We start from the raw sequence: 57,671 nt of genomic DNA, 5'->3' as shown, positions 1-57,671 counted from the left end.
CATCTTGACGCACTCTGGGAAACTGCCGATATAATCGCGGGTAGTTCATATCCATTGAATCCATTGGAAGCCTTTGTTTTTGGCTTGTCAATTCTCTTCCATGACTCAGCGATGTGCTGGCAAGCATACGAGCTCGGCCGAGATGGGGTTCGAGATTCTATTGAGTGGAAAGACGCATATGCACATGAATGTGATGCGTGGCCCGACATGCCGGACGAGATGCGCGAGAAAGCTGCGGACTTTTCGGCTCTGCGAGCCCTGCACGCCCATCAAGCCAAGAATTTACCTGATCTGAAGTGGACGCATCCAGACACGAGTCAAGAGATATATCTTATCGACGATATCCAGTTGCGCACAGAAATCGGTTCCTTAGCGGGCAAGATTGCGGCAAGTCATCATTGGGATCTGGCTGAACTCACCGTCGCCCTTGGGGATCAATTCAATGCCCCGTTTTCTCTCCCGGCTGAATGGTCTGTAGATCCCGTTAAAGTTGCGTGTCTCTTGCGATGTGCCGACGCGGCCCACATCAATCAAGGACGCGCCCCCTTGTTCTTGTATGCACTTATCAAGAGGCAGGGCGTTTCATTAGACCACTGGAAGGCCCAGAATAGAATGATGGGCCCTTCGCTTGACGCCGGCGACCCTTCTAGGGCGACAGTGTTGTACACCTCGAGTCGCCCTTTCAAAGAAGCCGATGCTGCAGCCTGGTGGGTTGCATATGACGCCGTTTGGGTTGTGGCTCAGGAAATTGATTCTTCAAACGAGTTACTCCGTCTACGTAATCGTGCTTCTTCACCCGAGTTCGCAGTTAAGCGAGTCAAAGGTGCAGCATCGACCGTGGAGCTCACTAAATATCTGAGAGTCGAAGGGTGGACGCCATGTAACGCAAAACCACACGTCAGTAATGTCGAGTCGCTAGTCAAAGAGTTGGGTGGTGAGATGCTCTATGGCAAGGGTTCGCCAGCGCATGTACTTGGCATAACGCTTCGGGAGATGATACAGAATGCGAGAGATGCCATTGTGGCGCGGACTTTTGTTGACCCAGGTTTCGAGGGTGAAATTGTAGTTAGCTTATCGGAGATCAATCAAGAAAAATGGATCTCGGTCGAGGACAATGGCATTGGCATGTCGCGCGCCGTAATGACAGGGCCTTTGCTGGATTTCGGGAACAGCTTCTGGAAATCATCGCTGCTTCAAAGTGAATTTCCAGGTCTTCGATCATCAGCGTTCCGATCGATAGGTCGATTTGGAATTGGCTTCTATTCAGTCTTCATGCTCGGAGACTCGGTCGAAGTGGCCAGCCGGGGATGGGATAAGGGATTAGATGACGCAAACACTCTCGTATTTGCTTCGGGCGTCTCTTTACGCCCAATTCTTCGTCACGGACGGTCCCGGACCCTTTCGTCGAAAACGTCGACAAAAGTGAGTGTGCGAATCAACCCCAAACTGCTTTCAACGGATTCGCAGATTCAGGTCAAACCGGGCTACATGGGGTTGCAGGAATTTTCATGTCCATTACCGGATTTCATTGCTGCCCTCGTGATCGGATTGGATGTTCCTGTTGCCGTTGCCGTCAATGACGGCCAACCCTCGCGGGTTCATGCTGGCTCATCCGTAACTACCGAGGCAGCACGTCAAATTCTAAGTCGGAACTGCTTTTTAGCCATACGTGGCGATACCGCGCCGAAACAGTATATTGACCAAAATTATCATCGCATGCGTCCAATCAACGTGGGCGAGCGTTTGATTGGGTTTGCTGCGCTAGCAACCACGTCGAATTTCGGAATGATGTTACTCGGGAGGCAGACAGTCGGTGGAATGCCAACGTCGCTTGAAAATGGATATTCAGAGTCGTTTATTGGATTTATGGACTGCAAGCCTTTGTCGGCGAAGCGAGAAGCGAGCCAGTTCGAGGCGTCCACTGAGACATTGCGTTCTTGGGCCTTGGAGCAGTTAGATATCTTGCAAAATGAAGGCGCGAACGATAGTGAGCGCTCTGTAGTTGCGGCCCACCTCGGTAGTTTTGGCTGTGATCCTATAGATTTTGCGCGCATTCTGATTTCGGTTGAAGGTGTCCATGCTTTTGTAAGCTTTGACCAGCTTGCAGAGTTGGCTGAATCTAAACCGGTCGGTATATTGAAGTCTGAAATAATGCAGCACGCGGATGCTTACCATTCCGTTCAATATGTTAACGGGATTGCTCTCATTCGACCTGTTGTTAATTCTCAATTTTGCAATTTGGATTTCGAGGGTGACGAGCCAAAAGATAAAAATAGCATTATAGGTTGCCTGTTTAGGGCGATTGTTTCAAGAAACAAATCCCCTAAATGGGAAGTTCGTGAAACGGAATATAAGTCCATATTTCCTGGTTCGCTGCAACTGCTTTCAGTAACCGCAACATGAAGGTCGGAGTTGAGTGAGACTTTCGCCTTTTCAAGGATAAGCCTCCGCTATCTGTGAGTGCAAGGTAGCTGATGTTGCCGACTGTCTGTCGCCTGTAAGGAAATCATGGTCGCTCGATGTTTAAATTGAGCGACTATCGGCTTACTTATCAAAGAGATTGCCGCTCACCGAGCTGTCACTTGTGCTGATCCGATAAATTGGGAAGCGAATTGGGTTCACATGTCCAATTGGTGCGCGGCGACAAACCGCCGCATGGCATGGGGCCGCTTTCGGCGAATAAGCCGACGCCCGAGCGTCCGTACAATGACTAAGCGAAATGTCCGAGGTTGGCCGAACTGCGCCATACGATGCTGTCGTGCCGCTCCGGCGAGCCGGCGACGTCCGAGCGGCGCATCTCTCACCCGAAACGGTCACCGGGCGACGGCATATTGCGCTGTCGATTCTCACCCGCAAAAGACGTTGTAGTCTTCGTTAGCTCCTGTCACATGTGCCGGTGAAATAGTCAATCCCGCAGCTTTCGTTTGAATTTGATTCCAAATGGAAGCTCAACGTAGTCCCAATCAGGGAATAAGCTGATTGCAATTGTTCCGCCAATGGCAATACACAAAGCAACAATGGCAGAGGTTGCCCACGCAGCCCCTGGCGCAACCGCGGCTGTAGCAACGCCTCCAAATCCACCAGCCCCGATTATTAATGGCACGGCTGCAACAACGCCTGAAACGGCGATAGGCCCGATAGACTTGATGTATTTCACGGCTTTTAACTGTGTGGCCAAGCTGCCTTCGAGTACGATGATCTCAGTCGATCCGCTCTCCATAGCAGCTTTCAGTTCTTCACTGGTGCGCACTTCGACACTCATGATTTTCGTCCATTTTCAGTGAAAAACTACAACTGAGCATTACGAGACAACTCCCTACGACAATTCTCCAATAACCAGAAACAGAGTTGTGCTTAAATGCCGGCCTGCCGCATGAGCATTGCAGCCATGGCTGCATTCGAAGCGCCATAATTATTTGCGACACGAACTTGCGTGACAAAGTGAATGCTGAATATGGTAGATAAGGAATTGATCCACCCAACAGTCATTCCGCTGGTGCGACAGGCACAGAAAATGATGTCGCACTTTGCCGCGACGAATGTGGATAGGCTTTGCGGTAGTCGTGAGTTTGGGTCACCTTGACTCTCGATGCCTATCACCAAACCATTGACTCCACGCATGATGACTGCGATATCGCGTGGCCCAGTGTGGACCGTTTGGATAGTGGCTGCTGGATACTTAGTTTGAAGAGTTTGATACAGATGAACGAGGGTGCTCGACTTGCCACAGTTTCCCGGACCCTGCAACGCAAAAATATTGGGCATGTGTTGTTCCTTTTTTAGGCTCAGCGTAGCATATGTCGAAGGCGTTGTGATCGAGTCCTGGCTAAGCGGGGTTCGCACTGTTTCGCTACGATCACCGTTTCCACATCGTAAGATCCAGCGCACATGAGATTGCTGCGCAATCTTTGACCTAGTTGTCAACGACCTCGATGACCGGGCCGAATGTCTCATAGTGGCCGGTTACTGCCCCCAGCGCTGCAATTGTGCCCACACCGTCTCCCCTTGCCCTCACAATTAGGGGCAGACAGCGTTGATGCGCAATTTGGGCCGCCAGATTACTCGGATGATTTCGCTGGCTGTATGATTTGCGGGATGCAATCCCTTTGCCGGCCGGATTTTGTGCCGGAGTACCCCGTTGTGCACACCGAGGACGCCCGTGGACCGCTTGGAAATCACGCCCCCAACGAGAGAAAAGCTCGCAACCGCGCAGTGGGTTTTTGAACGGCAACTAGCGTGGATCGCAGCCGCAGACGTGAAAGTTGGCGTTGTGGTGAGCATCGATCTCGCTTTGCTCGGCGGCCTCGCGGCAGCATTCAGCGGCGCCGCCCACAAAACCCTAGCCGGGGAGGTTTTCGCCACACTTGCAGGCATCGGGCTCATTATCGCGGTGATCTGTGCTGCCCTTGCGACCTTTCCTCGTCTGAATGGTCCCAAACAATCCCTATTGTTTTTCGGCCGAATTGCGGATGTAAATGCCGACGAATACGCGAATGCCCTACTGACCGCGAGCGAAGCTGATCTGATCGGCGACTGGGCTCGCCAAATTCATACGAACGCGAGAATTGCTAATGAAAAGCATAACTGCGTCCGGCACGCGATGACTTGGTCTTTCGGATCGGTCATCGCTTGGCTAATCGCGCTTTGCTATTTTGTTAAGCCTTGAGGGGACAACAGTGGGCATCAAAGAAGACCTGCAATCGAAGGTGCAAGATCTCGTACAAATGTCCTGGAACGGAATTCCGAACGCGACAGCCATCCCAGACGAAACGACTCTAACTTTTGGAAATTCCGGCTCGCGGCTTAACGTGACCGTGTTATACGCGGATCTCGCTGGCTCAACACAGATGGTCGATTCGATTGCGGATATTTTGGCGGCCGAGTACTACAAGGCCTTCCTACATTGCGCGTCACAACTCATTCGCAGGCACAACGGAAACATTCAAGCTTACGATGGCGATCGAGTAATGGGTGTATACATCGGGGAACTCCAGGCGGACGATGCAGTATCAACCGCCCTTGAATTGAATTACGCAGTACATGAAATAATTAATCCAACTTTCCTCGCCCAATACGGCACAACCCATCGCCAGATGAAACATACCGTAGGAATCGATAGCGGGTCCGTCCTCGCCGTTAAAGTTGGCGTCAGGAACGCAGGGGAACTTACTTGGGTCGGCCCAGCAGCAAATTATGCAGCAAAGCTGAATAGTTTTTCTGGGCTTGATAATGATTTTTCGACTCGAATTACGGAAAACGCATTCTCACTTCTCAAGTCCAACGTTTCAAAACTCGGATCTGCGAATGAATTCATGTGGGAGGGTCCATACAACAACACAGGGAGGACGCACTACCGGACCAGGTACAGCAGACGGTTACCGAGCGAAGCGTCAACTCAGTCACGAATCCACCTCATATAGCAAGTCGAAAACCTTCACGTTGTGGTCCATGTTGCCCTTCTTGACGGGAGAACGGCAGTTATAAACGGTGGATTGACGTTGCGGACTCAACGATGCCCACATGTGAACCGTCTGCCGCCCGTTTGTGGCACATTTGCGGTCCATTTATTGCTCAAGGAGGCGCTCCTAACCCCGTGCAGCCCTGTCACCCCACCGCGATCGCAGTTGGCTGCATCGTCACAACCTCAGAATTCTCCTTCCCTAATGGACAACGGGAGACCTGTTCATGTCGATTAACACTTACGAACGCGCACATGGCGACTGGAAACGCGCATGCTGACCGATAGACGCGTCGCAAGAAGCATCACCGAAACCAGCCTGAGCAACAGATCGGATCTCGATCCCGCTCGCTTCAAGCAAGAAATTCAGCGCCTCATCGAGGCTGTACCGCCACCGCCCGCCGGCCTGGAGCGCAGGGCCTTGGAGCACTACGCGATCGATCACGTTCTGCTGCCGCTCGAAGCGATAGGCATGACCGGCTACGTCGCGGTGCAGGAGGGTGAATCCACGCTCATTGCCTCCATTGTCGCGGGCAATGTTGAAGCGGGATTTCACTGGCTGCACCTGGTGATGCGGCTCATCGAGAAGCGGTACATGTTCTATGAGCCGCTAAGGATGTCGCGGCACGCCATCGAGCGCTGCATGCAGCGCACTGCAAGCCGGAGCTTCGAGGATATGCACGAGCACCTAAGCCAAGCCTTTGGCAGTGCGATCCCCCTCATGACGGTTGGTGTGCGTGAGCAATGGCAGCAGTGCGCGGTGCCGGTACGCGACGGCCTCTTTGTGGGCTCAATTTCCGATGGCGGTGCGACCTGGCACATGGACACGTTCATTTCGCGCAAGAACTACGAACCGCCCTCGCGCTGGGACAATTTCAAGGGCATCTTCCCGGAATTTCCCGACTGGTCGCGTGACGAGCGGCGCAATATCAACGTGGTCGGCGAATGGATGAACGCTCAGCTCAGGAAGATCATCGAACATACGACAATCGTCTCGCGTGTACCCTTCCTGAAGCACCCCTACGTTCCCGGAGTTGATCGCGACTCGGGCGCCTGGGCTGGCGCACCGTCGGCAGTGCGGCGCAAGTGATCCGCGCACTGGAAAATTCCGCGTTTGCGCGCTGGGCCGTATGGGCCGGCATGGCACCCGCCTGTGCCGAACTTGCGGTCGGGGTGCAAGAAGAGCATTGGAGCGGCGCTTTCTTTGCAAGACGCAGCCTCTGGCTCGTTCAATGCTTGGCTGCTGCTGAGCCGTGCTAGAACTCGCTACCCTACGCGTAACATCAATCACATTACAGCAAGAGATCGGTATGACGGCAACGGTAACGAAGGAGCAGCTGGACCAAGCACTTGAAGCGTGGGAGGTTGCGGAAGAGAAGTCTCGTCTTGAGCAGCTCAATTGGGGCCAGCTCTCAGCGAGCCGCCAATCACTCATTACCTCACTGCGCAAGACTGGCCATACGCTGGACGAGGCCCAGGCGCAATTTAATCGGTACTCCGAGGCGCATCGCGCGGCGCTGGTCACCGCGTGGGCCGACATGGATGAGAAGTGCGCACATTACTGGTCACTGCATGCGCGGTTCACTGCGCAGCAGCCTTAATCACGACGCACACCGCCTCCAAGGGGATCGCCCCCCCTCTGTAGCCGTCTTCGCAATATCGAAATTGTCGACAATTCTCATAGGAACGTCGACCGTCCGATGTTGGCCGGTAGCTGTCCATCGCCATCAAGAACCACCGCCCGGGATGGCGACGAATCCCACGGAATGGCTCATTGTCCAAGGTCGCGCTGCGGCCAGTTGTCCCAGCACGTGAAAAAGAGGGTATCAGAGGGGGTATCAAACACCTCCTCCGTTACCAAACCATTTAACAATCAATAGTTTATTGTCACGACGGCCAATGCAGCTTCCACATGACGATATGTCTGATCACTTCCGTTGCTCCTGTTCGTTGGCGTGCGCGCCGCCGGCGCGCCGCAAGCGCAGCGGGCGTCGCGCCGTGTGTGTGGTCGGTCTCCGCTGTTACCCGCGGGTGCGGGCGAGCCGGGACGAAACAAGCCGAATATCGACCGTCGTCCAGTCGTTCCGACGACGATACGCGATTTTTCACTGCATCGATATTCGACGACGCGATCCGGGGAAACGGCGGCAGCCACCAAGCCTACCAAACTTGATGACGCCGATGTGCGATCACGCAACGGACAGGCCGTATTGATTGCTGTTCGGACGCAACGCCATCTAGTCCCCGGCCGACTGGCAGGAACGCGTATTGCTGGACCCTTGGCCAATTGAAGCGCTATCACGAACCATTCGATCGCTCGCTATCCGGATTCGTCATTGATATTTTAATATTCGCAGGTTTTACCGATCCGCCGGGTAATAATTACGATTAACGAAGAATTGGATATTCAAAACCCGGCAAGACATCATTGACTTCGGCTTTCATCGAAATTTAGAATCGCATACACCATATTTCATCTTGATTTTCAGCACCGCACGAACGTCGCCCCTCGTCTGCACGAAGCGCGTTCTGCACTGACTGCACCCGCATCACAACGGGCGGCGCGTCCTTTTACGTTCAATTTTCGGCATTGATCGGCATTCGATTAAAAGCCGTTCAATTCGCCGCCGTGCGTCACGTCACGATTAATCCAGGGCATTTTCAGAATGCCCGCGACACAACACAAAAGCGATCGAATCACCCGCTCCGTTCGAGCATTCCGATAAAAATACATTCATCAGGAGGGTCGTCATGAACATGCACCGCTTCACGAAATCGCTGTGTCTCGGATTCGTCTGCGCCGGCCTGCTTTCCGCCTGCAACGACGACGACGTCCAGTCGAGCAGCACGCCGTCGAACAGCGCCGCACTGTCGTTCCGCATGGACACCGGCGGGCAGATCAACGCGTTCTACCGGCAGGACAAGGTCGCCGCGCACCTGCTGGTGCGCTCGTCGACGAAACCGCGTCTGCTCGTGGTGTTCCCGGCCGGCAACAGCGGCACCGGGATGTGGTTCGACGACACCGCCCAGCCGGTGAACTGGAACCTCGACACGTCGCCGTCCCCGCTGTCGGCGCCCGATACGCACGGTCGTCCGCTCTACGGCATCGGCGCCGACGTCTCGGTCGACACCGACACGCTGACGATCCGCCAGGGCCTGCTCGGTAGCGTGCGCTTCCTGCGCGATTTCAACGGCGGCGCGACGATTCCGCCGGAGATCGTCACCGCCCCGACGATCCAGGGTAGCGCCGTGCAGTGGCAGCGCGACCGGATCGACGGCGCGCCTGGCCAGATGCTGCGCATCACGCTGCGCGACGGCGGCAGCATCGCGACCGCCGCGGGCGGCAAGCTCGTGCTGCGCGCGGCGGCCGGCGCACGTACGCTGAAACTGCACGTCGACGCGCTGTCGGGCGAGACGCCGTTGTCGCCGATCCTGCGCGCGGACCTGCTCGCGCCGTCCGTGAATCCCGACCCGGTCAGCCAGAACGTGCTCGAATTCCTGAGCTTCCACGACAAGCTGCTGGCCGGCTCGTGGCAATACGACACCTACTTCGGCCGCGACACGCTGATCTCGGTGCGCATGCTGATGCCGGTGCTCGAGCCTGCGGCGATCGAGGCCGGCCTGACGTCGGTGCTGAGTCGCCTGTCGAACGACGGCAAGGTCGCGCACGAGGAAGACATCGGTGAATTCGCGCTGGTCGACAACGCGAAGCACGGCCGCCCGAACGATGCAACGCCGACCTACGATTACAAGATGATCGACAGCGACTACCTGCTCGCGCCGATCGCGGCAGCCTGGCTGATCGACGACACGCGCGGCCAGGCGCGCGCGGCCGCCTATCTCGCGCAACGCGGCGCCGACGGCCAGACGAACGGCAGCCGGCTCGTCGTCAACCTGCTGCACGTCGCGGCGACCGCGCAGCCGTTTGCACAGCAGCCGTCGGTCGCGAACCTGATCCACCTGCGGCCCGGCGAGATCGTCGGCAACTGGCGCGACAGCACCGACGGGCTCGGCGGCGGCGTCTATCCGTACGACGTGAATGCGGTGCTCGTGCCGGCCGCGCTGCGTGCGGCGAATGCGTTCCTCGCGCGCGGCCTGCTCGATCCTTATCTGGACGCCGGCCAACGCGCAACGCTCGCGAACACGGCCACCGAAGCGGCCACCTGGGAGCAGCAGGCGCCGCCGCTGTTCCAGGTAAGCGTGCCGGCCGCGCAGGCGGCGGCCGACGTCTCGGCCTATGCGCCGTCTGCCGGTGTGCCGGCCGGTACCGCGCCGAGCGCGCCGCTGACGTTCTACGCGCTGTCGCTCGACGAGCAAGGCACGCCGATCCCGGTGATGAATTCCGACGGCGGCTTCGCGCTGCTGTTCGGCACACCGCCGGACGACCAGCTCCAGCGGATCGTCACCGACGTCACGCGGCCGTTCCCGACCGGGCTCGTCACCGATGTCGGGATGCTGATCGCGAACCCCGCGTATGCGAACCAGGCGCTCTGGCCCAAGTTCACCAGTTCCGCCTATCACGGCACGGTCATCTGGTCATGGCAGCAGGCGATGTGGGTCGCCGGGCTCGACCGCCAGCTCGCGCGCCAGGATCTGTCGGACACGACGCGCACGCTGCTGACGCAGGCACGGCAGAAGATCTGGCAGGTGATTTCGAACGGACGCGACATGCGCACGTCGGAGATGTGGACCTGGTCGTACGTGAACGGTCAGTACCAGACCGATGCATTCGGCACCCGCAGCGCGGATGCGACCGAGGCCAACGCGGCACAGCTTTGGAGTACGACGTATCTCGCGATTCGCGATCCGCAGCTGCGCGCGGGCAAGTACTGGTGGCAAGCGTCGCAGCGGATGCAGGACACGCAGCCGCAACATGCGGCGGCGATCGCGTCGCGATAGCCGGTGCGGTGAGAGGAAAGCCCCGCGCGCTCATGCTCGTGCGGGGCTTCATTGCGGTATATGCGAGACGGACACAGCGCGCGCGTCGCGCTATTGCGTGACGACTGCGCGCCACATGGTCACAACGCGCGGCCGCCGCGCGTCAATGCGCGACCACGCGATTGCGTCCGTCGCGCTTCGCCTGATACAGCCGTTCATCGACCGCCCGCAGCAACGCATCGACCGTGCTTCCATCGACGCCGTACTGCGCAACGCCGACGCTGACCGTCACCTGCACGCGCTTGAAATCCAGCCCGAACGGCGAACTCGCGATCGACGAACGCACGCGCTCGGCCGTCATGCGCGCGCCTTCGAGCGGCATCTCGGGCAACAGCGCCATGAACTCCTCGCCGCCGACCCGCGCGAGCGCACCGGCCGGACGAATGGCCTCGAGACACTGGCGCACGACGCCGCGCAGCACCTCGTCGCCGATCTGGTGTCCATACGCGTCGTTGATGTTCTTGAAGTTGTCGAGATCGAGCGCGAGCAGGCAAAACGGCGTGCCGTCGCGCTCCGCGCGCACGATCTCGCGCTCGACCTGCGCGATGAACTGACGGCGGTTGGACGCGCCCGTCATCGGATCGGTCGCGGCCATGTATTCGAGCTTCTGGTTCGTGCGCCGCAACTCCTGCAGCGCACTCTCGGTGCGCGCCATCGATTCCGACAGCCGGCTCATCAGGTCTTGCTGACTGTAGATCGCCGAGAACGAACGCGTCGTCTGCAGCGCCTGCACGACACCGTAGCTGAGCAGGAAGAACCCGCCCGCGAAGATCGCATGCGCAAGCCACCACATGTGGTTCCAGGGCTTGCCGAGGATGAACGCGAGCGACGACAGCGCGAATGCCATGATCGACATCCCGTAGATCACCATCAACGGCGATCGGATGCGCCGCGCCAGCAGCAGGCCGACGTTGAGCAGCGAAAACACCAGCGCGCCGCCTTCCATCGACAATCGCGTGCCCAGCGCGCCCGCGACCGGCGAATACGCGATGTAGGCGACCGCCACGTTGATGACGAGGAACGACACGATCCACGGCAGCCACGTTCGCACGCGCGTACGCTTCTCGACGCGATCGGGCGGCTGCGAATACGACAGCAGGCCCGTCAGCAGCAGGATCGACATCACGAGGCGCGACGCAGGCCCGTACAGCAGGAACAGCCAGATGTTGTGGTGCGCCATGCCGGTGAAGACACCGTGCAGCGCATAGATCATCGCGAAGCCCAGGAAGCCGAGCGTCAGCCAGCGCAGCAGCGGTTCGCCGGACGATCGGTAGCACACCCACGTCACATAGGTGACGAATGCGCCTTCGAGGGTCGCGGCGGCGATGGCGATTTCATGGAAGGCGTGGCTCTCGAACACGACGTGCGGGTCGCTGAAGAGCCACAGATAGGCGATCAGATAGGCGGGCAGCAATGCGAAGCCGACCAGCAGGCATCTCGCATAGAGCCTCGCGGCCGCGGTGACGACGCGCGGCGGTTCCCCGGCTGCATAGGTCGTGCTCAATTCGGTCCCCGTTCGGTCTGCTGCGTGGTTCGAACGTTTACGGCGCCAAATGTGCGCGCATGCATCCACTGCGCCGGCTACCGGAAACGCATCACGTACGCCGGTACGACGCACGCGTTGCCCCATCCCGCCGAAAGGCAAATGTCAGAGCAAGTATAGGTGCGGCAATTCGTTTGACAAGTAAGGGGAAACGGCAGCATCGAACCGGCGCCGTTTGCCTCCCGATCCTTTCGAATCGCAAGCGACGGCCGCCGCTTGGGTCAATGCGGGCGGTGGCCGTCGGCGGGCAAAAAAGTCAGACGATTTCGAACAACCCGGCGGCGCCCTGCCCGCCGCCGATGCACATCGTGACGACCACGTACTTCACGCCGCGCCGCTTGCCTTCGATCAGCGCATGACCCGTCAGGCGCGCCCCCGACACGCCGTACGGGTGACCGACCGCGATCGCCCCGCCGTTCACGTTCAGGCGCTCGTCAGGAATCCCGATCGTATCGCGGCAGTACAGCACCTGTACCGCGAACGCTTCGTTGAGCTCCCACAGGCCGATGTCGTCGACCTTCAGCCCGGCCTGCTTCAGCAGCTTCGGCACCGCGAACACCGGGCCGATGCCCATCTCGTCCGGCTCGCAGCCGGCCACCGCGAAACCGCGGAACACGCCGAGCGGCTGCAGCCCTTCGCGCTGGGCAACATCGGCGTTCATCACGACGCACGCCGACGCGCCGTCGGAGAACTGGCTCGCGTTGCCCGCGGTAATCACGCCGCCCGGCACGGCCGAACGGATCTTCGACACGCCATCGAGCGTCGTGTCGGGCCGGATGCCTTCGTCGGCCGATACCGTCACCTCCTGCGTGGACAGCCGGCCCGTCGCCTTGTCGGCAATGCCCGCACGAACGGTGATCGGCACGATCTCGTCGGCGAAGCGGCCCGCTTCCTGCGCGGCCGCGGCGCGCAGTTGCGACTGCACGCCGTACTCGTCCTGCCGCTCCTTCGCGATCCCGTAGCGCTTCGCGACGTTTTCCGCCGTCTGCAGCATGTTCCAGTAGATCTCGGGCTTGTGCTCGACGAGCCAGCTCTCCTGGATCATGTGCCGGTTCATCTCGTTCTGCACGCACGAGATCGATTCGACGCCGCCGGCGACGTACACGTCGCCCTCGCCCGCGATGATCCGTTGCGCGGCGAGCGCGATGGTCTGCAGTCCTGACGAACAGAAACGGTTCACCGTCATCCCCGGCACGCTCACCGGCAGCCCCGCGCGCAGCGCGATCTGCCGTGCGATGTTCGCGCCGGTCGCGCCTTCGGGGTTTGCGCAGCCCATGATCACGTCCTCGATGCGCGCGGGGTCGAGCTTCGCGCGTTCGAGCGCGGCCGCGACCACGTGGCCGCCGAGCGTCGCGCCGTGCGTCATGTTGAATGCGCCACGCCACGACTTCGCGAGCGGCGTGCGGGCGGTCGATACGATTACGGCTTCGGTCATGCGAGTCTCCTTCGGTCCTGCTTCATGTCCTGAATCGGATGGGAATGCGCTACGCCGTCGGGCGCGCGCCCGCGGACGTCACGTGTGCGACGCCCGCCGCCTGCATCTGCTGCCATGCGTGCGCGAGCGACCCGTTCAGGTCGATCGCACGGCACGCATCGTTGATCACGGCCGCTTCGAAGCCGGCCGCGCGCGCATCGAGCGCCGACCACGCAACGCAATAGTCGGTCGCGAGCCCGCAACACCACACGCGCTTCGCGCCAAGCTCGCGCAAATATCCGGCGAGCCCCGTGCGCGTCGTGCGGTCGGCTTCGACGAACGCGGAATAGCTGTCGACCTGCGCGTCGCCGCCCTTGCGGATCACGAGCCTCGCATGCGGGATGTCGAGGTCGCGATGCAGCGCCGCGCCTTCGGTGTCCTGCACGCAATGCACGGGCCACAGCACCTGCTCGCCGTACGGCAGCGCGAGCGTCGAGAACGGCTCGCGCCCCGGGTGATTCGCCGCGAACGAGACGTGCTCGCGCGGGTGCCAGTCCTGCGTCAGCACGACCTGGTCGAAGCGTCGCGCGAGCGCGTTGATCACCGGCACGACCGCGTCGCCGTCCGGCACCGCGAGTGCGCCGCCCGGCATGAAGTCGTTCTGCACGTCGATCACGAGCAACACGTCGTCGGTGCGTTTCATTGCGTTTCTCCTTGCAGGCCTCGCCGCGCCGTCGCGGGCGGCGTCAGCCGTTGAATCCGCGGCCGGCCCTGGCCAGTTCGACGATCGACGGCGCGAGCTGCCACGCGTCGCCGTTCGGCGCGGCCGCATAACGGCGGATCGCGCGCTCGACGTTGTAGAGGCCGACCATGTCCGCATACAGCATCGGGCCGCCGCGCCACAGCGGGAAGCCGTAGCCGGTCAGATACACCATGTCGATGTCGGACGCCTTCGACGCGATCTTCTCCTCGAGGATCTTCGCGCCTTCGTTGACCAGCGCGTACACGAGCCGCTCGACGATCTCGTCGTCGCCGATCTTGCGCCGCTCGATGCCGCGCTCCTTCGAATACGCGACGACCATCTCGTCCACGAGCGCCGACGGCTTCGCCTTGCGCTCACCCGGCACGTAGTCGTACCAGCCGCCGCCCGTCTTCTGGCCGAAGCGGCCCTGTTCGCACAGACGATCGGCGATCTTCGAGTAATGCAGATCGGGCTGCTCGACATAGCGGCGCTTGCGAATCGCCCAGCCGATGTCGTTGCCGGCGAGGTCGCTCATCCGGAACGGGCCCATCGCGAAGCCGAACTTCTCGATCGCGCGATCGACCTGCGCGGGCAGCGCGCCTTCCTCGAGCATGAAGAGTGCCTGGCGAATGTACTGCTCGATCATCCGGTTGCCGATGAAGCCGTCGCACACGCCCGACACGACCGCCGTCTTGCGGATCTTCTTGGCCACCGCCATCACGGTGGCGAGCACGTCCTTCGCGGTGTGCGCGCCGCGCACGACCTCGAGCAGCTTCATCACGTTGGCGGGGCTGAAGAAGTGCATGCCGACCACGTCCTGCGGCCGCTTCGTGAATGCGGCGATCTTGTCGATGTCGAGCGTGGACGTGTTCGATGCGAGGATCGCGCCGGGTTTCGCCACCGCATCGAGCTGGCCGAACACCTGCTCCTTCACGCCGAGCTCCTCGAACACGGCCTCGACGATCAGGTCCGCATCCTTCAGGTCGTCGTAGGACAGCGTCGGCGTGATCAGCGCCATGCGCGCGTCGAGCTTCTGCTGCGTGAGCTTGCCCTTCTTCACTTGCGCGTCGTAGTTCTTGCGGATCGTGGCGAGCCCGCGGTCGAGCGCGTCCTGCTTCGTCTCGAGCAGCGTGACGGGCAGGCCCGCGTTGATGAAGTTCATCGCGATCCCGCCGCCCATCGTGCCCGCGCCGATCACGCCGACGCGGCGGATCTCGCGCACCGGCGTATCGGCCGGCACGTCGGGAATCTTGCTCGCCGCGCGCTCGCCGAAGAACGCATGCCGCAGCGCGCGGCTTTCCGGCGTCATCATCAGCGCGACGAAACCGTCGCGCTCGGCGACGCTGCCCTTCTCGAAGCCGTTCAGCACGCCGGCCTCGATCGCATCGATGCACTTGTGCGGCGCCGGGAAATTCGGCGCGGCGGCCCGCGCGGAATTGCGCGCGAACTGGATGAAGCCCGCCGCGTTCTCGTGGACGATCTTGCGATCGCGCACGCGCGGATGCGGCCCCTGCCGCGCGCCGACCTTGCGCGCGAACGCAACGGCCGCGTCGAGCAGGTCGCCGTCGGCCATTTCATCGAACAGCCCGCTCGTCGCGAGCTGCTCCGACGGCACCGGCGCGCCCGACACGATCATGTTCAGCGCGGTTTCGAGGCCCACCGCACGCGGCAGGCGTTGCGTGCCGCCCGCGCCCGGCAGCAGGCCGAGCTTCACTTCGGGCAGCGCGACCTGGGCGCCGGGCGCCGCGATGCGATAGTGCGCGCCCAGCGCGAGTTCCAGGCCGCCGCCCATCACGACGCTGTGCAGCGCCGCGACGACCGGCTTCGCGCTCGCCTCCACCGAGCGGATCACGGTGTGCAGCGTCGGTTCCTGCAGGGCCTTCGGGGTATTGAATTCGGTGATGTCGGCGCCGCCGGAGAACGCGCGGCCCGCGCCGGTCAGCACGATCGCCGTGACCGACGGATCCTGCGCCGCGCGATCGAGCGCGTCCATGACGCCCTGGCGTGTCGACAGGCCAAGCCCGTTGACGGGCGGATTGTTGAGCGTGATGACGGCCACGCCGTCGCGAGTCGAGTAATCCACTGCCATCTGCCTGCCTCCATGCATCGCGCGCCGGGGTGGCTGCGCTTCATTGTGCGCGGTCGAACGGCCGCATGTCCGGATCGAACGGAGGCAGCATACAACGAAAAAGCACGGTCGTTCAATTTGATTTTTTCCCGATCCGGGGCCGGATCGGGCAGACCGCGCGGCTGGCCGTCGCCAGCCGCAACTTACGACTCGCCGACTGCTGTCGGCAGCACGTAGTCGCGGAACGTTTCGCGCAGCTTCAGCTTCTGAAGCTTGCCGGTCGCGGTGTGCGGCAGCGATTCGACGAACACGACGTCGTCGGGCACCCACCACTTCGCGACCTTGCCCTCGTAGAACGCAAGCAGCGCGTCGCGCGTCAGGTTCGCCCCCTCGCGCGGGACGACGACGAGCAGCGGGCGCTCGGTCCACTTCGGGTGTGCGCAGGCAATGCAGGCAGCTTCCGCGACGCCCGGGTGCGCGATCGCGACGTTCTCGATGTCGATCGAGCTGATCCACTCGCCGCCGGACTTGATCACGTCCTTGCTGCGATCGGTGATCTGCAGGAAGCCGTCGGGATCGATCGTCGCGACGTCGCCGGTCGGGAACCAGCCGTCGGCAAGCGGCGACGTATCGCTGCCGAAGTAGCGGTCGATCACCCATGGCCCGCGCACCTGCAGCTCGCCGAACGCGACGCCGTCCCACGGCAATTCGTTGCCGTCGGCGCCGACGATCCGCATGTCGACACCGCAGATCACGCGGCCCTGCTTCTCCAGCAACCGGCGCTGCACGTCGAGCGGCCGCTGCGATTGCGCCCAGTTCAGCTTCGCGAGCGTGCCGAGCGGCGAGAGTTCGGTCATCCCCCACGCGTGGATCACGCGCACGCCGTATTCGTCCTCGAACGTGCGCAGCATCGCGGGCGGACACGCGGAGCCGCCGATCACCGTGCGGTTCAGCGTCGAGAAGCGGACGCCGGCCTCGCGCATGTAGTTCAGCAGCCCGAGCCACACGGTCGGCACGCCCGCGGAGAACGTCACGCGTTCGGCCTCCATCAGCTCGTACAGCGATTTGCCGTCGAGATCCTTGCCTGGCAGCACGAGCTTGCCGCCCGTGAGCGGCACCGAATACGGCAGCCCCCACGCATTCACGTGAAACATCGGCACGACGGGCAGCACGGCGTCGAGCGCCGACAGGTTCATCGCGTCGGGCAGCGCGGCGCCGTATGCGTGCAGCACCGTCGAGCGATGCGAATACAGCACGCCCTTCGGATTGCCGGTCGTGCCCGACGTGTAGCACAGGCCGCACGCCTGCTGCTCGTCGAGACGCGGCCAGTCGTAGCGGCCGTCCTCGGCGTCGACGAGCGTTTCGTAGCACAGGAACGGTGTCGTGCCGGACGGCAAATGCGCGGCGTCCGTCATCGCGATCCAGCCCTTCACGTGCGGACACTGCGGTGCGATCACATCGACCAGCGGCGCGAAATTGATGTCGAAGCAGACGTAGCGGTCTTCCGCGTGATTGACGATGTAGGCGATCTGCTCGGGAAAGAGGCGCGGGTTGATCGTATGGCACACGGCGCCCATCCCGCCGATTCCGTAGTACGCCTCCAGATGCCGGTAGCCGTTCCAGGCCAGCGTGCCGACGCGGTCGCCCGATTCGACGCCGAGCCGCGCGAGCGCCTGCGCGAGCCGCTTCGCACGCTGCTCGCAGTCGCGGTACGTGTAGCGATGCAGGTCGCCTTCCACGCGCCTCGACACGATCTCCGTATCGCCCGCGTAACGCGCGGCATGCGCGATCAGCGACGACACCAGCAACGGCATGTCCATCATCTGGCCCAGCAACGGCTTACCCATCGTCTTGTTCTCCCGGAAGGACGCGAATCGGTGACCAGCCTCGAAGCGGTGCGCCAGCCTGCAGCCCGTCCACGGCCCGGACAGGCCTGGCGCCAGGCGCGCGAGCCGCCATGCGGGCGGCGCGGCGCCGCCTTACAATATCGGCTTACCCAGAGGCGCTCAACATGTCGTTTTCCCGAAGCGCAGCCGCTACGGCTGACACCCTCCCCGACCTCGCCGCGACGCTCGGCGCGCCGGCCGACGGCGCGTTCGTCACGCTCGGCGACGCGTTTCATACGCGTTTGCCGGCCGCGCCGCTGCCCGCGCCGTATGTCGTCGGCTTTTCCGACGAAGTCGCGCACCTGCTCGGCCTGCCGGCGTCGCTCGATCAGCAGTCCGGATTCGCCGAGCTGTTTGCCGGCAATCCGACGCGCGACTGGCCCGCGAGCGCAATGCCGTATGCATCGGTGTATTCCGGCCACCAGTTCGGCGTGTGGGCCGGCCAGCTCGGCGACGGCCGCGCGCTGACGATCGGCGAGCTCCCCGGCACCGACGGCCGGCGCTACGAACTGCAGATCAAGGGCGGCGGCCGCACGCCGTATTCGCGGATGGGCGACGGCCGCGCGGTGCTGCGTTCGTCGATTCGCGAGTTCCTGTGTTCGGAAGCCATGCATCACCTCGGCATTCCGACCACCCGCGCGCTCACGGTGGTCGGTTCCGACCAGCCGGTGGTGCGCGAGGAGATCGAAACGTCTGCCGTCGTCACGCGCGTTTCGGAGAGCTTCGTGCGCTTCGGCCACTTCGAGCATTTTTTCTCGAACGATCGCCCGGACCTGCTGCGCCAGCTCGCCGATCACGTGATCGACCGTTTCTATCCGGCATGCCGCGACGCCGACGATCCGTACCTCGCGCTGCTCGAGGCCGCGACGCTGCGCACCGCCGACCTCGTCGCGCAGTGGCAGGCGGTCGGCTTCTGCCACGGCGTGATGAACACCGACAACATGTCGATCCTCGGCATGACGATCGACTACGGCCCGTTCGGCTTCGTCGACGCGTTCGACGCGAATCACATCTGCAACCACTCCGACACGAGCGGCCGCTATGCGTACCGGATGCAGCCGCGCATCGCGCACTGGAACTGTTACTGCCTCGCGCAGGCGCTGCTGCCGCTGATCGGGCTGCAGCACGGGATCGCCGACGACGATGCGCGCGCCGAGCGCGCGGTCGACGACGCGCAGGCCGTGCTCGCGAAGTTTCCCGAGCGCTTCGGCCCCGCGCTCGAGCGAGCGATGCGCGCGAAGCTCGGCCTCGAGCTCGAGCGCGAAAACGACGCCGAGCTCGCGAACAAGCTGCTCGAAACGATGCACGCGAGCCATGCGGACTTCACGCTGACGTTCCGCCGTCTCGCGCAATTGTCGAAACACGATGCGAGCCGCGACGCGCCGGTGCGCGATCTCTTCATCGATCGCGACGCCTTCGACGCATGGGCGAACCTCTATCGCGCGCGGCTGTCCGAGGAAACACGCGACGATGCCGCCCGCGCGGCCGCGATGAATCGCGTGAACCCGAAATACGTGCTGCGCAACCATCTGGCAGAAGTCGCGATCCGGCGCGCGAAGGAAAAGGATTTTTCCGAAGTCGAGCGACTCGCACAGGTGCTGCGCAGGCCGTTCGACGAACAGCCGGAACACGAAGCGTATGCGGCATTGCCGCCCGACTGGGCCGGGTCGCTCGAAGTGAGCTGCTCGTCGTGACCCGCACGGCCCGACCGACCGATCAGGAGAACATCCACATGTCACACGATTCCGACGACAAGACCTACCCGTATCAGAAGGACGACGCCGAACTGCGCCGCCGGCTCACGCCGCTTCAATACGAAGTCACGCAGCATGCGGCGACCGAGCGCGCGTTCACCGGCGAGTACACGGACACCGAGGACGCCGGCATCTACAAATGCGTCGTCTGCAGCACGCCGCTGTTCGAATCCGGCGCCAAGTTCCACTCGGGCTGCGGCTGGCCCAGCTACTTCAAGCCGCTCAACGGCGAGGTGATCGACGAGAAGATCGACCGCTCGCACGGCATGGTGCGCGTCGAGGTGCGCTGCAACCATTGCGGCGCGCATCTCGGGCACGTGTTCGAGGACGGCCCGCGCGACAAGACCGGTTTGCGGTACTGCATCAATTCGGCTGCGTTAAACTTCGAGTCCCGACCCGAAAACGAATGAGCGGCGCCGGACGGATCGGTCGGACAGCCTTCGCGGCTGCCCCGATCCCGGACGGTGGCGCCTGGCGGGTCCCCACAACGGTGAAAGGCCGCGCGAAGCGGCCTTTCACGCAGCTGCGAGCGCCATGAAATTCCTGTTCGATCTGTTTCCGATCATCCTGTTTTTCGCCGCCTTCAAGGTCTGGGGCATCTTCACCGCCACCGCCGTCGCGATCGCCGCGACACTGGCCCAGGTCGCGTGGGTCGCCTTCCGGCACCGGAAGGTCGACACGATGCTGTGGGTCAGTCTCGGCGTGATCGTCGTCTTCGGTGGCGCAACCCTCGTCCTGCATGACGAGAAATTCATTCAATGGAAACCGACTGTGCTGTACTGGCTGTTTGCGATCGGGCTGCTCGCCGCACGCTATGCGTTCGGCAACAACCTGATCGAGAAGATGATGGGCAAGCAGCTCACGCTGCCGCACCCCGTATGGGACAAGCTGAACGTCGCCTGGGCGCTGTTCTTCGCGCTGCTCGGCGTCGCGAACCTGTACGTGGTGCACAACTACACCGAATCGCAGTGGGTGAACTTCAAGCTGTTCGGCACGACGGGCGCGATGGTCGTGTTCATCATCCTGCAAAGCCTGTGGCTCACGAAGTATCTGAAGGACGAATGACATGAGCGACGCTTTCCTCAACGCCTCGCCCGACGAGCGCATCGCGCTGATCGAGGCGCGCCTCACCGCGTCGCTCGCACCGCTGTCGCTCGACGTGCGCGACGACAGCGCCCAGCATGCGGGCCACGCCGGCGCCGCCGCCGGCGGCCATTACACGGTGACGATCGTGTCGGCCGCCTTCGCGGGCAAGCCGCGCGTCGCGCGGCACCGGCTGGTGTATGATGCGCTCGCTGATGCGATGCAGCGCGGCATTCATGCGCTCGCGATCGTGGCTTATACGCCCGAAGAATTCAACGAATCTTCAATCTAGTCTCAACAGGAATTCCCGATGATCCTGAAATCTCCCCGCCTGTGGGTCGTGGCGGCTGCATTCGCAGCGGCACCGGCATTCGCCCAGAACATCGCCGTCGTCAACGGCACGCCGATTCCGAAGTCGCGCGCCGACGCGATGGTCGCGCAGCTCGTCCAGCAGGGCCAGACCGACAGCCCGCAGCTGCAACAAGCCGTGCGCCAGGAACTCGTCAATCGCGAAATCCTGATGCAGGAAGCGATCCGTGAAGGCATCCCGAACCGCCCGGACGTGAAGGCGCAGGTCGCCGTCGCGCAGCAGACGGTCGTGCTGCGCTCGATGATCGAGAGCTTCCTGAAGAAGAACCAGCCGACCGACGCGGAAGTGAAGGCGCGCTATGACGAACTCGTGAAGGGTGCCGGCGGCAACCGCGAGTATCACCTGCACCACATCCTCGTCGACAACGAGCAGCAGGCGAAGGACCTGATCGCGAAGATCAAGGCAGGCGCGAAGTTCGAGGATCTGGCGAAGCAATACTCGAAGGATCCGGGTTCGGGCAAGAACGGCGGCGACCTCGACTGGTCCGATCCGAAGGCGTACGTGCCGGAATTCGCGGCGGCCGCGCAGAAGCTCCAGAAAGGCCAGATGACCGACACGCCGGTGAAGACGCAGTTCGGCTGGCACATCATCCGTGTCGACGATGTCCGCGACATCGCCCCGCCGCCGTTCGACCAGGTGAAGGCGCAGATCGCGCAGCAGCTCGTGCAGCAGAAGCTGCAGGCGTTCGAGGAAGGCCTGCGCCAGCAGGCGAAGATCCAGTAACGCCGGCGCTTGTCGCCCATGCAAAGGCCGCTCCAAGGAGCGGCCTTTTTTTGTCACGCGTGCGGGCGGCGGGTCGGCCGACGCGGCGGACGCGCAAGAAAAAAGCCGCTGCGACGCGGCTTTTCAGGACTGCACGATCGCGCACGGGCAGCGCGGCGAACCGCTATGCCGGATAAAACGCGTCGTGGTAACGGACCACGCCCGACGGCCGCGGCGCGGCTTCGTCGAGCAGCAGCGCAAGGAAATACTCGGGCGGCGCCTCCGGGAACACCAGGTCGCCGGACTGCACGAAGCCGAAACGCGCGTAATACGCAGGATCGCCGAGCACGACGCAGCCGCGCGCACCAAGCCGGCGCAACGCGTCGAGGCCCGTGCGCACGAGCCCCGCGCCGATGCTCTGGCGCCGGCATTCGGGCAGCACCGCGAGCGGCGCGAGCCCGTACCACTGCTGGCTGCCGGCCGGCTCGCCGCCGATCGACACCGGCGAAAACGCGACGTGACCGATTACGCGCTCGTCGCGCTCCGCAACGAGCGACACGCTGAGCGCACGCTGCGCGCGCAGCGTCTCGACGATCCGCCATTCGAGCCGACCGTGCTGCGGCTCGCTCTCGAACGCGGCCACGATCACGCGACCGATCGCATCGACATCGCTCGCGCGTTCGTCGCGCAGCGTGACGATCTCGACCGGTGCGTGCGGATCGAACATCAGCCGATCCAGCGGCGCGCGTTACGGAACACGCGCATCCACGGGCTCGCTTCGCCCCAGCCTTCCGGATGCCAGCTCATCGTCACCGTGCGGTGCACGCGCTCCATGTGCGGCATCAGCACCGTGAAGCGACCGTCGGCCGTCGTGACCGACGTGATGCCGGCGGGCGAGCCGTTCGGGTTGAACGGATAACGTTCGGTCGCTTCGCCGCGGTGGTCGACGTAGCGCATTGCAACCGCGACGCGATCGATGTCGCCCTGCTGCGAGAAGTCCGCGAAGCCTTCGCCGTGCGCGACGGCCACCGGAATCCGCGAGCCTTCCATTCCCGCGAAGAAGATCGACGGCGACTTCTCCACTTCGACGAACGAGAAACGCGCCTCGAACTGCTCGGACTTGTTGCGCGTGAACTTCGGCCACGCTTGCGCACCCGGAATCATCGACGCGAGGCTCGACAGCATCTGGCAACCGTTGCAGATGCCGAGCGCGAACGTGTCGGGACGCGCGAAGAAGGCCGAGAACATGTCGGCGAGATTCGCATTGAAGCGGATCGTCTTCGCCCAGCCTTCGCCCGCCCCCAGCACGTCGCCGTACGAGAAGCCTCCGCATGCCACCGCACCCGCGAAATCGGCGAGCGTCGCGCGGCCGGCCAGCAGGTCGCTCATGTGCACGTCGTGCGCGTCGAAGCCCGCGCGGTCGAACGCATAGGCCGTTTCGAGATGCGAGTTCACGCCCTGCTCGCGCAGGATCGCGACACGCGGGCGCGCGCCCGTTGCGATGAACGGCGCGGCGATGTCGTCGGCCGGATCGAAGGTGAGCACCGGCGAGATGCCCGGGTCGGCCGCGTCGAGCAACGCATCGTACTCGGCGTCCGCGCAAGCGGGGTTGTCGCGCAGGCGCGCGATGCGCCAGCTCACTTCGCTCCACGCGCGATGGAGTTCGGCGCGCGGTGCGTCGAACACCTTCTTCGCGTCGCGGTACACCTCGATCACGTCGCGATCGTTGACCGTGCCGATCACGTGCGCGCACGCCGACAGGCCGAACTCGCGCAGCGCGCCGAGCACCGCGTCGCGATCGGCCGCGCGCACCTGCACGACGGCGCCGAGCTCTTCCGAGAACAGCGCGCGCAGCGTGCGATCCTCGCGGCGGCCGCTCGTCTGCTTCGCCCAGTCCTTCGCGTCGCCGTAGTCCGACTCGTGATCCGGGTCGAGCGTCAGCATGTCGACGTTCAGCGACACGCCCGCGTGCCCCGCGAACGCCATTTCGCACACCGTCGCCCACAGGCCGCCGTCCGAGCGGTCGTGGTACGCGAGCAGCTTGCCTTGCGCGTTGAGCGACTGGATCGCGTTGAAGAAGCGCTTGAGGTCTTCCGGATCGTCGACGTCCGGCGTCGCGTCACCGACCTGCTGCGTGACCTGCGCGAAAATGCTGCCGCCCATCCGGTTCTTGCCGCGGCCGAGATCGATCGCGATCAGCACGCTGTCGCCCGCGTCGGCGATGCGGCGCAGCTGCGGCGTCAGGTGACGGCGCACGTCCTCGACCGGTGCAAACGCGGAGATGATCAGCGACACCGGCGACACGACTTCCTTCGCGACGCCCTGCTCGTCCCACTTGGTCTTCATCGACAGCGAGTCCTTGCCGACCGGGATGCCGATCCCGAGGGCCGGGCACAGCTCCATGCCGATCGCCTTGACCGTGTCGAACAGCGCGGCATCCTCGCCGGCCGTGCCGCACGCGGCCATCCAGTTCGCCGACAGCTTCAGCTTGTCGAGCGACGCGATCGGCGCGCTCGCGATGTTCGTGATCGCCTCGCCGACGGCCATGCGGCCCGATGCCGGCGCGTCGATCACCGCGAGCGGCGTGCGCTCGGCCATCGTCATCGCCTCGCCCTTGAAGCCCGCGTAGTCGAGTGCGGTCACCGCGCAGTCGGCCACCGGCACCTGCCACGGGCCGACCATCTGGTCGCGCACCGACGTGCCGCCGACCGAACGGTCGCCGATCGTGATCAGGAACGACTTGCTGCCGACCGTCGGGTGCTTCAGCACGTCGACGGCGACTTCCGACAGCGCGATGCCCGTCACGTCGACCGGCGCGCGCTCGGTCGTCACGCGCGTGACGTCGCGATGCATGCGCGGCGGCTTGCCGAGCAGCACTTCCATCGGCATGTCGACCGGGAATTCCTCGATGCCGGTGGCTTCGTCGTCGACGAGCTTCAGCTGGCGTTCGTCGGTCGCGACGCCGACCACCGCGAACGGGCAGCGCTCGCGGGCGCAGATCGCCTCGAAGCGCGGCAGGTCGGCCGGCGCGATCGCCAGCACGTAGCGCTCCTGCGCCTCGTTCGACCAGATTTCGCGCGGCGACAGGCCCGATTCCTCGAGCGCGATCTTGCGCAGTTCGAAGCGCGCGCCCTTGCCCGCACCGTCGACGATTTCGGGGAACGCATTCGACAGGCCGCCCGCGCCGACGTCGTGGATGCTCAGGATCGGGTTTTCCGCGCCGAGCTGCCAGCAGCCGTTGATCACTTCCTGCGCGCGCCGCTCGATTTCCGGGTTGCCGCGCTGCACCGAGTCGAAGTCGAGTTCGGCCGTGTTCGCGCCGGTCGCCATCGAGCTCGCCGCGCCGCCGCCCATGCCGATCCGCATGCCGGGGCCGCCGATCTGGATCAGCAGCGAGCCGGCCGGCACGTCGTGCTTGTGCGTGTGTTGATCCGCGATGTTGCCGAGACCGCCCGCGATCATGATCGGCTTGTGATAGCCGCGCACCACGCCGCCGACGTTCTGCTCGTACACGCGGAAGTAGCCGCCGAGGTTCGGGCGGCCGAATTCGTTGTTGAACGCGGCGCCGCCGAGCGGGCCGTCGATCATGATCTGCAGCGGCGACGCGATGCGGTCCGGGCGGCCGTACGGGCCGTGCGCATCGTTCGGGTTGCGCTCGGCGAGCGGCTGGGCCGCGTCGCGCGCGTTTTCCCACGCCTGACGTGCGTCCGGCAGATCGAGGTTCGACACGGTGAAGCCCGTCAGGCCGGCCTTCGGACGCGCACCGCGGCCCGTCGCGCCTTCGTCGCGGATCTCGCCGCCCGCGCCGGTCGCCGCGCCCGGGAACGGCGAGATCGCCGTCGGGTGGTTGTGCGTCTCGACCTTCATCAGCGTATGGGTGAGCTCGGTGTGACGGCCGTAGCGTTCGCCCGGCTCGCCGGCCGCGCCCGTGTTGCGCGGGAACCAGCGCTCGGCCTCGGCGCCCATCATGATCGACGAGTTGTCCGAATACGCGACGATCGTGCCCTGCGGGCTCAGCTTCTCGGTGTTGCGGATCATCGCGAACAGCGACATGTCCTGCGCTTCACCGTCGATGGTCCACTGCGCGTTGAAGATCTTGTGGCGGCAATGCTCGCTGTTGGCCTGCGCGAACATCATCAGCTCGACGTCGGTCGGGTTGCGTTCGAGCTTGCGGAATGCGTCGACCAGATAGTCGATCTCGTCGTCGGCGAGCGCGAGGCCCAGCTCGACGTTCGCGCGCTCGAGCGCGCCGCGGCCGACGCCCAGCACGTCGACGGTCGCGAGCGGCTTGGCCGGCAGTTCGTCGAACAGGTGCTTCGCGTCGTCGCGCGCGGCGACCACGCTTTCGGTCATCCGGTCATGCAGCGCGGCCGCGACCGCCGTGCGCGCTTCGTCGGACAGCGCCTTCTTGCCGCCGAGCAGGCCCGACTTCAGCGTGACCGTGAATTCGACGCCGCGCTCGATGCGGCGCACCTGCGTGAGGCCGCAGTGCTGCGCGATGTCGGTCGCCTTGCTCGCCCACGGCGAGACCGTGCCGAAGCGCGGCAGCACGACGAAGGTCTCGACCGTGCCCTTCTCGGCTGCCGGCTCGAACGGCGCGCCGTAGTGCATCAGCGCGTCGATGCGCGCGCTGTCGTCGGCCGACAGCGGCTCGGCCGCATTGACGAAATGCAGGAACTGGCCGCGCACCGCGACGATGTTGGCGTCGATTTGCCTGAGCGTGTCGAGCAGACGGGTTTGACGGAAATCGGAGAGGGCCGAAGCGCCGGGAAAACACGAGAAGTGAGCCATGGGCTGGACTGACGTCGATGAGTCGCGCGAGGTGGCGACGTGGGGCGAAAGGAAGGCCGTAATTATAACCGGAAGTCGGTCGTCCCAGACCGGCTGATCGGCACCCGTCGCGCACCGCGACGGTGCACCGGCATCCGCCGCGCACGGCCGCCTGCGAGGCCGGCACGCTCGGCTGCGCCAGCCCGCGAGCGCACGGCGGCGTAACCGGACGAGGTCGCGCGACGCCGGTTCGCGCGATTTTGGCGCTATCATTGCCGATTCACCGGGCCGGGGGCCCGTCAGCGAATCCTCACCGGGCGGCATGCATGCCGCCCGTCATCGAAGCAATCCATGGATGTCATCGTCATCGGCGGCGGAATCAGCGGCGTCGCCACCGCCTACCAGCTGCGCGCGGCCGGCCATCGCGTATGCGTGGTCGAACGCCACGCGACCGTCGCGCAGGGCGCGACCTACGGCGACGGCGGCGCGCTGCTGCCGAGCCCGCTCGACGTCTGGTTCGGCCCGACCTTCATGCGTCAGCGCCAGCCGCGCGACACCGGCATCGTCTACAAGCCCGGCTTCAACGGCGGCGTGCGCCGCTTCGTCAAGCAGCTCGCCGCGCTGCGCGAGCCCGACGCCTTCGCCGCGCAGTACGCGCGGCTGCGCCCGCTGATCGACGCGTCGCGCGAGTCGCTCGCCGACATCGAGACGCGCCTGCAGCTCGAATTCGAGCAGAAAACCGGGATCCTGCACGTCGTGCGCGACCCGCGCGACTGGGAAGCGCTGCAACCGGCACTCGACCTGCTGCGTGCGCTCGACCAGCCGTACCGCGTGCTCACGGCCGACGAATGCGCGGCACTGGAGCCGTCAGTGCCGGCGGAACCCGGCTTTGCCGGCGGCGTGCTGCTCGAGAGCGAGCGCACCGGAAACTGCCCGCTGTTCGCGAAACTGGTCAAGCAGACGCTCGACGAGCACGGCGTGCAGTTCCGCTTCGGCGCGGACGTCGCCGCGATCCGCGTCGACACCGGCCGGGCCGCGGTCGAGCTCGCGCCCGCCGGCGGCCGGCATGCGGCGAAGGCGCACGAGGTCGATGTGATATCGGCCGATGCGATCGTGGTCGCCGCCGGCGCCGGCAACCTGCCGCTGCTGGAGCGGCTCGGCTGGCGGCTGCCGCTGCATCCGGTGCGCGCGCATACGCTGACCGCCCCCGTTGCTTACGAAGAACATGCGCCACACCTGAGCGTCGTCGATTCGATCAAGCGCATCTCGATCACGCGCACCCACCAGCGGCTGCGCATCGGCGGCGGCGCCGTGCTGCAGAGCCTCGCCGACACCGCGAAGCCGCTCCCCGAGCCGCTGTCCGAGGCCGCGCTCGCGCTGCTCGGCCAGGCCGTCCACGACTGGGTGCCGGGCGCCGCGAAGATTTCCGCCGCGCTGTCGTGGCAAGGCACGCAACTGCTGTCGCCGGACGGCCTGCCGGTCGTCGGTCCGACCCCGCATCCGCGCGTGTTCGTCAATTTCGGGCACGGCCCGGCCGGTTGGGGCCTCGCGTGCGGGTCTGCTAAAGTGGTGACCGACTGTCTGAGCGGCAACACGCAGCAGTGGCCCGGCGACACGCTGGCCGCGCTGAGCGCCGCACGCTTCACGACCTGACCGCCGCGGGCCCGGCCCGGGGCGGCTTCCTCCCGCCGCCATGACCCCGCGATGACGAATCCCCGCCCGCTTCCCGACTCCGCCCCGCTCGCGCTGCTGCGCGTCGCCGACTTGCGCGCGGCCGAGGCCGCCGCGACCGCCCAACTGCCGCCGCACACGCTGATGGGCCGCGCGGGCGCCGCCGCCGCGCGCTGGCTGTCGGAGCGCGTGACGGGCGACGACCGCCCCGTCTGGTTCGCGGTCGGCCCCGGCAACAACGGCGGCGACGCGCTGGTGGCCGCCGCGCAGCTGCAGCAGCTCGGCGTCGCGACGCAGGCCTGGATGCCCGTGCCGGTCAAGCCGGACGATGCGCAATGGGCACTCGGCCTCGCACGCGCGGCCGGCGTGCCGCTGTCGACCGAACCGCCCGCGTCGCTCGACGATTTTGCGTGGGTCGTCGACGGGCTGTTCGGCATCGGCCTCGCTCGCGCCCTCGACGGCCCATTCGCCGCCCAGGCCGCGCGCATCGCCGCCCATGCCCGAAATGGCGGCCGAGTACTCGCGCTCGACGTACCGAGCGGGCTCGACAGCGACACGGGCCGCATCGTGGGCGCGGGCGTCGCGGTCGCCGCGACGCACACGCTGACCTTCATCGGTGCGAAGCCCGGCCTTTACACCGGCGACGGCCGCGACCTCGCCGGCGAGATCCACATCGCGTCGCTCGACGTCGCACCGCCCGCCGCGCCGGCCGTCGTGCTGAACGCACCGGCACGGTTCGCCGCCGCGCTGCCCGCCCGCGCGTTCGCTTCGCACAAGGGCACGTTCGGCAGCCTGGCCGTGCTCGGCGGCGACACCGGCATGTGCGGCGCGCCGATCCTCGCCGCGCGTGCCGCGCTGTTCGCGGGCGCCGGCAAGGTGCATGTCGGCTTTCTCGGTGCCGGCGCGCCGCCGTACGACCCGCCGTTTCCCGAACTGATGCTGCATCCCGCGGACAGCCTCGAGCTCGATGCGATGTCCGCGATCGCGGCAGGCTGCGGCCTCGGCGCGCGCGAAGCCGCGGTCGCCCTCGTGCGCGACGTACTCGCGCACGACGCCGCGACGCTGCTCGACGCCGACGCGCTGAACCTCGTCGCGACCCATGCCGACCTCGCTCACGCCGTTGCCGCGCGCGGCGCGCGGGGCGCTGCGTGCGTGCTGACGCCGCATCCCCTCGAGGCAGCGCGGCTGCTCGGCAGCGATACCGCGACGGTGCAGCACGACCGGTTGGCCGCGGCGCAGGCGCTGGCCGCACGCTACGCGAGCATCGTCGTGCTGAAGGGTTCGGGCACGGTGATTGCGGCACCCGACGGCCGCCTGACGATCAACCCGACCGGCAATGCGGCGCTCGCCACCGGCGGCACCGGCGACGTGCTCGGCGGCCTGATCGGCGCGTTGCTCGCGCAGCGCGTCGCGCCGTACGAAGCCGCGCTCGCCGGCGTGTACCTGCACGGGCTCGCGGCCGACACGCTGAGCGCGAACGGCACGGGTCCGGCCGGCCTCACCGCGGGCGAACTCGCGCCGATGGTGCGCACGCTGATCAATCGCCTTTTTTACCCGTCGGCGCGCGCCGACATATAACGCCGCTATACTGGGTGCCCCCGCCGCACGGCGGGCCCGCTCGTCCGCCGGCGTTCCGATCGCGATGCGCCGGCGCGGCATTCCTCCCGATTCACGCCTCACTCGAACCGCCATGACGCTGAATTCGCTCCCCGCCTGGACTGCCCTTCAATCCCACTTCGAACAGATCCGCCACGCGCGGCTGCGCGACTGGTTCGCGCCGGAAAACGACCGTGCGCCGACCCGCGCCGAACGCTTCACGATCCCCGGCGGCGGCCTTGCGGCCGACTTCTCGAAGAACCGCATCAACGACGACACGCTGCGCCTGCTCGTGCAGCTCGCACGCGAAGCGGGCGTCGAGGCACGCCGCGACGCGATGTTCGCCGGCGACATCGTCAATCCGACCGAAGGCCGCGCCGCGCTGCACACGGCATTGCGCGCGACCGACCCGCAGGCCCCGTTCCACGCGCAGGTCAGCACCGAGCGCGCGAAGATGGCGACCTTCGCGCGCGCCGTGCGCAGCGGCGCGTGGACCGGCTACACCGGCAAGCGCATCCGCCACGTGATCAACATCGGCATCGGCGGCTCGGATCTCGGCCCGAAGATGGTCACTCACGCGCTGCACCACGTCGCGACGCCGGAGATCTCGACCCACTTCGTGTCGAACGTCGACGGCGCCGATCTCGCGCGCGTGCTGGAACAGGTCGATCCGGAGGAAACGCTCGCGATCATCGTGTCGAAGACCTTCACGACGCTCGAGACGATGACGAATGCGCGCTCGCTGCGCGACTGGTTCATCGCACGCGGCTGCCCCGAGGACGCGCTCGCGAAGCACTTCGTCGGCGTGTCGGCAAACCCGGCCGAGGTCGTGAAGTTCGGCATCGCCGCCGACAACGTGTTCGAAATGTGGGACTGGGTCGGCGGCCGCTATTCGCTGTGGTCGGCGGTCGGCCTGTCGATCATGATCGCGATCGGACCCGAGCAGTTCGACGAACTGCTCGCCGGCGCGAACGACATGGACCGCCATTTCCGCGAAGCGCCGCTCGACCGTAACCTGCCGGTGCTGCTCGGCCTGATCGGCATCTGGTACCGCAACTTCTTCGGCTCGCAGAGCTATCTCGTCGCGCCGTATTCCGAAGCACTGCATTACCTGCCGTCGTACCTGCAGCAGCTCGAGATGGAAAGCAACGGCAAGTCCGCCCGCCTGGACGGCACGTTCGTCGACTACCCGACCTCGGCCGTCACGTGGGGCGAGCCGGGCACCAATGGCCAGCACGCGTTTTTCCAGATGCTGCACCAGGGTCCGACGATCGTGCCGATCGACTTCATCGCGGTGCTGACGCCCGAGCATCCGCTCGCGAGCCATCATCCGAAGCTGCTCGCGAACTGCTTCGCGCAGAGCGAAGCGCTGATGCTCGGCCGCACGCTCGACGAAGCGCGCAAGGTGGCAGGCCCCGGCAAGGAAGCGCTCGCGCCGCACCTGACGTTCCCCGGCAACCGCCCGACGACGACGCTGCTGGTCGATGCGCTCACGCCGCGCACGCTCGGCGCGTTGATCGCGCTTTACGAGCACAAGGTGCTGGTGCAGGCAACGGTGTGGAACATCAATCCGTTCGACCAGTGGGGCGTCGAGCTCGGCAAGATTCTCGGCAAGGTCGTCGAAGCCGACCTGTCGGCCGAATCGGTCGATCCCGCGAAGCACGATTCGTCGACGACCGCGCTGATCGAGCGCGCTCGCGCGGCACTCAAGCGCTGACGCGGCAGCGTCGAACGCATGCCGGCCGCAGTGGGGAATCCTCCTCGTGCGGCCGGCAAGAAGTTCGGGCTCGCGCTACGCGGCGTGCGGCGCGACGATGCGCCCGGCGTCGATGGTGACCGTCGTCGCGCAGCGCCGCGCGAGCTCGGCGTCGTGCGTGACGAGCACGAGCGTCGCGCCATGCGTGCGGTTCAGTTCGAACATCAGGTCGATGACGGCGTGGCCGGTGGCTGCATCGAGGCTGCCGGTCGGTTCGTCGGCGAACAGGATGGCGGGATGCGTGACGAACGCGCGCGCGAGCGCGACGCGCTGCTGTTCGCCGCCCGACAGCAGTTTCGGATAATGCGCGGTGCGCTCGCCGAGACCGACCTGCACGAGCAGCGCACGCGCCCGATCGGCCGCGTCGCGCGCGTTGATGCCTCCCTGCAGTTCGAGCGGAAGCATCACGTTCTCCAGTGCCGTCAGGTGCGGCATCAGCTGAAACGACTGGAACACGAACCCGACCGCGCCGTTGCGCAGCGCGGCGCGCTCGTCCTCGTCGAGCTGGTCGAGCGCGCGGCCGAGCAGGCGAACCGTGCCGCTCGTCGCGCTGTCCAATCCTGCGAGCAGGCCGAGCAGCGTCGATTTGCCCGACCCCGATGCGCCGACGATCGCGAGGCTGCTGCCCGGCCGCACCGCGAAGGTGATGCCGTCGAGGATCGTCAGCTCGCCCGTTGCGTCCGCAACCCGCTTGCACACGTCATGGACTTCGATGATCGGATCGGTAATCTTGAACATGGACACGACATTCCGCTGGAAAAGACGCACGGCACTCGCCGCACTGCTGGCTACCCTGCTCGCAGCAAACATGCCCGCCCGCGCCGCGACGGCGGCGGCCTCGACATCGGGCAAGCCCGCGCTCGTCGTGCTCGGCGACAGCCTGTCGGCCGAATACGGGTTGCCGCGCGACACCGGCTGGGTCGCGCTGCTGCGGCAACGGCTCGCGACCGAGCGGATCGATTATAGCGTCGCGAACGCGAGCGTCAGCGGCGACACCACGAGCGGCGGCCGCGCGCGCCTGCCTGCGGTGCTGCAACGGCTCAAGCCGTCGATCGTCGTCGTCGAGCTCGGCTCGAACGATGCGCTGCGCGGCGTGCCGCTCGCAACGACCGAACAGAACCTGCGCGAGATCATCGCCGATGCGCGGCAGGCGCGCGCGAAGGTCGTGCTGGTCGGCATGTACGTGCCGGCCAACTACGGGCCCGACTACACGCAGAAATTCCACGCCGTCTATACGCGCCTGTCGAAGGAGCTTGGCGTGCCGCTCGTGCCGTTCCTGCTGGCCGGCATCGAGAACAAGCCGGAGATGTTCCAGGCGGACCAGATGCATCCCGCGCAGCAGGCACAAGGCATCCTGCTCGACAACGTCTGGCCGACGCTCAAGCCGCTCTTCGGCAAGCCGCGCAGCTGATCTCGCGACGGCGCTTGGCGCGCGACCGGAAAGCAAGAAGCCCCGCTTCGAGCGGGGCTTCCTGTTGCTGCATGCGAAACCGTGAACGGCGCTTCGCGTGCGCGTCGCCTGCGTCGCGGCTTAGTTGCCGCCGTCCTGCGACTGGCTCTGCGTGGTGCCGTACAGCTTCACCTTCGAGCGGTCGCGCAGCGCGGCGAGATACGCTTCGCCTTCGCTTTGCGCTTCGACCTGCGCCATCTGCTGTTGCGCGGCCGCGAGCTGCTGCGGATCGACCGCCGTACCGGGGATCACCGCATTCACGCGATAGATCGCGTAGCCGTCCGCGCCGAGATCGACGCCGACGTATGCCGGCAGCGTCTTCGCATCGACCTTGTAGACGGCGCTCAACGCCGCCGGCGTCAGCCCCTGCGACTGCGTGCGCGACACCTTCAGCGCGGCCGTGAAACCGTCGGCCGACTTCGACTTCTGCAGCTCGGCGAGCTTGGCCGTGCCGTCCTTCTTCGCGAGTTCCGCGGCCTGCTCGGCGACGACCTTCTGACGCACCGCGTCCTTGATCGCGTCGAGCGCCGGCACGGCAGCCGGCTTGTAGTCGGTCACGCGCGCCGAGATCAACGTGTTGTTGCCCACATCGATCGCCTGCGTGTTGTTGCGGCTCTTCACCGAGTCGTTCGCGAACACGGCGGCGAGGAACTTCGGATTGTTCAGCGGGCTCGTCGGCGGCAGTTGCGGGTTCGGCGTCGGCGTGACGGTGGCCGTCTGGATCGTCAGCTTGTACTTGTCGGCGGCCGGCTGCAGCGTCTTCGCCTTTTCATAGACGGTCGACGTGAAGCCTTCCGCGTTGTCCGAGAATGCCTTCGCCGCGTACTGCTGCTTCAGCTCGACTGCGATCTGATCCTTCACGTCCGCGAACGGCTTGACCACCGACGGCTTCACTTCCGTCGCCTTTAGGATATGGAAGCCGAGATCCGATTGCACGATACCGCTCACGTCGCCCTGCTTCAGCGCGAATGCCGCATCGTCGAACGCCTTGCCGCCCGCCGTCGAGCCGCGCGTGATGAAGCCCAGATCGCCGCCCTTCGCCGCCGACGGTGCGTCCTGCGAGTTCTTCTGCGCGATCTGCGCGAACTGGTCCGGATGCGCCTTCACGTCGGCCAGCAGCTGCTCGGCCTTCGCCTTCGCGGCCGCCTTGTCGGCGGCGCTTGCGTCGCTCGCCGCGGCGATGAAGATGTGGCTCACGCGCACCTGCGCTTCCGAACGGAAGTGTGTCGGATTGTCATCGTAGAACTTCTTGATGTCGGCATCGGTCGGCTGCGCGCTCGCGGCGGCAGCGGCCGGCGAGTAGACGAGATACTGGATCGTCGCGGTTTCCGGCGTCGCGAAGCTCTGCTTGTGCGCGTCGTAGTACGCGGCGAGTTGCGCGTCGGTCGGCTGCACCTTCGCCGCGTAGTCGCTCGCCTTCAGCACGAGTGCCTGCACTTCACGCTGCTGTGCGGCGAGTTCCGACAGGCGTTGCGCCGGGCCCTTCGGCGTGAATGCGCTCGACACGATGCTTGCCGGAATCTGCTGCAGCGCGAGGCTGTAGCGCACGCGTTCCTGGTACTGCTCGGGCGTCATCCCCTGGAACGACAACAATTGCGCGTAGCGCTGGACGTCGATCGTACCGTCGGGCTTCTTCAGCGACGCGATCATCGGGTCGCTCATCAGCGCGTCGCGCACCGCATTGTCGGATGCCGTCAGGTGCAGGCGCTGCGTCTCGTCGGCCAGCACGCGTTGCTGGATCAGGCCGTCGAGCACTTGCTTGCGATGTTCGGGCGTGTCGAACGCCTTGATGTCGAACTGCCCGCCGAGCGCCTGACGCGCCTGGTCGATCTGCTGGCGGAACGCGCCGTCGAATTCGACCCGCGTGATCTTGTGTCCGTTGACCGCCGCGACGTTTGCGCTGTCGTCGAAGAAGCCGCGGAAACCCTGGATCCCGACGAAACCCAGGCCCGGCAACACGATCAGGAGCAGGAGCGCCATCATCAGGCGCTGGTGATTACGGAAGAAATCGAGCATGCGTGACGGGAAAATTGGACAAAACGACCGATATTACAACATACGAGGTGGCACGGGAGAAAAGCAGGTGCGCAACGAACGGGCGCAATCGACGATGCAAATGAAAAAGCCCGCACGAGGCGGGCTTTCTCATTTTCTGGCGGAGCGGACGGGACTCGAACCCGCGACCCCCGGCGTGACAGGCCGGTATTCTAACCGACTGAACTACCGCTCCTTGGTCTGGCTGAATCGGGAAACTGGTGGGTGCTGAGGGGCTCGAACCCCCGACCTACGCCTTGTAAGGGCGCCGCTCTACCAGCTGAGCTAAGCACCCGTTTCCGATTCGTTCTGGCTGCGATCTGCGTTTCGGCATCAACAACCAGCGAGCCCGCAAGTTTAATTCATCCCCGATCATTTTGCCAAGCCCGCACGCAAAAAATTTCAACGGCCGTTCAACATACGAAGCCGACACACATAAAAAAACCCGCGGACACGCCGCGGGTTTCGTGAACAACCGTCAGCGACGGTGTTCGGGCCTTCAGTGCTTGACGACTTCCGTCGAGCCGGCATCCTTCGCCGCCTCGCCGACCGGTGCCGCGGCCTTCGCCTCTTCTTCCGGCGGCAGCGGGGTCGGCGTACGTTCGAGCGCGAGCTCGAGCACCTTGTCGATCCAGCGGACCGGCACGATCTCGATCGCGTTCTTCACGTTGTCCGGAATGTCCGCGAGATCCTTCACGTTCTCTTCCGGGATCAGCACGAGCTTGATGCCGCCGCGATGCGCAGCCAGCAGCTTTTCCTTCAGCCCGCCGATCGGCAGCACTTCGCCACGCAGCGTGATCTCGCCCGTCATCGCGACATCGGCACGCACGGGGATCCCCGTCAGCACCGACACCAGCGCGGTCGTCATCGCGCCGCCCGCGGACGGACCGTCCTTCGGCGTCGCGCCTTCCGGCACGTGGATGTGGATGTCCTGCTTCTCGAACGCCTCGTCCTTGATACCCAGACGCCGCGAACGCGAGCGCACGACCGAACGCGCAGCCTCGACCGACTCCTTCATCACGTCGCCGAGCGAACCGGTGCGAATCACGTTGCCCTTGCCCGGCATCACCGCAGCTTCGATCGTCAGCAGATCGCCGCCGACTTCCGTCCACGCGAGGCCCGTCACCTGACCGACCTGGTTCTCCTTCGCCGCGAGGCCGAAGTCGTACTTGCGCACGCCGAGGAACGTATCGAGGTTCTCGCCGTCGACCTTGATCGCGCCCGATGCCTTCTTCAGCAGCAGCATCTTCACGACCTTGCGGCAGATCTTCGACACTTCCCGCTCGAGCGAACGCACACCGGCTTCGCGCGTGTAGTAGCGGATGATGTCGCGGATCGCCTGCTCGGTGACCTCGATCTCGCCGTCCTTCAGACCGTTGTTCTTCTTCTGCTTCGGCAGCAGGTAGCGCTGCGCGATGCTGACCTTCTCGTCTTCCGTGTAACCCGACAGACGAATCACTTCCATCCGGTCGAGCAGCGGCGGCGGGATGTTCAGCGAGTTCGACGTCGCGACGAACATCACGTCCGACAGGTCGAAGTCGACTTCGATGTAGTGGTCGGCGAACGTGTGGTTCTGTTCCGGATCGAGCACTTCGAGCAACGCCGACGACGGATCGCCGCGGAAATCCATGCCCATCTTGTCGACTTCGTCGAGCAGGAAGAGCGGATTGCGCACGCCGACCTTCGCGAGGCTTTGCAGGATCTTGCCCGGCATCGAGCCGATGTACGTGCGACGGTGACCGCGGATCTCGGCTTCGTCACGCACGCCGCCGAGCGCCATGCGAACGAACTTGCGGTTCGTCGCGCGAGCGATCGACTGGCCGAGCGAGGTCTTGCCGACGCCCGGAGGCCCGACGAGGCACAGGATCGGCGCCTTCACCTTGTCCACGCGCTGCTGCACCGCGAGGTACTCGAGGATGCGTTCCTTGACCTTCTCGAGGCCGAAGTGATCCTCGTCGAGCACCTGCTCGGCGTTCGACAGGTCGTTGTTGACCTTGCTCTTCTTGCGCCACGGCAGGCCGATCAGCGTGTCGATGTAGTTGCGCACGACGGTCGCTTCCGCCGACATCGGCGACATCAGCTTCAGCTTCTTCAGCTCGGCATCGGCCTTCTTCTTCGCTTCCTTCGGCATGCGCGCGGCGTTGATGCGCTTCTCGAGTTCCTCGAGATCCGCGCCTTCTTCGCCTTCGCCCAGTTCCTTCTGGATCGCCTTGACCTGTTCGTTCAGGTAGTACTCGCGCTGGCTCTTTTCCATCTGGCGCTTCACGCGCCCGCGGATGCGCTTTTCGACCTGCAGGATGTCGATCTCGGCTTCGAGCTGCGCGAGCAGGTGCTCGAGACGCTCGATGACCGGGAACATCTCGAGGATGTGCTGCTTCTGGTCGAGCTTCAGCGGCAGGCGCTCGGCGATCATGTCCGCGAGGCGGCCTGCTTCATCGATGCCCGACAGCGACGTGAGAATCTCCGGCGGGATCTTCTTGTTCAGCTTCACGTACTGGTCGAACTGCGACACGATCGCGCGGCGCAGCGCTTCCGTTTCCGCGCTGTCGGCGTGATCGGGCTCGAGCGGCATCACTTCGCACGAGAACTGCGTCTCCTGCTCTTCGATCGACAACGCCTTTGCACGCTGGAGGCCCTCGACGAGCACCTTAACGGTGCCGTCCGGCAGCTTCAGCATCTGCAGGATGTTGGCAATACAACCGACCTCGTACATGTCCTTTTCGGTCGGTTCGTCCTTGGCCGCGGTTTTCTGGGCGACGAGCATGATGTGCTTGCCGCCTTCCATCGCTGCTTCGAGGGCCTTGATCGATTTCGGCCGGCCGACGAAGAGCGGAATGACCATGTGCGGGAAAACGACGACATCCCGCAGCGGCAGCAGCGGGAGCGTGATGCGTTCCGGCGGGAGAAGTTGGGTGCCTGACATTTCATTTCCCCATGAGTGGAATCAATTGTTCGGTAATTGAGGCCGCCACAACGAATTGCAAGCCTTCAAGTGCGGGAAATATTCGGTAAGAAAGTAACCACCGCGTATCGAGTCAGAGTTACCCACAAGATAAACGAAAAAAAGCCGCCCACGGACTCATGAACGGCCTTTTTCGCTGAACATCGTCGGCAAGCCGGTCAGTTCGAACCCGCCACCTTCGGCGTGTCCTCATAGATCAGCAAGGGCTTGCCGTCGCCATCGATGACGTTCTCGTCGATGATGACCTTGCTGACCCCTTTCATCGTCGGCAGCTCGTACATCACGTCGAGCAATGCCTGTTCGATGATCGAACGCAAACCGCGCGCGCCGGTCTTGCGGCGGATCGCCTTGCGGGCGACTGCCTGCAGCGCGCCCGGCCGGATTTCCAGCTCGACGCGCTCCATCGCGAACAGCTTGTGATACTGCTTGACGAGCGCGTTCTTCGGCTCGACGAGGATCTTCATCAGCGCGGCTTCGTCGAGCTTGCCGAGCGTCGCGACCACCGGCAGACGGCCGATCAATTCGGGGATCAGACCGAATTTGATCAGGTCTTCCGGTTCCGTTTCGCGCAGCACTTCGCCCGCGTCGCGTTCCTGCTTGCTCTTGACCGTCGCGCCGAAGCCGATGCCGGTTTTCTCGGTACGATCGGTGATCACCTTCTCGAGGCCGTCGAATGCGCCGCCGCAGATGAACAGGATGTTGGTCGTGTCGACCTGGATGAAATCCTGGTTCGGGTGCTTGCGGCCGCCCTGCGGCGGCACCGACGCCATCGTGCCCTCGACGAGCTTCAGCAGTGCCTGCTGGACGCCCTCGCCCGACACGTCGCGCGTGATCGACGGGTTGTCCGACTTGCGGCTGATCTTGTCGATCTCGTCGATGTAGACGATCCCGCGCTGGGCCTTGTCGACCTCGTAGTTGCAGTTCTGCAACAGCTTCTGGATGATGTTCTCGACGTCCTCGCCGACGTAGCCGGCTTCGGTCAGCGTCGTCGCATCGGCGATCACGAACGGCACGTTGAGCAACCGCGCGAGCGTCTGCGCGAGCAGCGTCTTGCCGGAGCCCGTCGGGCCGATCAGCAGGATGTTGCTCTTCGACAGCTCGACGTCGTCCTTCTTGTCGAGATGCTTCAGACGCTTGTAGTGGTTGTACACGGCCACCGCGAGGATCTTCTTCGCGCGCTCCTGGCCGATCACGTACTGATCGAGGATGTCGCGAATTTCCTGCGGGCTCGGCAAATCCGACCGGGACAGGCTGGCCTCGACGCCGGCGGCAGCCGCCTCGTCGCGAATGATCTCGTTGCAGAGGTCGATGCACTCATCGCAGATGAACACCGACGGGCCCGCGATGAGTTTCTTCACCTCATGCTGGCTCTTCCCGCAAAACGAGCAATACAACAGCTTCTCGCTGTTCGAACCTTTTTTGTCCGCCATGAATGTAGAGCCTCCGGACAGGTAAATGACATGATACGCCGAATGCTCCGAACGCCGCGCCTAGGGCGCGACCGGAGTCGGCTGGATGCGCTTGCCGCAGATGCTCAGGGCACTCGGGACATTGCAAGAGCGCCGCCCGAATCGGGGCGGCACCCCACTTAAGCTCACGGGCGCTTCAGCAACACCTGGTCGATCAGCCCGTACGCCTTCGCGTCCTCGCTCGACATGAAGTTATCACGGTCGGTGTCGCGCGCGATGCGCTCGACGTCCTGGCCCGTATGCTGCGCGAGCAGGTTGTTCAACCGTTCCTTCAGGTAAAGGATTTCGCGTGCCTGGATCTCGATGTCGGACGCCTGGCCGCGCGCGCCGCCGAGCGGCTGGTGAATCATCACGCGCGAGTTCGGCAGCGCGAAACGCTTGCCCTTCGCGCCCGACGCGAGCAGGAACGCGCCCATGCTGGCCGCGAGGCCCATGCAGAGCGTCGACACGTCCGGCTTGATGAACTGCATCGTGTCGTAGATCGCCATGCCGGCCGACACCGAGCCGCCCGGGCTGTTGATGTAGAGGCTGATGTCCTTGTCGGGATTCTCGCTCTCGAGGAACAGCAATTGCGCGACCACGAGGTTGGCGGTCTGGTCGTTCACTTCGCCGACCATGAACACCAGGCGCTCCTTCAGGAGACGCGAATAGATATCGTACGAACGCTCGCCGCGGCCGCTCGTTTCGACGACGATCGGCACCAGCCCCAGCGCTTGCGCCTCGAAACCCTGCGGCGCGTTCGAAGCAAGCATGTCCAGCAATTCAGCGCGAGTGATCATTCAATGAACCTTGTTCGAATGGAAAATTGAACGGAGGGAAGCCGCCCACTCAATCGCCATATTAATGGCAACCGTGCGCTTGACGTAAAAACGGCGTGCGGGCCGTCGCTCCGACAGCCGGCACGCCGCTAGAGCGACACTTACGCTTGCGCCGATGCGCTCGCGAGTGCCTCGAAGCTCACTTCCTTGTCCGTCACCTTTGCCTTGCCCAGCACGAAGTCGACGACGTTGCTTTCAACGACGAACGCTTCCATCTCGGCGAGGCGCTGCTGGTTCGAATAATACCAGCGGACCACTTCCTTCGGGTCTTCGTAGCTCTTCGCGAACTCGTCGACTTCCGCGCGGATCTGCTCCGGCTTCGCTTCCAGGCCGTTCGCCTTCACGAGCTCGGCCAGCACGAGGCCCAGCTTCACGCGACGCTCTGCCTGCTCGGCGAACATCTCGGCCGGGATCGGTGCGTCCTTCGCGTTCGGCACGCCGCGCTGCGCCAGATCCTGGCGAGCCATTTCGACGAGGCGTTGCTGATCCTGCTCGATCAGCGCCTTCGGCACGTCGAGTTCGGAAATCTTCAGCAGTGCGTCCATCACCTGGTTCTTGACGATGGCTTGCGTGCGACGCTTCGCTTCGCGCTCGAGGTTTTCCTTGATTTCGGCGCGCATCTTCGTCAGGTCGCCGTCTTCGATGCCGAGCGACTTCGCGAATTCGGCGTCGATTTCCGGCATGTGCGGCCACTCGATCTTCTTCATCGTGACCGTGAATTGCGCCGTCTTGCCCGCCACGTCCTTGCCGTGGTAGTCGTCCGGGAACTTCAGGTCGAACGTACGCTGTTCGCCGACCTTCAGGCCCAGCGCGGCCGTTTCGAATTCCGGCAGCATGCGGCCTTCGCCGAGCACGAACGGGAAGTCTTCGGCCGTGCCGCCCTGGAACGCGACGTCGTCGATCTTGCCGACGAAATCGACCGTCACGCGATCGCCGTTCTTCGCTGCGGTGTCCGCGCCGCCGTCGCCGTGCTCGCCGGCTTCGCCGCGCGCGTGGTAATGCACGCGCTGCTTGCGCAGGATGTCCAGCGTGCGGTCGATTTCGGCGTCGCCGATCGACGTCGTCGAGCGCTCGACTTCAGCCGTCGACAGATCGCCGATCTTCACTTCCGGGTAGACCTCGAACGTCGCGTCGAACGCATAGGCGTCCTCGGCCTGCTCCTGCTTCGGCTCGAAGCTCGGCTGGCCGGCGACGCGCAGGTTTTCCGCGCGGCTGATCGTGAAGAACTCCTGGCCGATCTTGTCGCTCAGCACTTCCGCCTCGACCTGACCCGCGTACTGCTGGGCGACCATCTTGAGCGGCACCTTGCCCGGGCGGAAACCCGGCATGCGAACGTTCTTCGCGAGTTTCTGGATACGGGCGTCGATTTCCTTCTGCACGGTGTCCTTCGGCAGGGAAATCGTCACGCGGCGTTCAAGCTTGCCGAGGTTCTCAACAACGTTAGCCATGGCTTCAATCGTCCTAAAATTATTCGAGCGAATCGGGTTTTCCTTGCCGTGCCTGCCTGCAGCGCGCGGTGCGTCGCACTCACACGCCGCGCCGGAGCGCCACGCCATCCCTGCACGCGCCGGATGGCTAGCGCAAGCGGCTCGGAGCACGGCTTTGGCCGGAAGAATCGACTATTCTAGCAAACTATTTTCCCCGCACCGCCAGATCGGCGCGACAACGATGCGCGCCGGCCGTGCCGCCCGCGCCCGGGCACGGCAATGCACGCGGATCGCCGCTATGCCGGACGGCATATCCTCTGCGGGGCCGCCATCCTGTAAGCTCCGATTGAGGGTGCGCCGCGGTCTCGGCCACCATTTTTCATACCAATCACGCCTTCCGGAGACACCATGCCGCAACACCCGTCCGCGCCTGTCGTCGTCATCGCGCCCGATTCGTTCAAAGGCTCGCTTTCCGCCGAGCAGGTCGCGGACGCGATCGCCACCGGCATCCGCCGCGCCCGTCCCGACGCGGTCGTGCGCTGCTGCCCGATGGCCGACGGCGGCGAAGGCACGCTCGACGCGATGCTGGCGGGCGGCGGCACGCGGCGCGCGCTGCGGGTGGCAGGCGCGTCGCTCGCGGCACGCGATGCGGCGGTCGGCGTGATCGATGCGCGCACCGCGATCATCGAAACCGCCGAGATCGTCGGCATTACCGACCCGGTCGGCATGAGCGTGCCGGTCGACGCGCGCAGCACGCGCGGCATGGGCGAGGCGATCCGTACGCTGCTCGACGAGGGCGTGCGCCGCTTCTTCGTCGCGCTCGGCGGCAGCAGCACCAACGACGCCGGCGCAGGATTGCTCGCCGGCCTCGGCCTGCAATGCTTCGACGCGGCCGGACAGCCGGTCGAACCCGTCCCGGCGCGGCTCGCCGATATCGCGCGGATCGACGCGTCGGGCCTCGATCCGCGTCTGAAGGAAGCGGAATTCATCGGCATGTCCGACGTCGACAACCCGCTGACGGGCGCGCACGGCGCGACCGCGGTATTTGGCCCGCAGAAGGGCGTGACGCCCGTGCAGGTTGCGACCCTCGATGCCGCGCTCGGCCGTTTCGCCGACCTGCTCGAGGCCGCACTCGACCGGCACGGTCGCGATCTGGCCGGCGCCGGCGCCGCGGGCGGCCTCGGATTCGCGCTGCACATGCTCGGCGCGCAGTTCGAAGCCGGCGCGGAAGTCGTCGCGCGGCAGATCGGGCTCGATGCCGCACTCGCAGGCGCCGACTGGCTGATCACCGGCGAAGGTCGCTCCGACGTGCAGACGCTGCATGGCAAGGCGCCGTTCATCGCGTGCCGTCATGCACAGGCCGCGGGCGTGCCCGCGTCGCTGCTGTCCGGCGCGGTCGACCCGGCCGCGCTGCCGCGCCTGTCCGAACACTTTTCCGGCTGCTTTTCACCCGCCCCCGGCCCGATCACGCTCGACGTCGCGATTCGCGATGCGGCGAACCTGCTCGCGAACGAAGCCGAACAGTTGACACGGCTGAAGTACGGCGCACACTGACCGTTGACCCGAGCGCGCGATACAGGAACAATCGGGCCCGCCCTTTTTCTTCAGGATTCGACATGAAAGGCCGCCAAGCCGGGCTCGATCAGTTTCTGACCTATCGCCTCCATGCGCTCACGAAGCGATCCGACCGCGGGATCGCCGAGGTGTACCGGCACAAGCTGGACATCTCGCTGCCCGAGGCGCGCGTGATCGCCGCCGTCGGTGCCTTCGGTCCGTTTTCGATCATGGATCTCGCGCGTCATACCAACCTCGACAAGAGCCAGGCGAGCCGCGCGGCGGAAGCGCTGCTGCGCCAGGGGCTGCTCGAGCGCAGCGCGAGCGAGGAAGACGGCCGCGTCGTGCTGATCGCGCTGACCGGCGACGGCCGCGCGCTGCATCGCAAGATCATGCCGATCGTGCGCAAGTGGAATGACGGCCTGCTCGCGTGCCTGTCGGAGAGCGAGCGCCAGACGTTCGAGCGACTGCTCGACAAGGTCGTCGCGAACGCGGTCGAACGCGACGAGTGAGTCGCGCGCGGCAAGTGCGCGCGGTGGCGCGACGATGCGGCATGAATCGGGCACGTCGCGACGACTTCGCCCGCTTCAGGCGCGAGCCGCGCCCCCGCTTTCTTCAGACGAGATGACGCCCGCAGGCGCCCGCATCACGCAGGCGAAACTGCAGCGCGCGCGGCTTCCCAGCCGGGCGCCCGGGCAACTTCCCGTTACTTCTTCGCGCTTGCGCGCGTGCCGGCCACCGCCGCGACGCCCGCACCGCTATAGCCCGCTGTTCGCCGCGCGCTGACGCAACAACCCGAGCACCGCGTCGCAATACGGGGTCGGCACGTCGAGCTTGCGCCCCAGTTCCGGAAACACGCCGAGGATCGGTCCGATTTCCAGGGGCCGCCCAGCCTCGAAATCCTGCAGCATCGACGTCTTGAACGCGCCGAGCCTGCGCGTCACGGCAATCCGCTCCGGCCCGCTCATCCCCGTATCGAGACCGAGCTTCGCGCCGATCGCGGCCGCCTCCTCCATCATCCGCAACGCGAGGCCCTGCGTGAACGGATCGTCGAGCAGTTGGTCGGCGGTCGAACCCGTCAGCGCACTCAATGGATTCATGTTCATGTTGCCCCACAGCTTTGCCCAGATCTCGGTGCGGATCGCAGGCGTCGACTCGACGTCGAAGCCGCCCGCGGCGAGTGCCGCCGCGAATCGCGCGGTCGCCGCGTCGAGCCGCGAATCGGGCGAGCCGACGATCAAGCGGTTGCCGCGGCCGCGGCGCACGATACCCGACGCATCGGTGCTCGACGACAAATGCACCACGCAGCCGATCGCCTGCGCGGGCGGCAGCGCCGCCGACACCGCCCCGGCCGGATCGACCGCATCGAGCGGCACGCCGCAGAGCGGTCCCGCGAGCCCGTGCGTAAACCACCACGGCAACCCGTTCATCGCGGCGACGATCACCGTGCCGGGACCGATCAGCGGCGCGATGCGCTCAGCCAGCGCCGGCAACGCCTGCGCCTTCAGCGCGATCACCACGTAATCCTGCACGCCGAGCGCGGCTGCGTCGTCGCTTGCGCGCACCGGGACCGACGACACGGTACCCGCCTCGTCGATCACGCGCACGCCGTGCGCGTTCAGCGCATCGAGCGTCGCGCCGCGCGCGAATGCACTCACCGTCATGCCGGCCCGCGACAGCGCGGCAGCAAGCAACCCGCCGATCGCGCCGACCCCGACCACCGCCGCACGCGCCGTTCCTGAATTCGTGTCGTTCATGATGGAAATCCGTCTGACGGAAGACGACGAGCATAACGCTCAATCGTTGCGGATACAACTATCTGCGCAAACCGCTGCAGGCCGTGGTTCGCACCCGCATTCAGCGCGGCGCAACGCCCGCCGCCGCGGGGTCGTCGTCGGCCGGGCCGCGCGTCGCGCCGAGCACGCCGGCGATCTGGCTCTTGTCGTGCATGCCGAGCTTGCGGTATGCGCAGCGCAGATAGTGACGCACGGTCGTCGGCGAAATCGCCATCTGCTGTGCAACCTCCTTGTGCGAGCGGCCGGCACCGTAATAGCGGATCGCCGCCAGCTCGCGCGGACTCAGCCGGTCGAGCAGCGAGCGCGGCCGCGCCTCGATCTGGAACAGGCCCGCGACGGGCACGCACTGGATACGCAGCGCGCCGCCGACGTATGGCTGGCCCGTGTGGCGCCGCACATGCGCGACCAGCGGCTCCGGCACGCGCGGCCCCGTCCATGCCGGCCATTCGGTCCGCAGCACGTCGTCGAAACCGTGATCGGCGTGGTGCAGCACGCCGAAGTTGTCGCACAGCGCACGGGCCGTCGGCGCCACCGCATCGGCACGCTCGCGCGTGAGCTGTGCCGCGCGGTTGATCGTCAGCGCGGCCGCCAGATGCGGAATCACTTCTTCGAAGCGACTCGCGTCGTCGTCGCTGAACGGACGATTCAAGCCCTGGCGGTAGATCGACATGAACGTCGTCAGCCCGAAGCGGCGATCGAGCGTACACACGCACATCAGTTGCGCGAGCCCGTATTTCACGCACCAGTCGCGAAACCGCGCGTCGACCCCGGGCTCGACGACCGACAAGCGCACCGCGCGACCGTGCGCGCCGAGCAGCGTGCGCTGCGCGAGCGGATCGCAGTCGCGCACGCGTTTCCAGTCGCTGAAGAACGCGTGCGGAAGACGGTACAGGAAACTGTTGTGCATCACGGGACCGGTCGGCACGTGCGTCGCGACGCCGGTCCACGCGGCATCGAACGGGATGAGCCCCTGCAGCAGCGAAAAGAAGCGGCACTCGAATTCGCCGATACCCGAGCGCGCCGCCACTGCGTACAGGTCGAGCAGCATCAGGCCGAGTTCGCGTCGCGCCGCGTCGCCGCGCGTCACGCCGTCGAAGTCGGCACGGCGCGGCGGAACCGCCGGCCATGCGGACTCGTCTAGCACGATCGCGGCCGGCACGTCGCGCAGCGCATCGGGATCCTGTCCGATATCCGTCGTGGTCCTCAACTTCCACTCCCCTGCCCGATCGGGCCGCTGATGCGCGCAACGCAGACCGGCCGATTATAGCGGCCGCCTTTTTTGGCGGGCCGCGTCGCCGGAACACGCGGCAATCCCATCCATTTGAACGGTGCGCCGCCCGTTGCTGCCGCGCAGCACGCCGCGTCGCGGCGTCGCGGCATGTCCACGCCGTGCATCGCGGGTTTTCCATACCGTTCATCTGCACGACTGTTCAGCGGTTTTCCTGCTGCCGACACTGCGTCGCGACAACACCAACGACAAACGATGGACGACGGTATGGAGAACCCCACGTGACGACACCCCGCTTCATCCGCATGGCCACTGCCGCCGCGACGCTTGCCGCGTGCAGCGCCACCGCGCACGCGCAGTCGGCCCTTACGCTCTACGGCGCGCTCGACGTCGGCGTGCAGTACCTGACGCACGCCGACGGGCGCCACTCGGCCGTGCAGTTGCAGAACTACGGGATCCTGCCTTCGCAGGTCGGGATCAAGGGCCACGAGGATCTCGGCGGCGGCTGGCGAGCGCTGTTCAAGCTCGAACAGGGCCTCAACGTCAACGACGGCACCGCGACCGCGCCGGGCTACGCATTCTTCCGCGGCGCATACGTCGGCGTCGCGGGGCCCGTCGGCACCGTGACACTCGGCCGGCAGTTCAGCGTGCTGTTCGACAAGACGCTGTTTTACGACCCGCTGTGGTACGCGTCGTACAGCGGCCAGGGCGTGCTCGTACCGATGACCGCGAACTTCATCGACCACTCGATCAAGTACCAGTCTCCGACGCTGGCCGGCTTCGATGTCGAGGCCCTCGCCGCGACCGCCGGCGTCGCGGGCAATGCGCGCGCCGGGCGCGTGCTCGAACTCGGCGGCCAGTACACGAGCAACGGGCTATCGGTCAGCGCGGTGCTGCACCAGGCGCACGGCGATGCGGCGGCCGCCGACGACACGTCCGCGCGCCGCCGCGAACTCGGTACGCTCGCCGCGCGTTACGCGTTCGCGACGCTGCCGCTCACCCTCTACGCGGGCATCGAGCGCCTGACCGGCGACCTCGATGCGGCGCGCACGATCGTCTGGGGCGGCGCGCGATACCTGATACCGGGCGGAATCGGACTGAACGCAGGCGTCTACCACACCGATTCGCACACGCCCGCGATCGGCCACCCGACGCTGTTCATCGCGAGCACCACTTACGCGCTGTCGAAACGCACCGTCGCGTACGTGAACCTCGGTTCTGCGCGCAACAGCGGCCAGAGTTCGCAAACCGTCTACGAATACGACCCGACACCGCTTGCCGGCGCATCGCAGTTCGGCGCGATGGTCGGCATGTATCACCTGTTCTGATTCCCTTCAGCGAGAACCCGCCATGAAGACCCTTAGCTCCAACGCCGCGCTGCCGTCCGACGGCAGCGCGTCGAGTTTCGCGCGCTCGACGGTCGTCGCACTCGTCGTGTTCGCCGCCATTACGCCGTTGCTGCTGCTCGTCGCGCCGGCCGTCGCCGGTCAACTCGCGATGCAGCTCGGGCTGTCCGCTTCGCAGATCGGCACCTACTTCTTCGTCGAACTCGGCGCGTTCAGCCTCGCGACCGTGCCGTCGTACCTGTGGCTCGGCCGTATCGATGCGCGCCGCGTCGCTGCGTGCGCGATCGCGCTGTTCGGCGCGGGCAATCTCCTGACCGCGTTGTTGATGCCCGGCTTCGTCGCGCTGCTCGCGCTGCGCGCCGCCACCGCGCTCGGCGGCGGCTCGCTGATGGTGCTTTGCATGACCAGCGCGGCGACGAGCGAGAACAGCGATCGCGTGTACGGGCTGTGGGTCGTCGGCCAGTTGATTGCCGGCGCGATCGGGCTGTTCGTGCTGCCGCACGTGTTCGCCGCGTTCGGGCTGCGCGCGCTGTATGTCGCACTGGCCGTGCTCGCGCTGCTCGCCGCGCCGCTGTCGCGCGGCTTTCCCGCGACGCTCGGCACGCGGAACGCGTCCGCACGGGCCGCGCACGGCGCCGCGACCCGTGCGTCCCGGCGCTTCGTCGCGCTCGCGATCGGCGCGGTGCTGACCTTCTATCTCGCGATCGGCAGCGTGTGGACGTTCGCGAGCCGCGCGGCGGCGGAGGCCGGACTCGATCCGCAGTCGACGGGCAACGTGCTCGCGATCGCGAGCGTGATGGGGATCGCCGGCGCGGCGCTCGCATCGTGCGCGGGCGGCCGGCTTGCCCGGCACGCGATGCTGGCCGCCGGTTACGCGCTGCTCGCGGCGTCGCTCGTCGCACTCGCCGCGCTGCCGCATGCGAGCGGCTACAGCGCCGCGATCTTCGCGTTCAAGTTCGCGTGGACGTTCGTATTGCCGTTCATTCTCGCGACCGTCGCGCAGATCGATACGTCCGGCCGCCTGGTGGCGACGCTCAATTTCGTGATCGGCGCGGGTCTTGCGGCCGGCCCGCTCCTCGCCGGGCTGTTGCTCGATGCCGGCGGCACGATGCACGCGCTGTTCGGGGCCGCGGCAGCCGTCGCGATCGCGTCGTTTGCCGCGCTGCGCCACATCGATCGGCGCACGCGCAATTCCACGACTTCCGTTTCTTCCCAACCGTGACAGGTCAGCCTATCCATGAATCGCACCGCCTTCTTCACCGACGAACGCACCTTCTGGCACACCGGCGGCACGCACGCGCTGTTCTTCCCCGTCGGCGGCTGGGTCCAGCCGCCGTCGAGCGCCGGCTACGCCGAATCGCCCGATTCGAAGCGCCGCTTCCTGTCGCTCGTGCAGGCGTCGGGCCTGGCCCACCACCTCGACATGCGCGGCGCCGCGCCGGCCACCACCGATGATCTGCTGCGCATCCATCCGGCGAGCTATCTCGACGCGTTCCGCGCGCTCAGCAACGCGAACGGCGGCGACCTCGGCGATCTCGCGCCGTTCGGCAACGGAAGCTACGAGATCGCCGCACTGTCGGCGGGTCTCGCGATCGCGGCGGTCGACACCGTCGTGACTGAACGCGCGGCCAACGCGTTCTCGCTGTCGCGGCCGCCCGGCCATCACTGCCTGCGCGATCGCCCGATGGGCTTCTGCCTGCTCGCGAACATCCCGATCGCGATCGAGGCCGCACGCGCGAAGCATGGCATCGCCCGTGTCGCCGTGATCGACTGGGACGTGCATCACGGCAACGGCACGCAGGCGATCTACTACGACGATCCGGACACGCTGACGATCTCGCTGCATCAGGATCGCTGCTTTCCGCCCGGCTACAGCGGCGCGGACGATCGCGGCGAAGGCGCGGGCGTCGGCGCGAACCTGAACGTGCCGTTGCTCGCGGGCAGCGGCGACGATGCGTATCGCCATGCGTTCGAGCGAATCGTGCTGCCGGCGCTGGAGCGGTTCCGGCCGGAACTGATCGTCGTCGCGAGCGGCCTCGACGCGAGCGCGGTCGATCCGCTCGCACGCATGCAGCTGCATACGGACAGTTACCGGTACATGACGCGTGCGATGAAGGAGGCGGCGCAGCGCCACTGCGGCGGACGGCTCGTGATCGTCCATGAGGGCGGCTATTCGGAAGCGTACGTGCCGTTCTGCGGACTCGCGATCGTCGAGGAGCTGGCCGGCATCCGCACCGATGTCGCGGATCCGATGCTCGATCTCGCGATCGCGCAGCAGCCGGGCGAGCGGTTCGTGAGATTCCAGCGCGAGCTGCTCGACGAACTGGCCGTGTCGTTCGGCTTGTAACGCGCGTTCACCAACGATACGGGGCCGACCCTTGCGCGATCGGTGCGGATGAGGTTTCCTGTGCCTTTACACCTGCCCGGCCCCCGTTCGATGAAATCGTCTCCGCGCGACCGCGACACCAACGACAAAGACAAGGCGCGCCGCCAGCCTTCCAGGCTCGCACTGAATATCGCCGCCGTGCTGGTCGGCCTGATCACGTTCGCGATCGGCGCGGCGTGGTTGATCTATAGCTGGATCGTCGATCGCGAAGCGCAGTATTTCGCGATTCCGCTCGTGTTTTCGGTTCCGGTGATCGTCGCGGTCGCGGTGCGGAGTTTCTGGGATTAGGCTCGCTCGAGACGACGAAGCGCCGCGGTCGGAAGACGTGCGGCGCCTTTTTGTTCAACGCGTAGCGATATTGGCAATCGGCTCACGGCCGCTCACAGGCCGGCATGCCTGCACGGGTTGGGAACCGAACCCTGATATCCACCGGCGAAACCCAGCGCAGAGCCGAGAAGTGCGGTGCCGACCGATTTCAGGACGGTTTCGCCCGACAGCGGCACGCCGCTGGCGATCAGCCGGCCCGAGTAGGCCGAGCACTCCGGCGACGACACATCCGGCTGCGCGGGCCTGGCGCTCCGCGCGATGTTGTCGGCGGCCGTCGTGGCGAATGCGGGTGCGGCAAGCGCGAATGTCAGCACGGCAATCGATGCATGTGCGATGTTCTTCATGTGCGGTCCTCGGCAAGATGCGCTGCGTGCGGGCATTGTAATGAGGAATGGCACGCCGAACGCGATTCTGCCTTCCGCTTGTGCTTAACGAGCCTGTTGTATGGACGGGCGAAAACCGGGCTGCAACAAAAAAGCGCTGCGGTCGACCGACCGGCAGCGCTTTTTCTGGAACGGCCTTGGCGCGGCACGTTCGACTTCGTGGTGCGTGAGGCCGGACTCGAACCGGCACACCCTTGCGGGCGTCAGGACCTAAACCTGGTGCGTCTACCAATTTCGCCACTCACGCGCATGTCTGTCGCCTGACTGCGCGGCACGCAAGATGCGTTCTCCACGCGCCCGGGCCTTCATGCCGGCCAGAAAACCGGCACGCCCGATCAGGCGAGCGCGAGATTCTACCCGATCTGTGCAGCATTGTCTCGCCCCACCAACACCCGTCGGAGAGCGGTGCTAGAATGCCGCGCTCGACGTGCCGGCCGCGCGCCGGCGCGCGTCCCCAAACCCGCCTCCGCCACGATCCCACCCGTGAACTTCGACGATTACTGTCAGCAAAAGGCCGCCCCCGCGGGCTCCAGCGTCTATTACGCGCTGCGCCAGGCACCGCTCGCCGCCGCACCGCGCCTGACGGCGTTGTTCGCGCTGCGCCGCGAACTCGAGGAAACCGTCAAGGAAACCAGCGATCCGACCGTCGGACACACGAAGCTCGCGTGGTGGCACAAGGAACTCGCAGCACTCGCCGCCGGCGAACCGTCGCACCCGGTCACGAAGGCGCTCGCGCAGCATCACCCGGCGATCGGCGCCGAATCCGAGGCGCTGCGCACGCTCGTCAACGGTTACGGGATGGATCTCGAACAGGCACGTTACCTGGATTTCGCGAACCTGCAGCGCTACATCGCGCAAGTCGGCGGCACCTTCGCGGCGCTGGTCGCACGCGCGAGCGCCGCGAATCCGGCCGACCCGCAACCGTGGGCCGCGGATGCCGGCCGCGCGCTGATGCTCGCGCAATTCGTGCAGGAACTCGGCAACGATGCGCGCCATGGCCGCATCTATCTGCCGATCGACGAACTGCAACGCTACAACGTGACCGCCGCCGATCTGCTGAACCGCCGCTACAGTCCGGCCTTCACCGAGCTGCTGCAGTTTCAGACGGGCCGTGCACGCGAAGCGCTCACCGCCGCCGACGCGGCGATCCCGGCATCCGAACGCCGCGCACAACGCACGCTGCGTGCGCAGATCGCACTGGCCGGCGCGCTGCTCGACGAAATCGAGCGCGACGGCTATCAGGTGCTGCATCAGCGCATCGCGTTGACGCCGATCCGCAAGCTGTGGATCGCGTGGCGCGCCGCGCGCCGCCGCTGACCGACGCCGTCACGGCCTCACGCCTTCAGCAGCGGCAGCGTGTCGAAGCGCTGCTGCAGTACATGCGTCGCATCGAGCCCCCACCACGGGCCAAGCACCGTCGCATACATTTGACGAAAATCGACCGCGACCGGCAGGTTGCCGTTGCCGTCCAGACGTCCGAGTGCCGGCGCCGCGCCGTACAGCCCGCCGGCCACGCGGCCACCCATCACGAAATGCGGCGCGGCGGTACCGTGATCGGTGCCGTTACTCTGGTTCTCGCGCACGCGCCGCCCGAATTCCGCATACGTCATCACGAGCGTCTGGTTCCAGCGCCCGAGCTCGACCAGCGCGCCACGCATCGCGCTCATCCCTTCCGCGAACTGCCTGAGCAGCGCAGCCTGCTGCCCCGGCTGGTTCTGGTGCGTATCGAAGCCGTTGAGCGTGAGCCGCAACACCGCGACGCCGTCCTGCGCGCCGGGCCCCGAGGCCTCGCATGCCGCGAGCACCTGCATCGCGGTCTTCACCGACGTCCCGAACGTACCGGACGGAAAGGCCGTCCTGAACTCGCGCATCCCGCCGCGTGGGCGAAGCCGGTCGGCCGCCTTCACGATGTCGTTCTCGACGTCGATGATGTGCGCGAGCGCCGGGTTCCGTTCGCGCAGCGACGAGGGTTCGGCCAGCCGCGCCGCGCGAATGAATTGCGCCGGATTGACGAGCGCGATCGCGCGCGCGCCGTTCGCGAGCGGCCCCATCTCGGCGCTGCCGAGCACGACGCCATCCGCCGCGAAGCCGGGCGGCACCGGCGCCTGCGCGAAGGTGCGCGTGAGCCAGCCTTCGTGCAGGTACTGGTCGGAGCGCGATGCGGTATCCCAGATTTCGATCGATCGGAAATGCGACAGGTTCGGCTGCGGATAGCCGACGCCCTGCACGATCGCGACCTGGCCGTCACGCCACAGCGGCATCATCGGCGCAAGCGACGGGTGCAGCCCCGTCTGCGCATCGAGCTGCAGCACCTGGTCGCGCTTGATGCCGATGCTGCGGCGGAACTGGTAGTAGAGCGGATCCGCATACGGCACGACCGTGTTCAGTCCGTCGTTGCCGCCCTTCAGCTCGACCAGGATCAGCACGTTCGCGTAGCCGGCCGTCGGCTGCCGCCCCGCCGCGGCCATCGATGTCGCCGCCTGCGCGGGCGGCTGCCACAACGACACGCCCGCCGCAGCCGCGGCGCCCGTCAGCGTCAGAAAATCACGTCGGTTCATCGTGCATCCTTCGGTTCGCCGCGCGGCATGGCCACCGCGACAGCGCGCCTGTTCATCGTCGTTTCGTTCATTTCAGTTGATAGGCCGGGTCCATCAGCAGCGCCTCGAGATACGCGCTGCCGGTCGAGTCCGTATCGATCGCCGCGACCGGCGACACCGGCAGCACCGCATGCTGCAGTTGAAGCTCGGTCGACAATCCGGCGATCGCCTGCGGCCGCGCACGATACTGCGCAAGCCAGCGTTCGAGGTCGAACCGCATGCCGCCGCGCGCGGGCCGCGCCGGCGCACCGCGCACGCCGGCAACCGACGCGGGAGCAGCGACCGGCATCGCTTGCGCGCGTGCATTCGGCACCGGCTGCGCGATCGCATGCGCGGGCGCCCGCATGCCGGCGGTCTCGGTCGCGCGAAACAACTGCTCGACGAACTGCTTGCGCGCAAGCAGCGTGGTGCTGTTGATCCACATCGCGCCGCCCGGCCAGCCCTTCACGTTCGGCGGATAGAACAGGTTCTGCCCGAGCGTGCGCACGGTGTTCGCGAGCATCTGCGGATCGCCGTACGCGACGTCGAACAGCCGCACCGACCCGACGACGAACTCGACCGGCGATTTCACGAGCACGCCGCGATTGCGCGGATCCCAGAATGCGTCGGTCGACCAGAGCGCGGCGAGCGCCGCACGTATGTCGTAGCCGCTCGCGCGAAACCGTTCGGCGACGATATCGAGCGCGCCGGCGTCCGGCGTATCGGACACGAACTCGCGCCACAATTTGCCGGCGATGAAGCGCGCGGTATCGGGCCGCTTCAACAGAATGTCGAGAAAGCCGTCGCCGTCGAACGCGCCCGTCTCGCCGAGTATCGTCTTGTCGCCCGCGTCGTGCCATTCGGGCCGCACGACGAATCGCAACGTATCGGGATCGACGCTCCAGCCCGTCATCGCGCGTGCGGCCTCGGTCACGTCGCGCTGCGTGTAGCGCCCTTCGCCGAGCGTGAACAGCTCCATCACCTCGCGCGCGAAGTTCTCGTTCGGGCGCCCCTTGCGGTTGCTCGCGCCGTCGAGATACTGAAGCATCGCCGGATCCTTCGCGACCGCATGCAGCAGCGTGCCGAAGTTGCCGAGCGCCTCGCGGCGCAACAGCGCGTTCTGCGCGGCCATCGTCTGCGGATACGGAACCTTGTCCTGTCCGGAGGTGAAGTGCCCGTGCCAGAACAGCGTCATGCGCTCGGTGAGCGGCGACGGCGTCATGACCATCTCGTTGACCCACGCCGCGCGCAACGCATCGTAGCGGCGATCGCGTTCGCGCTGCTCGTCGCGCCGCATGTCGGGCGTGAGCGCCTGTCGCTGTGCGCGGGTCGGCGGCGATTCGGCCAGCCAGTCGGGCCAGCTCGTCACGGGGTCGCGGCGCACGTTGCCCAGCGTATCGGCCACGACCTGTGCGCGCGTCATCCCGACGATGCGGGCGACTTCGGCCGGTGCGGGAGAAAAGCCGGTGCGGCTCAGGAAGAACAGCGCATCGTCGGCGTCGAGCGGCGCCTGCATCGCGGGCGATGCCGGAGCGGCAGCGTTCGCTTTCATCGTCGTGGACTCCCGGAACGCACCGGCGGTGCGGATGCCGGTACAACGGCAGCAGGCATCCGAAAGTTGACGGAAAAATTGCTACGGAATCTTTCCATGCCGCGCGAACGCGCGTGCGGCTCAGCGCTTGTACAGCTCGCGGACGGCGTCCTCGATGTGCTGGCGCAACAGGTGGCGCTCCTCGGGCGTCATGTGCCCGTCGCGGCGGCGCTGCTCGAGATCGGGAGGCACGGCGGAACGGGCCGCCGTGTCGGCGGCGCGATCGGACTGCGGCGCCTTGCCGCGCTGCATCTTGCGCGACGAGGCGCCCGGCTCGGGGCGCTGCGCATACGCGAAGTTCGACGCATATGGACCGGCAAGTGCGATCGTCAGCATCAGTGCAATCCGGGCAGATCGCATGACCGTCCTCGCTTCTTTGGTCGATTTGTTCCCTTCGTCACGCGGCAACCGGTTACCTCTGGTACTTGAAAAACCCTGCGGAATTCGGGCGTACAAAGATGAAAGATGGAGTGCAGGGGAGTATCTACCGAATTTCGGCTTCGAGTAAAGGAATCTCTATAGCCTGCCTTTACTCCGCGCGACACTACGGGTAAATTTTGTAACGGACTGTAACGCGCGAAAATTCGCGAGCGTGCGTGATTTCCCATTCGCGATAAGATGCCGCTCATGGAAACGAAAAACCCCTCCAAGATTCTCGTCGTCGACGACGACCCGCGCCTGCGCGATCTGCTGCGCCGCTATCTCGGCGAGCAGGGTTTCAACGTATACGTCGCCGAAAACGCGACCGCGATGAACAAGCTCTGGGTGCGCGAGCGCTTCGACCTGCTCGTGCTCGACCTGATGCTGCCGGGCGAGGACGGCCTGTCGATCTGCCGCCGCCTGCGCGGCAGCAACGACCGCACGCCGATCATCATGCTCACCGCGAAGGGCGAGGACGTCGATCGCATCGTCGGCCTCGAGATGGGCGCCGACGACTACCTGCCGAAGCCGTTCAATCCGCGCGAGCTCGTCGCGCGCATTCACGCGGTGCTGCGCCGCCAGGCACCGGCCGAACTGCCGGGCGCGCCGTCGGAAACCACCGAGGTGTTCGAGTTCGGCGAGTTCTCGCTGAACCTCGCGACGCGCACGCTGACGAAGTCGGGCCAGGAAATTCCGCTGACGACCGGCGAGTTCTCGGTGCTGAAGGTGTTCGCACGCCATCCGCGCCAGCCGCTGTCGCGCGAAAAGCTGATGGAGCTCGCGCGCGGCCGTGAATACGAAGTGTTCGACCGCAGCCTCGACGTGCAGATTTCACGTCTGCGCAAGCTGATCGAGCCGGACCCGGGCAGCCCGCGTTTCATCCAGACCGTCTGGGGCCTCGGCTACGTGTTCATCCCGGACGGCGCTGCCTGATCTTTTTCCCTTGCGGTTTCGTCCGCCCACGGCCCGTCCCATGCGTATCGACCGGCGCCTCCTGCAGCTCGCGTTCGGCGGGCTGTTCTGGCGCACCTTCCTGCTGATCGCGCTGCTGATCTCGGTCAGTCTCGCCGCGTGGTTCCAGAGCTTTCGCGTGATCGAGCGCGAGCCGCGCGCGCAGCGCGTCGCGCTCCAGCTCGTCGCGATCGTGAAGCTCACGCGCACCGCCCTGCTCTATTCCGATCCCGACTTGCGGCGTGCGCTGCTGCAGGATCTCGAAAGCAACGAGGGCGTGCGCGTGTACCCGCGCGAAAAGACCGACAAGTTCAAGCTGCAGCCCGACGAATCGCTGAACCGCCTGATCGAACACGACATCCGCAGCCGCCTCGGCGACGATACCGTGATCGCGCAGTCGGTCAACGACATCCCGGGCGTGTGGATCAGTTTCAAGATCGATGACGACGACTACTGGGTCGCGCTCGATCGCGACCAGCTCGACAGCGTCACCGGCCTGCAATGGGCCGGCTGGGGCCTGTTCGCGCTCGCGCTGTCGCTATTCGGTTCCGCGTTCATCACGAGCCTCGTGAACCGGCCGTTCTCGCGGCTCGCGCTCGCCGCGCGCCAGGTCGGTTCCGGCCAGGCGCCCGACCCGCTGCCCGAGCGCGGGATGGGCGTCGCGGCCGAAACCAATCGCAGCTTCAACCAGATGGTGCGCGACCTCGAGCAGCTCGAGGCCGATCGCGCGCTGATGCTCGCCGGCATCTCGCACGACCTGCGCACGCCGCTCGCGCGGCTGCGGCTCGAAACCGAGATGAGCCCGTCCGATCAGGCGACCAAGGACGCGATGGTCGACGACATCGAACAGATGGATCGCATCATCGCGGCCTTCATCGATTACGCGCGTCCGAGCCAGCGCAAGCCGGAGCCGGTCGACCTGTCGTCGATCGCGCACGAAGTCGCCGCGCGCGTGGCCGGCGAGGACGGTGTGCAGATCCGCACGCGGCTTGCGCCGAGCGCCGTGATCGAAGCAGACGAAACCGACATGCGCCGCGTGATCGGCAATCTCGTCGAGAACGCGCGCAAGTACGGCCAGAGCCGCGACGACGGCGTGTCGCGCATCACGCTCGAGACGCGCGTGACGCACGCGCGCGTCGAATTGTCGGTGAGCGACGAGGGCCCCGGCATCCCCGAGGATCAGCTGCCGCTCGTGATGCGGC

Annotated in this window: 45 protein-coding genes and 3 tRNA genes (2 of these 48 running past the window's edge); 24 read left to right on the top strand and 24 right to left on the bottom strand. The window is 65.4% G+C overall.

From position 1 onward, the window contains the following. Positions 1-2,403, top strand: the 3' portion of a protein-coding gene (locus HW466_RS14455; protein WP_151003700.1) for an HD domain-containing protein. It extends 186 nt beyond the left edge of the window; 2,403 of the gene's 2,589 nt are visible here — the last part of the coding sequence; the start codon falls outside the window, past its left edge; the stop codon is at positions 2,401-2,403. A gap of 502 nt (positions 2,404-2,905) precedes the next feature. Here HW466_RS14455 and HW466_RS14450 read toward each other — a convergent pair. Then, a complete protein-coding gene (locus tag HW466_RS14450; protein ID WP_151003699.1) occupies positions 2,906-3,262 on the bottom strand; it encodes a beta/alpha barrel domain-containing protein in 357 nt (118 codons plus the stop codon). Between the two features lie 92 nt (positions 3,263-3,354). Further along, entirely contained in the window at positions 3,355-3,765 is a 411-nt protein-coding gene (locus HW466_RS14445; RefSeq protein ID WP_151003697.1) for a hypothetical protein, read from the bottom strand. Positions 3,766-4,159: 394 nt separating this feature from the next. On the opposite strand from HW466_RS14445, the gene HW466_RS14440 reads away from it, so the two are divergent. The 5 genes from HW466_RS14440 (at position 4,160) to HW466_RS14420 (ending at position 10,357) form a co-directional block, all read left to right on the top strand. Then, a complete protein-coding gene (locus HW466_RS14440; RefSeq protein ID WP_151003695.1) occupies positions 4,160-4,666 on the top strand; it encodes a Pycsar system effector family protein in 507 nt (168 codons plus the stop codon). Positions 4,667-4,676: 10 nt separating this feature from the next. Continuing rightward, positions 4,677-5,420 carry an adenylate/guanylate cyclase domain-containing protein gene (locus HW466_RS14435; RefSeq protein ID WP_151003694.1) on the top strand — a complete coding sequence of 248 codons (744 nt, stop codon included), beginning with the start codon at positions 4,677-4,679 and terminating at the stop codon, positions 5,418-5,420. Positions 5,421-5,732: 312 nt separating this feature from the next. Further along, positions 5,733-6,548 (top strand): hypothetical protein, encoded by an 816-nt coding sequence (locus HW466_RS14430; RefSeq protein WP_151003691.1) that lies wholly within the window; start codon positions 5,733-5,735, stop codon positions 6,546-6,548. 220 nt (positions 6,549-6,768) lie between these two features. After that, positions 6,769-7,059: a hypothetical protein gene (locus HW466_RS14425; protein ID WP_151003689.1), complete on the top strand. Its 291-nt coding sequence runs from the start codon at positions 6,769-6,771 to the stop codon at positions 7,057-7,059. 1,156 nt (positions 7,060-8,215) lie between these two features. After that, the gene (locus HW466_RS14420; RefSeq protein WP_151003715.1) at positions 8,216-10,357 is read left to right on the top strand and encodes a glucosidase family protein; all 2,142 of its coding nucleotides are present in this window, start codon (positions 8,216-8,218) and stop codon (positions 10,355-10,357) included. Positions 10,358-10,499: 142 nt separating this feature from the next. On the opposite strand, the gene HW466_RS14415 is transcribed toward HW466_RS14420, so the two are convergent. From HW466_RS14415 to HW466_RS14395, 5 genes are all read right to left on the bottom strand, one after another. After that, on the bottom strand, positions 10,500-11,900 hold the full coding sequence (locus HW466_RS14415) for a sensor domain-containing diguanylate cyclase (protein WP_060348389.1): 1,401 nt from the start codon (positions 11,898-11,900) through the stop codon (positions 10,500-10,502). A gap of 295 nt (positions 11,901-12,195) precedes the next feature. Beyond that, positions 12,196-13,374, bottom strand: coding sequence for an acetyl-CoA C-acyltransferase (locus HW466_RS14410; protein WP_151003687.1), 1,179 nt, complete (start codon positions 13,372-13,374; stop codon positions 12,196-12,198). Positions 13,375-13,423: 49 nt separating this feature from the next. After that, on the bottom strand, positions 13,424-14,056 hold the full coding sequence (pncA, locus tag HW466_RS14405) for a bifunctional nicotinamidase/pyrazinamidase (RefSeq protein ID WP_059449940.1): 633 nt from the start codon (positions 14,054-14,056) through the stop codon (positions 13,424-13,426). 43 nt (positions 14,057-14,099) lie between these two features. After that, entirely contained in the window at positions 14,100-16,184 is a 2,085-nt protein-coding gene (locus tag HW466_RS14400) for a 3-hydroxyacyl-CoA dehydrogenase NAD-binding domain-containing protein (RefSeq protein WP_174905733.1), read from the bottom strand. Between the two features lie 182 nt (positions 16,185-16,366). After that, positions 16,367-18,010, bottom strand: a complete 1,644-nt coding sequence (locus HW466_RS14395) for a 3-(methylthio)propionyl-CoA ligase (RefSeq protein WP_151005132.1) — start codon at positions 18,008-18,010, stop codon at positions 16,367-16,369. Positions 18,011-18,174: 164 nt separating this feature from the next. Between HW466_RS14395 and HW466_RS14390 the strand changes: the two genes are divergently transcribed. From HW466_RS14390 to HW466_RS14370, 5 genes are all read left to right on the top strand, one after another. Beyond that, the gene (locus tag HW466_RS14390; RefSeq protein ID WP_151005134.1) at positions 18,175-19,743 is read left to right on the top strand and encodes a protein adenylyltransferase SelO; all 1,569 of its coding nucleotides are present in this window, start codon (positions 18,175-18,177) and stop codon (positions 19,741-19,743) included. Between the two features lie 38 nt (positions 19,744-19,781). After that, on the top strand, positions 19,782-20,213 hold the full coding sequence (gene msrB, locus HW466_RS14385; RefSeq protein ID WP_059449944.1) for a peptide-methionine (R)-S-oxide reductase MsrB: 432 nt from the start codon (positions 19,782-19,784) through the stop codon (positions 20,211-20,213). A gap of 124 nt (positions 20,214-20,337) precedes the next feature. Further along, positions 20,338-20,868 carry a septation protein A gene (locus HW466_RS14380; protein ID WP_059449945.1) on the top strand — a complete coding sequence of 177 codons (531 nt, stop codon included), beginning with the start codon at positions 20,338-20,340 and terminating at the stop codon, positions 20,866-20,868. A gap of 1 nt (position 20,869) precedes the next feature. Beyond that, complete coding sequence (locus tag HW466_RS14375; protein ID WP_059449946.1) at positions 20,870-21,178, top strand: BolA family protein; 309 nt, start codon at positions 20,870-20,872, stop codon at positions 21,176-21,178. 18 nt (positions 21,179-21,196) lie between these two features. After that, positions 21,197-21,979: a peptidylprolyl isomerase gene (locus tag HW466_RS14370; RefSeq protein WP_059503185.1), complete on the top strand. Its 783-nt coding sequence runs from the start codon at positions 21,197-21,199 to the stop codon at positions 21,977-21,979. 163 nt (positions 21,980-22,142) lie between these two features. Here the strand turns inward: HW466_RS14370 and HW466_RS14365 are convergent, their stop codons facing one another. Both HW466_RS14365 and purL read right to left on the bottom strand, forming a co-directional pair. Continuing rightward, complete coding sequence (locus HW466_RS14365; protein WP_151005136.1) at positions 22,143-22,685, bottom strand: GNAT family N-acetyltransferase; 543 nt, start codon at positions 22,683-22,685, stop codon at positions 22,143-22,145. Next, positions 22,685-26,749 (bottom strand): phosphoribosylformylglycinamidine synthase, encoded by a 4,065-nt coding sequence (gene purL / locus HW466_RS14360; RefSeq protein ID WP_174905734.1) that lies wholly within the window; start codon positions 26,747-26,749, stop codon positions 22,685-22,687. The genes HW466_RS14365 and purL overlap by 1 nt, the downstream gene beginning before the upstream one ends. Positions 26,750-27,079: 330 nt before the next feature. On the opposite strand from purL, the gene HW466_RS14355 reads away from it, so the two are divergent. From HW466_RS14355 to pgi, 3 genes are all read left to right on the top strand, one after another. Then, entirely contained in the window at positions 27,080-28,381 is a 1,302-nt protein-coding gene (locus HW466_RS14355; protein ID WP_174905735.1) for an FAD-dependent oxidoreductase, read from the top strand. 51 nt (positions 28,382-28,432) lie between these two features. Then, entirely contained in the window at positions 28,433-29,977 is a 1,545-nt protein-coding gene (locus HW466_RS14350) for an NAD(P)H-hydrate dehydratase (protein WP_174905736.1), read from the top strand. Positions 29,978-30,089: 112 nt separating this feature from the next. Continuing rightward, a complete protein-coding gene (pgi, locus tag HW466_RS14345; protein WP_151004793.1) occupies positions 30,090-31,712 on the top strand; it encodes a glucose-6-phosphate isomerase in 1,623 nt (540 codons plus the stop codon). A 75-nt stretch (positions 31,713-31,787) separates the two neighbouring features. Here the strand turns inward: pgi and HW466_RS14340 are convergent, their stop codons facing one another. Next, the gene (locus HW466_RS14340; RefSeq protein ID WP_059449953.1) at positions 31,788-32,489 is read right to left on the bottom strand and encodes an ABC transporter ATP-binding protein; all 702 of its coding nucleotides are present in this window, start codon (positions 32,487-32,489) and stop codon (positions 31,788-31,790) included. Here HW466_RS14340 and HW466_RS14335 point away from each other — a divergent pair. Beyond that, positions 32,488-33,162 (top strand): arylesterase, encoded by a 675-nt coding sequence (locus HW466_RS14335; protein WP_059449954.1) that lies wholly within the window; start codon positions 32,488-32,490, stop codon positions 33,160-33,162. The two genes, HW466_RS14340 and HW466_RS14335, sit on opposite strands and share 2 nt — an antisense overlap. 120 nt (positions 33,163-33,282) lie before the next feature. Here HW466_RS14335 and HW466_RS14330 read toward each other — a convergent pair whose 3' ends face one another. The 7 genes from HW466_RS14330 to tig all read right to left on the bottom strand — a co-directional run bounded on the left by HW466_RS14330 (position 33,283) and on the right by tig (position 41,932). Next, positions 33,283-35,217, bottom strand: coding sequence for a SurA N-terminal domain-containing protein (locus HW466_RS14330; RefSeq protein WP_060328853.1), 1,935 nt, complete (start codon positions 35,215-35,217; stop codon positions 33,283-33,285). A 137-nt stretch (positions 35,218-35,354) separates the two neighbouring features. Further along, positions 35,355-35,431: transfer RNA gene (locus HW466_RS14325), tRNA-Asp, on the bottom strand. A 23-nt stretch (positions 35,432-35,454) separates the two neighbouring features. After that, a tRNA-Val gene (locus HW466_RS14320) sits at positions 35,455-35,530 on the bottom strand. A gap of 204 nt (positions 35,531-35,734) precedes the next feature. After that, positions 35,735-38,158 (bottom strand): endopeptidase La, encoded by a 2,424-nt coding sequence (gene lon / locus HW466_RS14315; protein ID WP_044843675.1) that lies wholly within the window; start codon positions 38,156-38,158, stop codon positions 35,735-35,737. A 197-nt stretch (positions 38,159-38,355) separates the two neighbouring features. Beyond that, positions 38,356-39,627 carry an ATP-dependent Clp protease ATP-binding subunit ClpX gene (clpX, locus tag HW466_RS14310; RefSeq protein WP_006489345.1) on the bottom strand — a complete coding sequence of 424 codons (1,272 nt, stop codon included), beginning with the start codon at positions 39,625-39,627 and terminating at the stop codon, positions 38,356-38,358. A gap of 164 nt (positions 39,628-39,791) precedes the next feature. Further along, entirely contained in the window at positions 39,792-40,445 is a 654-nt protein-coding gene (gene clpP, locus HW466_RS14305) for an ATP-dependent Clp endopeptidase proteolytic subunit ClpP (RefSeq protein ID WP_006496351.1), read from the bottom strand. Positions 40,446-40,585: 140 nt separating this feature from the next. Continuing rightward, the gene (gene tig / locus HW466_RS14300; RefSeq protein WP_059449956.1) at positions 40,586-41,932 is read right to left on the bottom strand and encodes a trigger factor; all 1,347 of its coding nucleotides are present in this window, start codon (positions 41,930-41,932) and stop codon (positions 40,586-40,588) included. Positions 41,933-42,319: 387 nt separating this feature from the next. Between tig and HW466_RS14295 the strand changes: the two genes are divergently transcribed. Both HW466_RS14295 and HW466_RS14290 read left to right on the top strand, forming a co-directional pair. Then, entirely contained in the window at positions 42,320-43,465 is a 1,146-nt protein-coding gene (locus HW466_RS14295) for a glycerate kinase (protein ID WP_174905737.1), read from the top strand. 62 nt (positions 43,466-43,527) lie between these two features. Next, entirely contained in the window at positions 43,528-43,977 is a 450-nt protein-coding gene (locus HW466_RS14290; protein ID WP_151006054.1) for a MarR family winged helix-turn-helix transcriptional regulator, read from the top strand. A gap of 246 nt (positions 43,978-44,223) precedes the next feature. Here HW466_RS14290 and HW466_RS14285 read toward each other — a convergent pair whose 3' ends face one another. Together HW466_RS14285 and HW466_RS14280 are read right to left on the bottom strand one after the other, a co-directional pair. After that, positions 44,224-45,222, bottom strand: a complete 999-nt coding sequence (locus HW466_RS14285; protein WP_151006055.1) for a 2-dehydropantoate 2-reductase — start codon at positions 45,220-45,222, stop codon at positions 44,224-44,226. 100 nt (positions 45,223-45,322) lie between these two features. Further along, positions 45,323-46,468 carry a helix-turn-helix transcriptional regulator gene (locus HW466_RS14280; protein ID WP_060119474.1) on the bottom strand — a complete coding sequence of 382 codons (1,146 nt, stop codon included), beginning with the start codon at positions 46,466-46,468 and terminating at the stop codon, positions 45,323-45,325. A gap of 326 nt (positions 46,469-46,794) precedes the next feature. On the opposite strand from HW466_RS14280, the gene HW466_RS14275 reads away from it, so the two are divergent. The 4 genes from HW466_RS14275 to HW466_RS14260 all read left to right on the top strand — a co-directional run bounded on the left by HW466_RS14275 (position 46,795) and on the right by HW466_RS14260 (position 50,509). Then, positions 46,795-47,817 carry a porin gene (locus HW466_RS14275; RefSeq protein WP_239005809.1) on the top strand — a complete coding sequence of 341 codons (1,023 nt, stop codon included), beginning with the start codon at positions 46,795-46,797 and terminating at the stop codon, positions 47,815-47,817. A 22-nt stretch (positions 47,818-47,839) separates the two neighbouring features. Further along, positions 47,840-49,057 carry an MFS transporter gene (locus tag HW466_RS14270; RefSeq protein ID WP_174905738.1) on the top strand — a complete coding sequence of 406 codons (1,218 nt, stop codon included), beginning with the start codon at positions 47,840-47,842 and terminating at the stop codon, positions 49,055-49,057. Positions 49,058-49,072: 15 nt separating this feature from the next. Further along, on the top strand, positions 49,073-50,182 hold the full coding sequence (locus tag HW466_RS14265; RefSeq protein WP_059806729.1) for a class II histone deacetylase: 1,110 nt from the start codon (positions 49,073-49,075) through the stop codon (positions 50,180-50,182). A gap of 90 nt (positions 50,183-50,272) precedes the next feature. Next, the gene (locus HW466_RS14260; protein WP_059449964.1) at positions 50,273-50,509 is read left to right on the top strand and encodes a hypothetical protein; all 237 of its coding nucleotides are present in this window, start codon (positions 50,273-50,275) and stop codon (positions 50,507-50,509) included. A 92-nt stretch (positions 50,510-50,601) separates the two neighbouring features. On the opposite strand, the gene HW466_RS14255 is transcribed toward HW466_RS14260, so the two are convergent. Then, positions 50,602-50,892, bottom strand: a complete 291-nt coding sequence (locus HW466_RS14255) for a hypothetical protein (RefSeq protein WP_059503210.1) — start codon at positions 50,890-50,892, stop codon at positions 50,602-50,604. A gap of 199 nt (positions 50,893-51,091) precedes the next feature. Continuing rightward, positions 51,092-51,178, bottom strand: a tRNA-Leu gene (locus HW466_RS14250). Positions 51,179-51,414: 236 nt separating this feature from the next. On the opposite strand from HW466_RS14250, the gene hpnD reads away from it, so the two are divergent. Then, positions 51,415-52,248 (top strand): presqualene diphosphate synthase HpnD, encoded by an 834-nt coding sequence (gene hpnD, locus HW466_RS14245; protein WP_059846018.1) that lies wholly within the window; start codon positions 51,415-51,417, stop codon positions 52,246-52,248. Positions 52,249-52,265: 17 nt separating this feature from the next. Here hpnD and HW466_RS14240 read toward each other — a convergent pair whose 3' ends face one another. From HW466_RS14240 to HW466_RS14230, 3 genes are all read right to left on the bottom strand, one after another. Then, a complete protein-coding gene (locus tag HW466_RS14240; RefSeq protein ID WP_174905739.1) occupies positions 52,266-53,489 on the bottom strand; it encodes a DUF1501 domain-containing protein in 1,224 nt (407 codons plus the stop codon). 67 nt (positions 53,490-53,556) lie between these two features. Continuing rightward, entirely contained in the window at positions 53,557-55,059 is a 1,503-nt protein-coding gene (locus HW466_RS14235; protein ID WP_174905740.1) for a DUF1800 domain-containing protein, read from the bottom strand. A gap of 120 nt (positions 55,060-55,179) precedes the next feature. After that, complete coding sequence (locus HW466_RS14230) at positions 55,180-55,458, bottom strand: hypothetical protein (RefSeq protein WP_059449969.1); 279 nt, start codon at positions 55,456-55,458, stop codon at positions 55,180-55,182. A 258-nt stretch (positions 55,459-55,716) separates the two neighbouring features. On the opposite strand from HW466_RS14230, the gene ompR reads away from it, so the two are divergent. Together ompR and HW466_RS14220 are read left to right on the top strand one after the other, a co-directional pair. Beyond that, positions 55,717-56,451, top strand: a complete 735-nt coding sequence (gene ompR, locus HW466_RS14225; RefSeq protein WP_004192636.1) for an osmolarity response regulator transcription factor OmpR — start codon at positions 55,717-55,719, stop codon at positions 56,449-56,451. A gap of 40 nt (positions 56,452-56,491) precedes the next feature. After that, positions 56,492-57,671 carry the 5' portion of an ATP-binding protein gene (locus HW466_RS14220; protein WP_059449970.1) on the top strand. Its footprint extends 182 nt past the window's final position, so only the first 1,180 of its 1,362 coding nucleotides appear in the window; its start codon is at positions 56,492-56,494; the stop codon falls past the right edge of the window.

Source organism: Burkholderia territorii, from assembly GCF_902833055.1.
GTDB lineage: Bacteria > Pseudomonadota > Gammaproteobacteria > Burkholderiales > Burkholderiaceae > Burkholderia > Burkholderia territorii.
The sequence above is the reverse complement of the archived record's forward strand: the minus strand, read 5'-3'. Positions and strand labels throughout refer to the sequence as shown.

Excerpts from the sequence above, each read along its gene's own strand:
- HW466_RS14450 (WP_151003699.1), bottom strand. The coding sequence starts at position 3,262 with ATGAGTGTCGAAGTGCGCACCAGTGAAGAACTGAAAGCTGCTATGGAG.
- HW466_RS14445 (WP_151003697.1), bottom strand. The coding sequence starts at position 3,765 with ATGCCCAATATTTTTGCGTTGCAGGGTCCGGGAAACTGTGGCAAGTCG.
- HW466_RS14430 (WP_151003691.1), top strand. The coding sequence starts at position 5,733 with ATGCTGACCGATAGACGCGTCGCAAGAAGCATCACCGAAACCAGCCTG.
- HW466_RS14425 (WP_151003689.1), top strand. The coding sequence starts at position 6,769 with ATGACGGCAACGGTAACGAAGGAGCAGCTGGACCAAGCACTTGAAGCG.
- HW466_RS14420 (WP_151003715.1), top strand. The coding sequence starts at position 8,216 with ATGCACCGCTTCACGAAATCGCTGTGTCTCGGATTCGTCTGCGCCGGC.
- HW466_RS14410 (WP_151003687.1), bottom strand. The coding sequence starts at position 13,374 with ATGACCGAAGCCGTAATCGTATCGACCGCCCGCACGCCGCTCGCGAAG.
- pncA (WP_059449940.1), bottom strand. The coding sequence starts at position 14,056 with ATGAAACGCACCGACGACGTGTTGCTCGTGATCGACGTGCAGAACGAC.
- HW466_RS14400 (WP_174905733.1), bottom strand. The coding sequence starts at position 16,184 with ATGGCAGTGGATTACTCGACTCGCGACGGCGTGGCCGTCATCACGCTC.
- HW466_RS14395 (WP_151005132.1), bottom strand. The coding sequence starts at position 18,010 with ATGGGTAAGCCGTTGCTGGGCCAGATGATGGACATGCCGTTGCTGGTG.
- HW466_RS14390 (WP_151005134.1), top strand. The coding sequence starts at position 18,175 with ATGTCGTTTTCCCGAAGCGCAGCCGCTACGGCTGACACCCTCCCCGAC.
- msrB (WP_059449944.1), top strand. The coding sequence starts at position 19,782 with ATGTCACACGATTCCGACGACAAGACCTACCCGTATCAGAAGGACGAC.
- HW466_RS14380 (WP_059449945.1), top strand. The coding sequence starts at position 20,338 with ATGAAATTCCTGTTCGATCTGTTTCCGATCATCCTGTTTTTCGCCGCC.
- HW466_RS14375 (WP_059449946.1), top strand. The coding sequence starts at position 20,870 with ATGAGCGACGCTTTCCTCAACGCCTCGCCCGACGAGCGCATCGCGCTG.
- HW466_RS14370 (WP_059503185.1), top strand. The coding sequence starts at position 21,197 with ATGATCCTGAAATCTCCCCGCCTGTGGGTCGTGGCGGCTGCATTCGCA.
- HW466_RS14365 (WP_151005136.1), bottom strand. The coding sequence starts at position 22,685 with ATGTTCGATCCGCACGCACCGGTCGAGATCGTCACGCTGCGCGACGAA.
- purL (WP_174905734.1), bottom strand. The coding sequence starts at position 26,749 with ATGGCTCACTTCTCGTGTTTTCCCGGCGCTTCGGCCCTCTCCGATTTC.
- HW466_RS14355 (WP_174905735.1), top strand. The coding sequence starts at position 27,080 with ATGGATGTCATCGTCATCGGCGGCGGAATCAGCGGCGTCGCCACCGCC.
- HW466_RS14350 (WP_174905736.1), top strand. The coding sequence starts at position 28,433 with ATGACGAATCCCCGCCCGCTTCCCGACTCCGCCCCGCTCGCGCTGCTG.
- pgi (WP_151004793.1), top strand. The coding sequence starts at position 30,090 with ATGACGCTGAATTCGCTCCCCGCCTGGACTGCCCTTCAATCCCACTTC.
- HW466_RS14335 (WP_059449954.1), top strand. The coding sequence starts at position 32,488 with ATGGACACGACATTCCGCTGGAAAAGACGCACGGCACTCGCCGCACTG.
- HW466_RS14340 (WP_059449953.1), bottom strand. The coding sequence starts at position 32,489 with ATGTTCAAGATTACCGATCCGATCATCGAAGTCCATGACGTGTGCAAG.
- HW466_RS14330 (WP_060328853.1), bottom strand. The coding sequence starts at position 35,217 with ATGCTCGATTTCTTCCGTAATCACCAGCGCCTGATGATGGCGCTCCTG.
- lon (WP_044843675.1), bottom strand. The coding sequence starts at position 38,158 with ATGTCAGGCACCCAACTTCTCCCGCCGGAACGCATCACGCTCCCGCTG.
- clpX (WP_006489345.1), bottom strand. The coding sequence starts at position 39,627 with ATGGCGGACAAAAAAGGTTCGAACAGCGAGAAGCTGTTGTATTGCTCG.
- clpP (WP_006496351.1), bottom strand. The coding sequence starts at position 40,445 with ATGATCACTCGCGCTGAATTGCTGGACATGCTTGCTTCGAACGCGCCG.
- tig (WP_059449956.1), bottom strand. The coding sequence starts at position 41,932 with ATGGCTAACGTTGTTGAGAACCTCGGCAAGCTTGAACGCCGCGTGACG.
- HW466_RS14295 (WP_174905737.1), top strand. The coding sequence starts at position 42,320 with ATGCCGCAACACCCGTCCGCGCCTGTCGTCGTCATCGCGCCCGATTCG.
- HW466_RS14290 (WP_151006054.1), top strand. The coding sequence starts at position 43,528 with ATGAAAGGCCGCCAAGCCGGGCTCGATCAGTTTCTGACCTATCGCCTC.
- HW466_RS14285 (WP_151006055.1), bottom strand. The coding sequence starts at position 45,222 with ATGAACGACACGAATTCAGGAACGGCGCGTGCGGCGGTGGTCGGGGTC.
- HW466_RS14275 (WP_239005809.1), top strand. The coding sequence starts at position 46,795 with ATGGCCACTGCCGCCGCGACGCTTGCCGCGTGCAGCGCCACCGCGCAC.
- HW466_RS14270 (WP_174905738.1), top strand. The coding sequence starts at position 47,840 with ATGAAGACCCTTAGCTCCAACGCCGCGCTGCCGTCCGACGGCAGCGCG.
- HW466_RS14265 (WP_059806729.1), top strand. The coding sequence starts at position 49,073 with ATGAATCGCACCGCCTTCTTCACCGACGAACGCACCTTCTGGCACACC.
- HW466_RS14260 (WP_059449964.1), top strand. The coding sequence starts at position 50,273 with ATGAAATCGTCTCCGCGCGACCGCGACACCAACGACAAAGACAAGGCG.
- HW466_RS14255 (WP_059503210.1), bottom strand. The coding sequence starts at position 50,892 with ATGAAGAACATCGCACATGCATCGATTGCCGTGCTGACATTCGCGCTT.
- HW466_RS14240 (WP_174905739.1), bottom strand. The coding sequence starts at position 53,489 with ATGAACCGACGTGATTTTCTGACGCTGACGGGCGCCGCGGCTGCGGCG.
- HW466_RS14235 (WP_174905740.1), bottom strand. The coding sequence starts at position 55,059 with ATGAAAGCGAACGCTGCCGCTCCGGCATCGCCCGCGATGCAGGCGCCG.
- HW466_RS14230 (WP_059449969.1), bottom strand. The coding sequence starts at position 55,458 with ATGCGATCTGCCCGGATTGCACTGATGCTGACGATCGCACTTGCCGGT.
- ompR (WP_004192636.1), top strand. The coding sequence starts at position 55,717 with ATGCCGCTCATGGAAACGAAAAACCCCTCCAAGATTCTCGTCGTCGAC.